Below are 56,677 nucleotides of genomic sequence, written 5' to 3' on the forward strand. Positions count from 1 at the left end.
TTGAATGCTAATGCCAATATTGATATTGACAGAATTACCTCTGATAGTGTGATTAATAGCAGTGAATCCGCAGATGGTGTGATGGTTGGTATCACTGGTTGGGTCGGCGGGGATGCTAAGCCTGGTGATACGGTTACTATTACTTTGGATGGCGAGGTGATTGGATCCGGTATTGTTTCAAATGAGCAAAATGCCTCAGGTAAGTATACATACTCTGTTGATGTTTTAGGGTCCGACCTTGCTACTACAACGTTGGCTAATCCATTTGTGACGGCTACCGTGACAGGTACTGATGAGGCAGGTAATCCCTTCTCTGCAAGCAGTACAGAGATCTTTAAAGTTGATACATTTGCCGATGTTGATGTGTTTTTAGCTGAAAACAACAATGATGGCGTGGTTAATTTTGATGAGGCTGGTAATTTAACTGTTGGTGGTTGGTTAGAAGTTGGAGGAAATGTCACCTCTATCACTGTTACTGACAGTGAAGGTCAAATGGTTACTCTGACTGGTAATATTGTGGTTTCTGAGGATGGCAGTGGTTGGGCATATTTCGAAACTAATATTGATGTCTCAACACTTGCTGATGGTGAGTTAAGTGTGGTCGTTAATGTAACAGATGTTTATGGTAACGAAGGGGTTTCTAACCCTCAGTCGATTGTTAAGGATACAGTGGCTGATGCCGGTACGGTGACCGTGAATGCGATCACTTCTGACGATGTTATCAACGCGGAAGAAAGTGGCCAAACTATCACTGTGTCAGGTAAGGCCGTTGGTGGTGATATTTCCGTTGGAGATGTTGTCAAGATGACTATTAACGGCAAGGAATATTCTACGACGGTTGCTGTCGGTGGTTTATGGGGCTCTTGCTGTTGCTGGCAGTGATTTGGCGGCTGATACCGAGTTCGAGGTTGTCGTGACGTCTTCTGATACGGCTGGTAATACCGTTGAGAGTAAAACAACGTCTACTCATGTCGTCGATACTACCGCGCCAGATTCACTTGTTATATCACTTAACACTGATAGTGGTAGTTCAGCGAATGACAATTTGACTAATGATGGCAGCTACACGATTACTGGTATCGAAAGTGGCGCTACGCTTGAATATTTTGTTGATGGAGAATGGATCACTACAGCACCAACCACAACAGAAGGTGTGAATACAGTTACTGTTCGTCAAGTTGATTCTGCAGGAAATACGTCTGAGAGTAGTACGTTAGAGTTTACTCTTGACACAGTTGCTGAGGTGGCTGGTGAAACAGTGTCTATGAATGAGGATTCTGCTGAGCCGATAGTCATTAATATTCTCGCAAATGATGAAAGTGGTGCCGTATTGGTTCTCGAGCGGTGTCTCTTTTGACTCTGAAAAAGGGACTGTCACTGTCAATGAAGATGGCACACTACTCTTTACACCGGCTTCGGATTTCAGTGGTGAGGTAGAGATTGCGTATCAAGTTATAGATGAGGCTGGTAATACGGCTTCAGCGACGGCAACCGTCAACGTCACGCCAGTCACTGATGTGCCAACAGTTGAGTTGACGTTGGCGCCGACTACGACAACTACTTTGTATAGCGTAGATTTATCCAACGTGCTAGATGGAGTAGAAGATCCAGTTGGTAATCCAGCTGGTTTTACTGTGACTGCTTATAACAGCGACAATGATGTCGTTGCTATTTCCATTAAGGATTCAGGAACGCCTACTGGTTTCGGTGTGACGGGACAGGCTAGTAACGGGGCGGACTCAGAAATTGGTAAGCAAGAGAAGTTAGTCGTCGAGCTTGATAAGCCGGCTTCATCCGCAACATTCGAGTTGGCTTGGTTAAATAGTTATAATGAGACGGCTGTTTATACTGTCAAGTATAGTGATGGAACATCGGAGACTTTTACCATCGATGGTAATAGTGACGAAGGCGGTTATGATCGAATTGGTGCTCCTGTAACGGTGAACGCGCCAGAGGGTAAATCCATATTGGCAATCGAGTTTTCTACACCGACAACTGGGGATCGTGTTGCGACAAGTGATTACTTGCTTCATAGCGTTTCTTACGAGTCAGCTGTAACAAATTACATCGTAGACATTACGGCTGCTCCGACAGATACAGACCATTCTGAAAACATTACTGAGTTAACTGTGACAACGCCAGAAGGGACATCCTTGTCTGGAGCTGAAAAGTTGGGGACAGAGAATGGCATAACAACTTGGAAAATCTCGCTAAACAGTGGTGGATTTACAAATAATGTGGAGGTTGATCCTGAAACTGGTGTTGTTACGGTTAAAGGTTTAATACTGTCAGTTCCTGACAACTTTGATGGTGAGTTGTCAGTAACTGCGACAGCTACAGCAGTAGATCCAGGTGCTGCTGCCGTTTCCGGTAGTGCAACTTGGGAAAATTCTGCCCCTGAGCTAGCGTTTGCGGATGGTTCTGATTCTGTGGTCATTTCCGAAGAAGATTTGCTTGATAGCGATTCTGCAGCGGCGAATGGTGTCTCAGTGACTGGGACATTTAGTATAAGTGATGCAGAAGGTCAGAATTTGGCGTTATCACTTGTTGCTCCAGCTGAGGTCATGACATCAGGTGGTGTAACCTTGGTTTGGACAACCGACAGCAGTGGCAATTTGGTCGCCAAAGCGGGTGAGACTGAAATTATTCGTGTGGCGCTTACAGACACAGATGGTCAGCATGGTTATGTGGTTACTTTAAGTGGTCCTGTGGATCATGGTGATACTACATTGGGGGATGCGGTCACTGTTGACTTTGGTATTGCAGTCAATGATGGTCTTGTGACAACGACTGAGTATGTCTCTGTTTCGATTGAAGATTCTGCGCCTGTTGCCGTGAATGACGAAGATAGTATTATTGTTCGTCGAGAAACCTTTGAGGTTACTGGAATAGAGGCAAACTGGGTAAGCTATCAAAATGGTTCTGATATTCGTAAGTTTGATAGCGATGACAATGACGATGGTTTGGATCAGATTCGTTGGGGTAGTCCGGCAGGTTCAGGCTCTCAATCGGGTTATGGTTTTGTAGATAATGATGCGAACCTCGATGGCCGTTTTGAGTTAAATGAAGATATCGTGCTTGGTACATTTACTCACTACAATTACCCTGTTTATGACGGTGGTGCTATCACAGCAGCTTCTATGGAAGTCGCTTTCTCTATCACCGATGACACTGGTGCGACTCAATCAGTCACACTAAAAGTAGACTTTGATCATAATGAGACCGTTAACTCAAGCGATGCTTTAGCTTCACGAGATATTGTTACGGTTAAAAATACTTTTGTGACATTTGAATGGGAAGGTGAGGTTTATACTTTACAGGTTGTTGGTTTTAGAGAAGTCGGTAATTCAGATGGCGATATAATTACTTCTATTTACACGGATGAAAATGCATCGACTAGTTACGAATTGGTTGTTCGAGTTGTTGAAGGTGAAGGGTATAGCCTTCCCGAAACAACAGGTAATGTGCTTGAGGGCGATGATGGTGTCGGGGCTGATGTACTCAGTCAAGATGGCGATATTTCTGTTGTCAGTGTGGCTCTTGGGGGTATCTGTTACTGAGTCTGATGCGAATGTTGGTTCTAGCATTCAGGGGCAATATGGTAATTTAGTGCTTAATGCAGACGGCAGTTACACGTATCAAGTAACGGTTTCTGTAGACAAAATTCCAGCTGGCGCGCAAGAAACATTCTCTTACATGATCCAAGACTCAGATGGTAGTACATCATCTGCGACTTTATCTATCAACGTCGGAACGAACACGGCTCCCGTTGCTCAGAATGACCTGTTTGCTGGTGAAACTGCGCAAGGATTAGTGATAAGTGTAGAAAGTTTACTTTCGAACGATACAGATGTAGATGGCGATACTTTAACTGTGACGAGTATTAGTAATGTTCAGAATGGGTATGCATACCTGAATTCTGACGGGAATGTTGTCTTTACGCCGGCATCAGGCTTTTCTGGAACTGCTTCGTTTGACTATACGGTTTCAGATGGCAATGGCGGTACAGATACTGCGACGGCAACCATCAATATAGTGGCAGATGAAGAGGGGCAGGCTAGTGTTACCGTGACTCTTAATCGAGTTGAACCTCAAGTTACCAGTGATATCTGGCAGGGATTTGAGGAAGGTCATACTTTTGATATTCAAAAATATGACTGGCATGATTGGTATAATGTAGGAGGTAATGACTACAAAAATACAGGTGATACAAGAGTTCAGTTTACGGACATAAATGGTTCAAGTGATGTATTACTTAAAGGAAGCACTTGGTCTAATTCAACTATTACAACCAATCAAGGTGATGATTTTATTCAGATCACTGGCAATTCGAGTGCTGTAATCTCAACGGGTGATGGCAATGATAGTGTTGCTCTAGGTTCTTCTACTAACAGTGGGTCTTCTATTTCTCTTGGATCAGGTAATGATTCTTTGTATGTAAATGGTAACTTAACTGGTAGTGTAGATATGGGAAGCGGTAAAGATAAGATTCTGATTGAAGGGAATCAAAATGGAAGCGGTACGATTACTACTGGCTCTGGTGATGACACTGTTGTTGTCCGTGGTGATGCAAATGCGACCATTTCGACAGGTTCTGATAACGACACAGTTTACGTAGCTAAGACTCTTAATAGTGGCGCTAATATAAATACTGGAAGTGGTAATGATAAGGTATTTGTAGGTGGCAATGTTAATTCAACTATTGATATGAGTGATGGCGATGATGTCCTTATTATAAAAGGTGTAGTAAATGGGACATTAAAAGGTGGACTTGGTACAGATTCATTGTATTTGTCGGAATATACCATTGCACAGGTTCGATCTCTGATTAATAACGGTAGAATATCAGGCTTCGAAAATATTAAGGCAAGTGATGGGATAGTACAGGGAAGTGACTTTTCGGTTTCTTCTTCAGATCCTTTTGTTACATCCTCTTCTGCCGTTTATTACACCGTGTCTATTGATGTGTCTAATTTGGCGAGCGATGAAACTTTATCGAGTGTTGTCATCGATGGCGTTCCAACAGGGGCCAAATTGCAACAGAATGGCGTGGATCTCGATATAAATGATGATGGAACCTATACCGTTTCTGTTGATAGTGGTGTTACTTCAATAGACAACCTAACAATTGTTAGTAGCTCTGATTCTCCGCTTGATGATTTTGAACTTACGGCATCTATTAATACCAATGGTGTAAATGATGATTTGATTGGTACCACAGATGAATCTGTTATTGTTGGCGGTTCCGGTGATGATTTCTTGTCTGGTACTACTGGGGAAGATTCATTATTGGGTAACTCTGGCGATGATGTGTTGTTTGGTGGTAATGATCAAGTTTCAGATACCCTGATGGGAGGCTCTGGTAACGATATCTTTATATTGAATGACACAGCAGATGTGTCAAATATCGATATTATTACCGATTTTAACGCGGCTGAGGACGCATTAGATTTAACTGATCTGTTAACAGGAATAGAAGGAAACCCTGGTAAAGATGCTGATGCCGATGCGATTACCAAGTTCTTAACAGATAACGTTAAGGTAACAGATGGACATGTTAAAGTTGGGGGCGAGGATGTGGCTGAATTTGGTTCTGCTTCTAGTTTCGATTCTAACTTGGATGGTTCGGTGTCATCGACTGATTCGATCAAAGTTATCTACAATGACCAAGAGTACAACATCAATATTGATGGTTAATCTGAGTCTGAAAAGACGAAAATAAAAAAGGCCGAATCGTTATGCGATTCGGCCTTTTCGTTTCTAAAACGTGTTTAGTCTAGAGTGTGATTATTCTTGTTAACTTAAATTATACGCTTAAGCCAATAGGGCAGCTCACGCCTGTGCCTGCGAGGCCACAATACCCATTCGGGTTTTTGTGTAGGTACTGCTGGTGATATTCTTCAGCAAAGTAGTAGGTATCGAGTGGCTCAATCTCTGTGGTGATCATGCCGTGGCCTGCGCCGAGTAGTTCTTTTTGGAAGGCCGCTTTGCTGGCTTCCACAATTGGCATGTCTTTATCGTTTGTTGTGTAGATAACAGAACGATATTGGCTGCCGATATCATTGCCTTGGCGCATACCTTGGGTAGGATCATGGTTTTCCCAGAAAACTTTAAGGATGCCTTCTAATGAAATAATAGAGGGGTTAAATACAACCTGTACGACTTCGCTGTGGCCTGTTTGTCCTGAGCAAACTTCTTCATAGGTTGGGTTGGGGGTGTAGCCGCCCGCGTAGCCAACAGAAGTGACGATAACACCAGGCGTATTCCACAACTTACGCTCGGCCCCCCAAAAACATCCCATGCCTAGGATAATCTCAGATTCATTAGGGTTTTTAGTGCGGACAAACGGTTCATTGTTGACAGCGTGTATCCCAGAGATTTTAAGAGGAGCACTTCTACCAGGAAGAGCATCGGCTTTAGCGGGGATTGTTGATTTTTTGAGAATGGTTTCAATATTGCTGGGCATTTATATCTCCTAACCATATGGTCGAAAAAGTATCGTAGCTATCTTTACCCTGCCATAGTCTTTTATACAAGGTGTTATAGGTGTCTCTAACGTAGATCTGCGTTTACTGATATTAGATAATGAGGGGGAAAGGTCAATTTTCAACTATTCGTAGATATATTCTCAAGTGGGCTTGACTCTTGGATTAATCTACCTATAATACGCACCTCGTTAGCAAGGGTTGAGCAAATTTGCTTAACCAACAAGCATTGATGAATGTTTGTTGTTAATGATGATTAGTCGCGGGATGGAGCAGTCTGGTAGCTCGTCGAGCTCCATAACCCGAAGGTCGTTGGTTCGAATCCGGCTCCCGCAACCATTTTAAATAAGGTAGCAAGTTCCTATTTTTAATTCTAAATAGAGCAATAGCGTATCTTATTTTAGATGAAATCTAATCAAACGAAATCGTTAGTGATTCTTGTAAAAGTTAATTTGTCGCGGGATGGAGCAGTCTGGTAGCTCGTCGGGACTCATAACCCGAAGGTCGTTGGTTCGAATCCGGCTCCCGCAACCAATTCGTAAAGCAGTAAGAATTTATAACCGTTTTGTAAAATATATTTCGAAATTAACCTATTTAATCTCAATAGGTTGCATGTCGCGGGATGGAGCAGTCTGGTAGCTCGTCGGAACTCATAACCCGAAGGTCGTTGGTTCGAATCCGGCTCCCGCAACCATTTTGAAAAGGTCGTTGGTTCACTTTTTAATTAAGAAAAGGGACTCCCGCAACCAATTCGTAAAGTAGTGAAGAATTGGTCATAAAGATTATATCTACACATCAAAAAATCTATATATAGATTCGTTGTCGCGGGATGGAGCAGTCTGGTAGCTCGTCGAGACTCATAACCCGAAGGTCGTTGGTTCGAATCCAGCTCCCGCAACCATTTCTTAATAAAAAATCTTAGGCTCACTTTTAAGTAAAACCAAGTTCTCATGCAACCAATGAGATTTATTGTCTAAGCAGAAAGTTGTCTCACACCTTTATTTTTCCAATATTTTCCTATCTTAGTTCTATTTTCATTTTAAATGCAGTGTTCTTATCAATTGTTTGTTCTTTATAGTTCTGACATGATTTTTGCGGTCAGCTCGGTTCTAGTTTGAACAGTAGTTTTTTTAAAAATGTGGTTTAAGTGAGTTTTTAAGGTCGCTAGGCCCATATCAATACGCTTAGCAATTTCTTTATTGTTCGCCCCCGAAATAAGCATTTCTAGTACATCCAATTCTCTGTCGGTTAGATTATATCGAGTTTGCAAACTGGTACGTTCTTGATCTCGCTTAGGAAGGTAAACCGTGTTTAAACTGTATTCCATGAAGGCGTGAACGGAGTGTAATAGATCGATTTCTTCCTTAGTAAAATCTGACAGAGACTTGTCTCTTAGTAAGCTAATGACGGCAATAATCTCATTGCGTGAATTCCGAAAAAATATATCCAACACATACCTATGTTGGTACTTCTGCATGAATTCTAGATAGTAGCGGTGTTTCATCAAACGTTCAGTTGAAATTTGGGAGCTGAGTGTGACAACGCGATCATTGGTATCTTTAAAATTTCTAGGATGAATTGGATCAAGGGCAAAATAAGTTGAAGTGTAGGCTTTTTCAATTTCAGAGGGCGCGTTGGAAATATAGGCACCTTGATGCTTCATGTCTGGTTGTACCAAGAAAAATACCGAACTGCTTATTTTGATAAGGTTATTAATTAATTCGAGACTTTTGGCTTGAAATAAACTTGGAAACTGATGACTCTGCAAACTTTACCACCAACTGATTTTATCACAAATTGCTGTTGTTTTACTCAAACTTGAGGTCAACCATCTGGTGGATACAATAGCAGATTTGGCTCGTCTAGTATGTAGTTTCTATTTTACGGTTTTTGTAGGTGCTACAATGGAAAGTCAAACAGAGTTGTTATTAAAACGACGCCATAACACTATTGGTAAGTATTCTCCGTTATTTTATGAACAACCTATTCACCTCGCTCGTGGTGAGGGGGTTTGGTTATACGATACGGACGACAATAAATTTTTAGATTGCTACAACAATGTGCCTCATGTAGGGCATTGTCACCCCAAAGTCGTTAATGCCATTACTCAGCAAGTTACGAAGTTAAATATTCATACTCGCTATCTGCATGAAAACATTGTCAATTATGTTGAACGGCTGACTGCTACCTTTGCTGAGCCTCTTAATGCCGCTATGTTAACTTGTACAGGAAGTGAAGCAAATGAGTTGGCTTTGCGTATGGCACGCTTTATGTCTGGCTCGCAAGGAATAATAGTAACCGATGCGGCTTATCACGGTAATACGGAGGCCGTTGGTGAATTGGGAACAGGATTTATGCCTGAGGCTCAAAGAACGAAGCGAGTGCGTTCTTTTCCTATTCCAGATACGTATCGTGGTCTTCCAAATGTTCCTGTAGAAGAGTTAAAAGACGCTTATCTTAAGCACATCAAAGCCGCGATCAATGCTTTTCAAGAGGATGGTCTTGGTGTAGCTGGTATGTTGGTTTGTCCAGATTTTGCTAACGAAGGTTTGCTCAATCTTCCTGACGGCTTTCTTGAAGAAGCGGCTGAAATGGTGCGTGCAGCAGGCGGTTTTGTCATTTTTGATGAAGTTCAAGCTGGCTTTGGTAGAACGGGCAAGCATATGTGGGCGCATCAGTGGTATGACGTTGTTCCTGATATTGTCACGATGGGGAAACCCATGGGAAATGGTTTTCCGTTGGCGGGTATTGTTTCGAGTTTGGATAATATCAACGCTTTTACAAAACATGCTATGTATTTTAATACTTTTGGTGGAACACCTGTCGCTTGTGCTGTCGGTAATGCCGTATTAGATGCCTTGGAAGAAGACAATCTTTTGGAAAATGCTGTGACGACAGGACAATACGTGACGGAAGGTCTACTTAAATTACAAGAAAAATTCGATTTGATTGGTGATGTAAGAAGCCGAGGTATGTTCTTTGGTGTGGAGTTGGTATTAGATAAAACCTTAAAAACACCAGCTAAAGTACAAGCTAAGCAAATCGTTAATTTCATGCGTCATCATGGTGTATTGATCAGTACGATTGGTCCTAGTGACTCGGTTTTAAAGATTCGTCCCCCTATGCCATTTAAACCAGAGCATGCAGACATTTTACTCGCTGCTCTGTTTAAGGCGTTTGATGCAGTATCTCAAGAGGTGGGCGTATGAGTAATAAAGTTGATGATCGTTTAGCCCAGTTAACTCATGCCGCTGAGGCTTCTTTAGTACATTGGAACTTAGAAGGTTCCAAGCTGGATTTAATTAAATACCGTGAAAATGCAGTTTATAAATTAACGACTGCTGACGGTGAGCGTTACGCATTACGGATCCATCGTCCAGGTTATCATGAATATGCTGCTTTGCTTTCTGAACTGCAGTGGATGAGCGCATTATCTGAGTTTGGTGTTGCAACACCTGATGTCATTAAGAATATTAATGATGAATTAATGACTAACATTGTTATTCCTGAAACGGGTGAAGAGGTCTTTGTTGACTTATTTGGTTGGGTCGATGGAGAGCCTATCGGATCTGTCGAAGAAGGGGTGGCAATGACACCAGAGCAAAGTTATGAGATTTATCACACCATTGGTGAAATTGCTGCACAGCTTCATAACCAATCATCTACTTGGACTTTACCAGAAGGTTTTAAACGCCACGCTTGGGATCAAGAAGGTTTAGTGGGTGAAATGCCATTCTGGGGGCGTTTTTGGGAGTTAGAATTACTGACCCCAGAGCAAAAATCTAAGATAGAAGAAGCCAGAGCGAAAGCGATTGAAGTGCTCCAGAGCATTGAAAAGACGGATCAAAATTACGGTTTGATTCATGCGGATTTCGTTCCCGAAAACTTGATGAAAGAAGGTAATAAAGTTCGTCCTATTGACTTTGATGACGCTGGTTTTGGCTGGTATATGTTTGAGCTTGCCACGGCTTTGTATTTTATTCAAAAAGAAGCACACTTTGAGGATGCCAAAGCGGCATTAATAAAGGGCTACCGTTCTAAACGTGACCTTCCTGACAGTGAATTGGCTTTGTTAGATTTGTTTTTAGCGTTACGAAGCTTTACCTATCTGGGTTGGATTCGCAGTCGACAAGAAACTCAAACCGCAAAAGAGTTAGCCGAATACTTGATTGAAAGAGCGATGAGTCAAGTAAAGCAATTTCTCGCGTGGGCCGATAACTATCAAGCTCCATAAATTGGTTAAGATGAAAGCGCTTATTAGATAGTGATAATAAAAAGATGGGTTGTTATACAAAACAGCCCATTTTTATGTCATTACCAGTAAGGTAGCCCTTTTACATGCTGAGACAACGCTTCTGTGAATGCCCTTTGCAGGGGGGTGACTTGTTTGCGGTTGGCGTAAACAGCATAAACGCCTAAGGTTTTAGGCTTCCATTCAGGCAATAGTTTTACGAGCTTTCCATTTTCTATTAATGGCTGCACTGTTGGGAGTGGTTGTAAGCTTATTCCGTTGCCTTGTAATGTTGCAGCGAGCAATACTTCTGAAAGATTAGCGCTTATGTTCCCTGTAATAGGAACAGATTCAGGTCCATTTGGCCCATCAAAAACCCAAGCTGAGCGACCAAAATAAGTGAAAGATAAGCAGTTATGCTGACTTAACGACTGGGCGTCCTGAGGCGTTCCATGTTTAGCCAAATAAGCTGGAGATGCACAGATAACAGATCGGCATTCTCCTAATTTTCTGGCGACCACATTGGGAGCTAATTCATTGGTAATTCGAATGGCTAAATCTATGCGTGACTCAATCAAATTCACCGATTCATCAGTCGACATTATGTCGATAGATGTGCCGGGCCACGTAGAGACAAAGTCATGGATTACATTCATTAAAAAGCTATCTATTAGTGAATAACTGGCTGTTATTCTCAGCTGTCCTTTAAGTGTCGGTGTGTTTTTATTACGAATTCCTTCTAGATCTTCAGTCATTGCCAAGAGGTTTTGAGCAATTTCTAATGTTTCTTCTCCTATGGATGTCAGGCTGAGGCTTCTTGTTGTTCGGTGGAGTAGCCTTATATCCATCCAGCTTTCGAGTTCGGCAAGATATCTTGATACCTTTGCCCTAGACATATCTAGTCGTTCAGCAGCAGCACTTAAGCTGCCTTGCTCTGCAATGGTCACAAATACATGTAATGCGGTGAGTCTATCCACGTAAGTATCCGTTTATTAGATCGAAAAATGAGACAGTGAAAGTTAATTTATAGGGTATTTAGTCGGAATTCAATCAAATATAGTATCGTTATTCACAAACAGCTTCTTAAACATTATGAAAAAAGGCAATCGTATTATGACTAAATTCTCTTCGATAATTCTTACCAGTGCGGCATTGGTTGTTGGCTCTGCATCTGCATCCGATTTGACATTCTCACAATATAATCCGGGGGAAAATGCAATTTTCCCTGTTACCTCTGTGTTGGTAAGTGGTGAGAAAGACGCCATTTTGTTTGATGCACAATTCAATACACAAGATGGACAGGCTTTGGTTGACATGATCAAAGCAAGCCACAAAAACTTAAGCATGATTTATATCTCTGCTGGAGATCCTGATTACTACTTTGGCCTTCAGTCTTTAGTTAAAGCGTTTCCAAAAGTCAGGGTGGTTGCCAGCCAAGCGGTAGTTGAACACATTCAAAGTACAAAAGATGCCAAGCTAGAATACTGGGGACCTATTATTGGTGATGCTGCGCCAACTAATATTGTAGTGCCTGAAATACTAAATGATACGACATTGATGTTGGACGGTAAGGCCATTGAGATCAAAGAGATTAACACTCATCAGGCGTATGTGTGGATTCCATCTATCAAGGCTGTATTGGGTGGTGTTTCAGTCACTTCTGGTATGCATGTCTGGACAGCGGATACGCAAACGCAAGCTTCTAGACAAGAGTGGACTGAATCCCTTAAAAAAATGGCTGCTTTACAGCCAGATGTGGTTATTCCAGGTCATTATTTGGGTGCGATGCCTGCAAAAGCGGAAGCGATTTCTTTTACTATTGATTACCTAACAGCCTTTGAAAAAGAATTAACAGCAGTAGAAAAGCTCAAAGCAAACAAGTCTGATGCCGTAATTAAAGCAATGAAAAAACGTTATCCAGAACTGCCAGGTGAAAGTGATTTGGAGTTGAGTGCAAAGGTGAACACTGGCGAAATGCAGTGGTAATTTTGTCATTAAATAAGGTTGCTCTATGAACAATAGGGCAACCTTATTCTACAAATGTATCCCTCAGATATGAGATCATTATGGTGAATATTGAATACAGACCTGCATCTGCAGATGATTTTGATGCTATCGTTGAAATCTTCTTGGCGAACATGAACCTGAGTATTTTCACCACTTCAACGGATAAGGACGCGTTACGTAATTTGGCGGTTATTTTTTTAGCGAATGATTTTCGTAATGCAAGCTATATGCAAGTCGCTGAATGTAAGGGGGAAATATGTGGTGTGCTTATAGGTATTACTCGAACGTTATCTACGAAAGCGTTAGTTTTTGATTCCAAGCCTTTGGTTAAACAGGCGAAAGCTAATTTACGTAGTTTTGAGGAGGGCGTTAAAGTACTGTCTGATTTAGCCAAAAATAAAAGCCCAATATCGTTCACAAACAACAGTGCTATATCTGATTGTGACAGTGAGTTGGTATTCTTTAGTACCAATGCAAAATATCGACGTCATAAAATTGGCTCTACTTTAATGACGAGGTTTGAGACATTTTTGAAAGAGTGCAATGCAAAAAAATATTTTCTTTATTCTGATAGTCTTTGTACATATCAGTTCTACGATAATAATGGTTTTCAGCGAGTAGAGAAAAAGCAAAATACCTTTAATCCAAAGGTTGAAAACTACACCTATGTTAAAAAAATTATTTAATTTTTTTAACATAGGTGACTGTAATAAATGGTTGGTTTTTAATAAGTATTAAGGTTGTTTGATTTTTACTATGTTAAATGTAGCTTGCGGTATTCTTTTGAGAACCATCCCTGTAAAAATTTTAAACGCTCTTGAAAAGTGAGCTTGATTAGAAAATCCACATTGATAAGCAATTTCTGAAATGTTCGAATAGTTTTTTTCTGATGATGAGAGTAATTGCGCTGCTCGTTCTAGTCGTTTCAAAATGATATATTGCTTAGGTGATGTATTTTCCTGGGCAAATATTCGTGTGAGATGACGCGAAGAAAGTTCACAAGTCATTGCTATCTCTTCACAACTTAAATCTGGATTATGTAAGTTTTCAAAAATATAATGCTTAGCAGCGATTAAATAGCTTAAACCAAGGGTGTCGCTATTATTAAAGTTTTCAGATAGTATACTTCCTAATAGATCAATGATTTCGTGTTTAAATGTTTCAGCCTTATTTTGGTTCGGGTCCTCTAGATATTGCATTCCGATATGATAAAGCGTTTTAATTAGAAAACGATTTCTTTTAGTATCGTTTTTTATTATTTTAGGGGTGTCTAGATTTATTGTCTTCTTGAACAATAAATGATGTCTTTCATAGGGTATGTCAAAGGTTAATTGTTTCATGTTGGATGAAAAGCCAAAAAGGTAAGGCTTATCTGTTCTATAAATGATGAGATCATTTATATCGGGTTTGAAACATTCTTTACCTTGATAAAAAAAGTATGGCTACTTAACCCGAGTGAGAAAAATATAGACTCCTTTGGTAAATCTTTAACAATATGAATGTTTCTTTCGACAACATGTTCATTGGCACGTATAAAAGCTATACCAAAATTATCTATGTGGATGTTCTTTCCCGAGGCAATAAATCCTTCATCTGAAAAAGTGGAACAGCGTAAACCGATCAACTGCTTACCGTTATAGTTTTCCCAGAATTGGCAGCGCTGTTCGGGAGGAGTTAAACTTGTACTAATTGAATCAATTCTTACTGATGTGGTCATTATTCTTATTACTCCCAGTAATTAGGACTCTCTACATTTTAATGATAATTATTATCTTTTATTCCTTTGGTCTTTTGATTTCCAGTCTTGGTGACTAAAGATATCCTATTTTTAATACTACATAAATAGCGGATTGACACATTCGGATTGCCTGATGTTTGTCCGTTTTGATCAAAAAATATGGCAGATAGTATCAAACTCATATGGCAAATCTTTCTTAGAATTTCTACGTTGAAACAACAATAATAAGATTAGGAGAATGTTATGCCTGAGTTAGCGAAAAACGAATTTTGGAAGGGGCTAAAACCAATTGAAAACTGCCTTATGCCAGATTCGAAACCAGAAGTCTATTTGCCTGATGTTGCCACTGACGATTTAAAAATGTACGTCCCTTTTACTGAGACGGTATCATCGCGCCCGTTATGGATCTCCCCTAGTGAGAATCGTTGGTGCGACATCCTTATGTCGACCAGTGCAGGATTGGTTAATCGTCATTATCATCCCCATGAGGTATTTGCCTATACCATATCTGGAAAATGGGGATATCTAGAACATGACTGGACTGCCACTGCTGGCGATTTTGTCTATGAAACCCCAGGAGAAGGACATACTTTGGTGGCCTATGAGCATGACGAGCCTATGAAAGTATTTTTTATCGTTAAAGGGCCATTAATTTGGCTAAATGACGACGGTAAACCCGATGGCTATTTTGATGTGCATGACTACATTGCTATGTGTCGAAAACACTATGAAGAAATAGGCTTAGGTGCTTCTTACGTGGATAATTTATTCCGTTAAGACTCTACAACACACTTACTCCATAAAATTAAAATAATATGCGGTAGCAATTAACATTGATGCCGCAAGGAGCATTATTATGAATGGTCAGCATTCAGTTAAATACGAAAACACTTTATTGTGTATTCTTTTTTAGCATTCGGCTTTGTTTTTTTTGATCGTTTAGCAATCTCTTTTTTATTTCCTTTCATGCAAGAGGAAATGAATCTCACTAATACCGATTTAGGTCTGTTATCGTCAGTTCTAGCATTAGCTTGGGCACTTTCAGGTGCTGTTGTTGGGGCTTATTCAGACCGAAAAGGAATTAGAAAGCCTATATTATTAGTCGCTATCATACTATTTTCTTTATGTTCTGCGATATCTGGTTTGGTTACCACATTTCTCACCTTGCTGGTGTTCCGCTTAATTATGGGATTGGCAGAAGGGCCAATTTTACCATTATCACAATACCTCATGGCAGAAGCATCAAGTCCTAAACGTAGAGGCTTCAATATGGGAATCCTACAAGGATCTGCTGCAGGTTTACTTGGTGCTGTTGTTGCACCAGTGGTATTGGTGGGTTTGGCCGAATATTACGGTTGGCGTCATGCGTTTGTTTTATCCTTGATTCCTGGTTTGATTATTGCCTTTCTCGTCTGGCGTTTTGTAAAACCAGATGATGCGGTAACAAGTGAACGCAAACACATACAGAAGGAAAAAGTTTCTTTCATAGACCTTTTAAAATATAGAAATATATTGGTATGTGCGCTGATTTCTTGTGCTTATCTTAGTTGGTTTGTCGTACTCGTCTCATTTACGCCCACCTTTTTAGTAAAACAACGCTTATTGGAGCCAAGCAACATGGCCACAGTGATGAGTTGTCTTGGTATCGCGTGGGTATTTTGGGGGGCTGTGGTTCCTGCTATTTCAGATCGGATAGGTCGTAAAGTTACGATTATTGTATTCTCTTTGGTTGCAGCATGTTGCCCAATTGTCCTTATGTTTGCACAGGGCACGCTGTTGCTAAGCTCTTTAGTCATACTCACCTATACAGGATTGGGGTGTTTTACTCTTTTTATGGCGACCATTCCAGCAGAGACAGTGCCTAAGGCTCAACTAGCGACCGCTTTAGGCTTGATTATGGGGTTTGGTGAATTGGTCGGTGGTTTTGCTGCTCCGATGTTAGCGGGTTTAGCAGCAGACCATTATGGCTTATCAGCCATTATGTGGATTAGTTTTTTTGCAGCACTTACCGCAGCCTTCTTCGCAATTTTCTTAAAAGAAACCGCACCAATTATTGTTAATAAAACGGCAGTGTTGTCTAGCAATAATTTAGGAGGAATATAATGCAAGCACTTCGATGGCATAATGCCAAAAACATTAAGGTTGAATCTGTTGAGCTTTCACCAATAAAGCCCGATGAGGTTGAAGTTAGCGTAGCGTATTGTGGTATTTGTGGGAGTGATTTACATGAATACATCGATGGACCGCATGCAATACCGGTAAACAGTTGCCATCCCATTAGTGGGGCTTATGCCCCCATTACCCTTGGACACGAATTCTGTGGCACTGTCTCGCAAGTAGGCGCTGAGGTTGTTGGTATCAACGTTGGTGATCGTGTTGCTGTAGAGCCAGAATATCGTTGTGGTCATTGTCAGTATTGTAAAAAAGGGCAATATAACCTTTGTGAGTCTATGGGATTCATTGGATTGATGGGCAATGGTGGCTTTGCTAGTAAAGTTAATGTACCAAGTTATATGCTGCATTTGCTTCCTAATAATGTGTCTTTTGAGCAAGCTGGAGTATTAGAACCTGCGGCGGTTGCACTACATGCAATTAACCAATCGTCACTACAGGTAGGGCAAAGCTGTATTGTTTATGGGTTAGGGCCAATTGGTTTATTAATTATTATTTTGGCTAAGTTAAAAGGGATAGAGAATATATGTGCAGTTGATATGAGCGAAGAACGTCGCTCTTTTGCTAAAAAGTTGGGAGCGACGGCAACATTTGACGCAAAGAAAAGCGACGTTATGTCCGATATCGAAATGTACATGCCTTCGGGTTATGATGTGGCCTTTGAGGCTGTTGGACATCAAGCAACCTTAACAAATTCGATTCATTCGGTGAAAAAAGGAGGCGAAGTTATTTTGGTTGGCTTGATGGGAGATGTCACTATCAATGCTTTCTATCTCGTTAACAATGAAATAAAGCTAATTAGTAGTGTAGGCTATAGAAATGTCTATCCTGAATTGATCCAGTATATATCACAAGGAACACTTGATATTGCTCAGATAGTTACTAAAAAAGTATTATTGGATAATGTTGTTGAAGAGGGCTTTGAATCGTTAATTAAAGATAAAAGCCAAATTAAAGTATTAGTGAGTCCGGCTGAATTCATTAGCTAGTATCTTATTACATAAGATAAAAAAGTACTCTGAAGCATCATACAGAGTACTAAAGAGAGTAGAATAAATGTAAAGTGATCTGTTGTGTTGAAAAGACAGATATACTTGGAATTGCTGTGATAATTCTGAATAAAATTATCCGTAGTCTTGTCTTTATCCATCACATTTAATGTATTAACAAACAGTATTAGGTTTTTATTTGAGCGTCTCAACCCAGTTAATGCAAAGCATGTACTGGGTTAAAAGCGGATATGTAAGGCCTATTAATGTGTCTACTGATCAAATGTCATCATGAACGTTATAGACACCTAAGGTACTTTGATAAGAAGTGCCTTAGGTGTCGCTTTACATGCTAAGCAATGGAACTACAGATGTATTTCATCTCTAAATAGTCTTCGATTCCATACTTAGAGCCTCACGACCTAGCCCCGATTGCTTAACCCCACCAAAAGGCGCGACTTCATTGGAGATTAAGCCTGTATTGTGACCCACCATGCCATATTCCAAGGCTTCGGATACACGAATCATGCGAGCATGATCACGAGTAAAGAAGTACGCGGCTAGGCCAAAGATGGTGTCATTCGCCATTGCGATAGCTTCTTCTTCCGTATCGAATGGGAAAAGAGGAGCTAAAGGGCCAAAGGTTTCTTCTTGAGCAACATTCATTTCAGGTGTAACGCCCGTTAGAATAGCGGGTGTGATAAATAATCCACCTAAACGATCACCACCATGTACTAACGTCGCGCCTTTACTAACGGCATCTTTGATGTGTTCTTCTACTTTCAAAATGGCCTTTTCTTCGATCATAGGGCCAATGTCTGTGCCTGCTTCAGCGCCATTACCTACTTTTAGAGCTTTGACTTTTTCAGTTAGTTTGGCGGCAAAGGCGTCATAAATACCACGTTGCACTAGGATTCGGTTTGCACACACACAAGTTTGCCCAGCATTGCGGTATTTGGAGGCCATGGCACCTTCAACGGCTTTGTCCAAATCGGCATCATCAAAGACGATGAATGGCGCGTTGCCGCCCAATTCAAGAGAGACTTTTTTGATGGTGTCTGCACATTGCGCCATTAACAAACGACCTACTTCTGTGGAACCCGTGAAAGACAGTTTGCTCACCACATGGCTATCAGTTAGCACTTTACCAATTTTACTGGCTGAACCTGTCACTACTTGGAATACACCAGCAGGGATGCCAGCGCGTTGAGCAAGCTCTGCAATGGCTAAAGCCGTCAGGGGCGTTAAATCAGCAGGGCGCACAATCATTGAACAACCTGCTGCTAAAGCTGGAGCGGCTTTGCGAGTGATCATAGCGGCAGGAAAATTCCAAGGCGTAATCGCTGCTGTTACACCGATAGGTTGACGAATAACCGTAAGTCGTTGATCAGCACGCGGTGCAGGAATCGTATCACCGTAAATGCGCTTCGCTTCTTCGGCAAACCATTCAATAAAAGAAGCGGCATACGCAATTTCGCCTTTTGCTTCCGCCAGCGGTTTACCTTGCTCAGATGTCATGAGCAGAGCTAAGTCGTCTGTGTTTTCAAGTATTAGTTCAAACCAACGACGTAAAATAGCAGAGCGTTCTTTAGCCGCTAAGGCTGCCCATTTTTTTTGGGCGATTTTAGAGGCTTCGATCACCGCAGGGATTTCTTCAGGAGAAAGGTGAGGAATCTCGACAATAGTTTCGCCTGTTGCAGGATTGGTAACAGGATGGGTGGTTTTGGCTTTTGCTTCAACCCACTCGCCATTGACAAAACAACGAGACTTGAGAAGGGACATATCCTTTAACATGAGTATCACCTATTTGTTGGTAAATAAAGTAAGCTATTTTTGTACTAATCACATCTCTATTATCAAATCTTCATCGATCAAAGTAAATAGGTTAACATGTTAACTAATTTTTCTTTGATAAAGAGACGGTATCATGAATATAAAACTCTCGGTTGTTGACCAAACGCCAGTGCATGGGTTGCACAGTAAAAAAGATGCGCCTTTGTTAACGGTTGAATTAGCTAAACATTGTGATGAATGGAATTACCATCGTTATTGGGTTGCAGAACATCATGACAGCGTGCATTTCGCGAATCCTTGCCCTGAGATCTTAGTTGCGCATTTGGCCAGTATTACACAACGTATCAAAGTCGGTAGTGGCGGTGTGATGCTATCTAACTATAGTCCATTAAAAGTGGCAGAGTGCTTTTCTATGCTGGCGTCACTTTTTCCTGGACGTATTGATCTTGGTGTTGGGCGTGCTCCAGGTGGGTCCGCAATGACGTCTGCCGCTTTAGCCTTTCCCAATAAAGTCTTGAACGGCCAGTTTTATGCTGAGCAAGCAGATCTGCTAGCAAGCTTTATTCACGGGACGTTTAAAGATAATCATCCTTTTAGCTCAATTCGTGTCATGCCAGAAGTAGGTGATGTACCGGATTTATGGATGCTGGGGTCAAGTGGTGGTAGTGCTGAGTTGGCTGGGCAGTTAGGCTATCATTTGGCTTTAGCGCGATTTATTGATTCTGAAAATTGTCATCCACGTATCTTTGATGCGCACCAAAAAGCGTGGCAACAAGCGGGTCATGAACATCCGCTTCAGCGAATGTTGGCGATTGCGTGTATTTGTGCAGAGACAGAAGAGGAGGCAAAACTTCGAGCAGGAACTGCTGTGTATCGTAAGTTCGCTACCCATATAGGGCAGCGAGAAGATTTTTTGACACCTACCCAAGTTCGCGACAGATACCAGTCAATGCCAGTATCCCATCAAGCTTTATTTGATCGTATTGAAGCCAGTTATACGATTGGGACACCAGAGCAGTGCTGGGCTGAAATGGAATCTCTTGTTAAGACTTTTTCTATTGAAGAGTTTTCTCTTGTGACTGTGACATATAGCCAAGCGGATCGTTTAGATAGTTACCGTTTGTTGGCAAAAAACTTATAGAAAGTGGCATTTTATAATGCGTCAAAATAAAAAACAGGCTGATTCATCAGCCTGTTTAAACACCTAATCATTTTATAAACTAAGAACTATGCGGCACTTAATTGAGCTTTGTTGACTTTAACGGGGGCTGTTTCTGTTAGGAACAGCGATAGCAGTAAGGCCATGAATGACCCCGCAGCCGCAATCCACATGACAATTTGAAGACCATAAGCATCGGCAGCAAAGCCAGCAACTACAGGTGTAATAAATCCACCAAATAGCTCACCAATTCCCATAATCAAACCGAGCGCCGTTGCCACTTGTGTAGATGGAACGGTTTCAGCCGGAATGGTTGCCATGAATAAAGTAAAACAGCCAAGTCCAGTGTAGGTCAGGAAGATTAGCGGAAGCATAGTGTTAGCGTCATCAACAAACAGTAAAACCATTGGACACAAAGTGGCAATCATGGTGAACAAAATTAACGTAGGTTTGCGGCCAAATCGGTCAGATAAAGCAGAAACAATAAACCCCCATACCATCCAAGCAAAACCGAGGCTGGTCATAATGCCTCCCATGACCTCAGGACTAAACCCTTTTAATTGCATCAGATAGGTTGGTGTGAAGGATACTAAGGTGATAAACCAAGAGATGTAAAAGCAAGAAATCAGGATACAAAGTAAGATGTTCTTATTTTTCAATAAGGTTTTTATGTCTGCTTTGTTGCCAATAGCGTGGCTGCTTTGCATCTCTTTGTGTACATGTTTGTTTCGTACGAAGAGCATCATCAAGGCGGCAATGATTAGACCCGGAATAATGGTGGCGTAAAAAGCACTGCGCCAGCCGTAATCTGTTGCAATCCAAATAAGCACCGGAGGCGCAATAACCGCACCGATTAATCCTGGCGCTGAGGCATTAACCAAGCCCATATTTAAGCCTCGGCGTTTTGGTGATGATGCGGCTGCCAATAATGATTGTGAAATGGGGAGCACAGGTCCTTCGGCAACGCCCATCAGACCACGGAATATGAGTAGGCTAATGAAGCTGGTTACCATGCCGGATAGTGCAGAGCAAAGCGTAAAAGCGATAACCGATAATATGAGAATGTATTTTTTTGATTCCTTGCGATCAGCATAGGCTCCCAGTGTCATGCCTGATATGGCCCACATTAACGATAGGGCAGAAGAGAGCATGCCTAAATGGCTGTTATTTAAGTCCAAATCCTTTGCGATAAAAGGAAACAAAAAAGACAGCGCTAAGCGGTCAAAAAAGACAAAGCCAAACCCTATAAAGAGAATGACAAGTAGGCGATTTTCATAAGAGTTTATTTTCATTATTAGATCTCTCTTTCGTTATTGTTATTCGTTGTTGAGAATAAATTCAGCGCAACGCTCTGCGATCATAATGGTCGGAGCGTTAGTGTTACCTGATACAATGGTCGGCATAATAGAGGCATCGCAGATGCGTACACCTTTTACCCCATTAACACGGAGCTTAGTATCGACGACGGCTTGCTCATCAGAGTCCCATACGGCAAGTGCCAACAGGGTGATAAACGGTTTTAGCGTGGCTGCGAATATGTGCTTCGATTTCAGCGTCTGAAATATCTTCTTTGGAGGAGGGACGAAGTTCTTCGCTGATTAGTTCAGCCATGGCTGGCGCACGTATAATCTTACGAGCCAGTTTTACTCCTCGGATAAGGGTATCTACGTCGTCACGGTGTGATAACGCACCGCTTTCGAAAATCATTGAGTCTTTCGGGTCTGCACTGCGTAGTCGAGCGAATCCTCGGGATTTAGGTCGTAAGAAACAAGGGTTGATGGAAATGCCGTGACCTTCTATAGGCTCGCGGTCCACGTCACCAACCAAAGTAGGTAGCACATGGAATTGAATATCAGGACGACCGCAATTGCTGGTATCAACAAAGCCTCCGGATTCAACCACGTTAGACGTCAATAAACCTGTTTTAAAACAAGTCCATTGGAAACCATAAGACAGTGCTTTAAGGCCTTTATCACTGCCCAGTAAGCTAATTGGTTGCTTAGTACGCCCATAGATACTGACTTCTAGATGATCTTGATAGTTCTCTCCCACTTCTGGAGAATCGTACAGCGTTGATATGCCGTGTTGGGACAGTTGATTTTTTGGACCGATACCTGACAGCATTAAAATTTTGGGGGTTGATAATGCGCCAGCGGTTAAGATGATTTCTTTCTTCACAGAGAGTATTTCTATCTTGCCCGACTCATTACGCAACTCAATGCCTGTCGCATTGTTATCACCATCAAAGATAATCTTGTTAACGTAACACCCAGTTCGAATTTCTAAGTTTGGCGCGTTTTCAACCTCTTTTAGGTAAGTTGAAGCGGTGCTACCACGGCGTCCATCAAAGGTGGTTGTGTGGTAGAAACCAACTCCATCTTGTTTTTCGCCATTAAAGTCATCGTTATAAGGAATGCCGGTTTGTTGCGCCGCTTTTAAAAAAGCTTGGCTTAGAGGATGCCGGAAACGAGTGTCGCTGACACGCAAGGGACCATTTGTACCGTGGAAGGGTTCGCTTAGACGCATATGGTTTTCTGAGCGCTTGAAGCTGGCTAGGACATTATCCCAACCCCAACCATCGCAGCCGTTGCGTTCCCACTCATCATAGTCTTCCTTCTGACCGCGGATATAAAGCATAGCATTGATTGAGCTGCCTCCACCGAGTGTGCGACCTTGTGGAACATAGGTTTTTCGTCCACCTGCGTCAGGTTGTGGCTCGCTCTCGTAGACAACAGACCGTTTTGAGCCAATAACACGAATGAAAGTGGCTGGCATATGAACGAATATAGAATCGTCTTTTGGGCCATCTTCCAGTAAAACGACTTGAAAACCTGCTTTTACAAGTCTATGCGTCACAGTGCAACCGGATGAGCCACCGCCCACCACGATGAAATCAATAGACTTCATGAGTAAACCTCTCGATCTTATTATTGTGTTTGAATTTTTATGTGTATGAGCATAGAGGTTTACTGAGAGGGAAAATTGACTTGATCGGACGGGCAATTTTACTCTATCGGACATTTTTAGTCGGCATCATATGTTCAAAATACTTAACATGTTTACTAAGTGATTGTCGAGAGGTATGATCAAAGCCAGATTATCTAGATATTCATCCTTAAAAAACAAAAACTATATCGAGGGATTTATGTCGTTCTCAGCACAAGTGCGAGTCTCCACTCGAGATATAGACCTTATGTCTCGACGTCATTATTGGGAAGAGGCCGTTAACCAATATATGATTCATATTGATTGTCCTATCGCTTCGAATTTAGCATTAGAAGCCGAATTACGACATTCACACGGTGACATTATTAGCATCAATCATATTGAAGCGAATGGACATTCTGTGCAACGCAGTCGCACTGATATTGATGAAGATGGTCGCGATGCCTTTTTCATTTGTTTAATGACAAAGGGGAATGGTTATTCGTATCAAGGTATGGATTGCGCGAGTCATATGCCAGGAGATATGGTTATTTATGATACGGCAAAACCCTATGGGCATGGTTTTCCGAATAATATGGGGATGTATGTATTAGGTGTTCCTCGCATTATTGCTGAACGAGAGTTCGGCATTATTGATAATCTCATTAAAATAGACCGTCATTTACAGTGTGGCACCTCATCAACAAGCGCTATTTTTAAATTATTAGAGAGTAATATTGATAGTCATCACAATTTTCAGTTAAAAACAGAAGAGGTGATGCATCATATTCAAGTTCTGTCTGGACTGCATGGTGCAAAATTCAATCAGAAAAACCGGAATTTATTGTTTTTCAAATGCAAGGCATTTATCGAACAGCATTTAACGTCAGCGGATTTAAATACAGATATGGTCAGTCGTCATTTGTTTGTGTCGTGCCGTCAAATAGCCCGAGCGTTTGAAGCCCATGGTATGACGATGAGCCGATACATATGGCAATCAAGATTGAATAAAAGCCGTGATGATATTTTAAATTTAGACAATTTGAGTATTACGGATATCGCTTATAAGTGGGGGTTTAGTCACTCTTCGCATTTCAGTCGTGCCTATAAACAGTATTTTAATGAATCACCTCAAGAAACCAGAAAACGAAAAAGACAGCTCTTGGTATAGGAGTTGTCTTTTGATGGACTGCTTAACTTTCCAGTGCGATGACGTCACTTAATAGTCGACTAAGTTCTTTTAATTTGTCTTCGCCGAGTTTTTCTTTGATTCGTTGATAAGCTGCATCGACTTCTGGACGAAATTTTTTAACCGTTTCATTCCCCTTTGGCGTTAATGAAAGTAGGGAAATACGTTGATCTATTGGGGATTTTTTGCGTATTAAAAAGCCATCTTCTTCAAAGCGCGTGATAATGCGTGTCAAACTTGGGCTAAGAATACAGCATAGGTGCGCCAGTTGTTTTGCCTCTAACTCTTCATGATCGTTTAACACACGTAAGACTCGCCATTGCTGTTCTGTAAAGCCTGCTTTTTGTAGGACAGGTCTAAAAAAAGTCATGGATGATTCACGAGGTCTTAATAATTGCAGTGTCAGGGAGTCTTCTAATCTTTTCATGTAATCTCGATAATATCTAAAATTATGGTGTTGATAGCATCAAATACGCTTTCCTAAAAAAATATTAGCGCATGGTCTGTTGCTATCTTCTTGTTACGATAGTTTTGTGCGTAACACTTTGCTAAAAGTGTACATCCTAAGATGGCAAAGGCAATCATAGATGGATGCAAATCCATCATTAACGGCACGGCTTGGGCAAAAACCGCTCCAAAGCTTAGTTGAAGAAAGCCTATCAGTCCTGCAGCCATACCTGCTAATTTATCAGCAGCGCCAATCGCAGCACTTTGGTAACTTGGTTGGCTAATTCCACGGCCTAGTGTTACCACAGACATGGGTAAAAAAAGGCTCGCAAAACTAGTTGGTAAACTGATTTGTAGTATCAATAAAATACTAGCCCCAAGTAAGCAAAGACTGTTTCCAAGCTGGATTGATTGGTCTAAGGAAAGGCGCTTATTTAACAAGGTACTCATATACCCACCTAGCATAAAGGTACCCGATATCAGAATAAACCAATAGCCGTAAGCTAGATTATTCTCGCTCAAACCTTTGGTTAGATGTGGGGAGGCACTTATAAAGAGATAAAAACAAAGTGCTATGAAGGTATTTGCCATGGTGTAACGGCTAAAAGAATGTTGACGAATCAAGCTCATATAATGATTAAGCATCATTGAAAGGGTGAGCTTTTGTGGCTGTTCAAACGCAGGCTTAATCAATTTGAGGCTGAATAGTAGCAATATTGCGCCTTGAATGGCGGAAAATGCAAAGATGGCTTGCCAACCTATGTGGGTATTGAGCGTGCTGCCAACCAAAGGTGCGATACTTTGTGAAAATGCAATGGCCATCACGATATAACCCATTTGTTGAGCGGCTCGGTCTTTGCCTGAGCTGGCAACCAATAAGGCTCTCGCCATTGACATACTAAATGCACCACCAATGCCTTGTAAAATACGACCTAGTAGCATTAACCATAAGCTGTTTGTTATGAGGGCGACCAAGCCACCTACAATAAAAGTTGAAATTCCTAAGAGAATGGTCGAGCGATTACCAAGTTTAGTGATTACCGCACCGACAGAAAATTGCCCTAGTGCAAGTGCTGCTAAATAGAGTGAGTAATTTAACTGCACCATTGATGAATCTATATCCAGTTGCTCCGCGATTGCTGGCAAAGCAGGTAGCATTGCATTAAGTGCGATAGGGCTACACATAGCCAGAAAAATGAAATAGGCGATAGGAATCATGGGAAACTTAACTAGTTAAATAAATCCAGTATACAGACATAAAAAAATCCCACGAGGGGATTTTTTAGCTTTTTACCAAACATGTTAATGAATAGTGGCTATTGCTGCTATGTTGGGTTTTAAGACAGTTGAGTTAATAGCTGATGTAGCTGTTGCTTGAACTTCGTGAGCTCGTCTTCTTCCAACTTAGAAAAGATATCTTTTTGCTGTTGGTCTGATATTGCCCATAAGCGCTCAGCCATATCATGGCCTTTTTCGGTTAGGGCTAGTTCACCATTGATTAAGCCAAAACTTTTCAAGCTTTCGACACTTTCAACGACATCGACCGATGGGATGGTGACGAGATGGGTTAAATCTTCAATGGTAATTCCAGTTGTGTCACTTAATACCAGCAATAAGCGAGCTTCACTGGTGCTAAGGCCAGTCGCAGACTGCTTTGGTAAATAGTTTTCTTGAACTTTTTGCAGGACTTTATGCATAAGATAAATGGCGCTGTCATGCAGGCGAGCAAGTGTTTTGTCTGATGCAAGGTTTTGAGCCGGAGTTTTAGCTCCTGTGAAGGGAATCGCCCCCGCATAGCTACCTTGCACATAAAGTAACGGTGCACGGCCATAGTTTGCGAATTCAACGACTTTGCCAATCATGATCCAATGATCACCACCGTCGACAACTTGGTATTTTTCACATTGAAAATTAGCCGCTGTATTGATGAGTAAAGGAGCACCACCAACCCCAGACAGTGTCTCAATATTCGCAAATTTATCGTCGCTTGGTTTGGCAAAATTATTGGATAAATCAATTTGATCCGCGGCCAAAATATTGACAGCAAAATGGTCTGAATTTTCAAACACAGCATAACTGCTTGATGTTTTAACTATGCTCCACAGTACCAGCGGCGGATCAAGAGATACAGAGTTAAAGCTATTGGCTGTCACACCAACTTGCTTACCATCAGCGGATTTAGCGGTAATAACGGTAACACCTGTTGCAAAGTTGCCAAGGCAACGACGGAATTCTTTAGGGTCAAAGCTCATAGGATTCTCTCTTATTCTTATGTGTATTCAGATCTAACCATGATAAGTCATGGTTAGATCTCAGTGTGTCAATATTTAAAGTAGGGACGGATCTGGTTCTAAGCCCATAACTTCTCGACCGATAATTTGTGCGCAAACATCGTAGTCTGTATAAGCATGAGGCTCCGCACATATGACAATCTCGGAATAGTCTTTGTGCTTCTTTGTCTAATAGCCAGTTGTTGGCTCCAATGGCATTAAATAGGCGATCAACGGCTTCGATACACATTTTGACTGCATAAGCTTGGTTTGTTCTCCAATGAGCCAACGTGTAACGATCTGGGTAACGATGAGCTTCAGCGTATTCTGCATGTTCTTCCCAGGTTTTTTCTAAAAAGGCGCGAGCCGCCAAGATTTGATGGGTTGATTCGCCAGTACGAAGGATCGCCGGGATAGCGGCATGAACCTTCGCTCCGGTATAAGCTCGAACACGGTTAGATGTCACTTCTTTGTAGACTTCTAACATTCTCTCCGCTGTACCCAGCGCCATAGCCGCAAATCCAGAGGCAAAGTAAGGGCGGTATGGAGAGTAGAAAAGCTTACTGTCTGGGTATAAGCCATAACCAGCAGATTTACCTTCCATCATGTCTTTGGCTTTTTGGATGCGATGCTCTGGTACAAAGGCGTTTTTGATAAGCAACGTTTTTGTGCCTGAGCCTTTCATTGCCATCGAGTACCAGTCGTCCTCGATGTTGTAATCTGAGGCAGGAATAACCGCAAAGCAGTAATCTTTTGCTCCTTCGGCATTGTCACGTAAAAAGCCCACTATTGCCCATTGTGCGTGGTCACAGCCACTACTCCACTTCATTTCACCATTAAAAATAATGCCGCCATCGGTTTCTTCATATCTACCAAACGGCGCAATACTGCTGCTTGCCATTGCATCTGGATTGTCTTTCCAGACTTCGTCTTGGAGTTGTTTTGGGAACATTGCGATTTGATGATTATGCGTACAAAGCAAACTAAAAGCCCAGGCGGTACTACAGCATGCGCCTGCTAATGCTGCGATACAGTCACCGAATTCAGGTAGGGATATTTCGTAACCACCATAAGCTTTAGGGAGAAAGGCTTTATGCAATCCTACTTTTTGCAGTAGCTCTATGTTTTCGGTAGGTACTTTTCTAAGTTCTTCTGCTTTGTCTGCATTTTTAGCAATCTCAGGTAATACCTTTTTTAGCTCTTCTAATAGTGGGTTTTGACGTTTCATGCACTGTGTCCTCTTATTTTTTTGTCTTTAGTTCACACAGTATTGATATTCGGTGGTCTTAAATGAATGTGCTTTTTAAGCAAAGTTTGGGACTTTTCTAGAAAAAAAATTTTATTATTGTCTCGTTGTAAAAAAAAACGAGCTGAGTGATATAAAATACTTGAAATTAGTTAACATGTTCACTAATTTGTTATCTTCTTGAGGAAATAAAGTGCATGGATTTTTACAACATGGCTGCTTAGTCAACTTTAACATGACTGCTTAGTCAATTTTGTAAAAGCGTATGAGGGATAAAAATATCCCTATAGGGACATAGAAGGCGTTAATTTGAGAGAGTAGTTTTGATGTGTATTATTAAAAAGGAACGATAAAAATGAAAAAACAAATATCTTATGCTTTAAAAGTAATAGCCGCTTCTACTTTGTTGATTTCGACTGTTGCAAGTACGGTTTCTATTGCCGCTGATTATCCTAATCGTCCAGTTAAGTTCATTGTTCCATGGCCTCCTGGTGATTTGGAAGATGTATTGACTCGCGTTATCGCCGAAGAAATGTCAAAAGAAACCGGTGTGCCTGCGAGTGTAGTCAACAAACCAGGTGGTGGCGGTGTACTAGGGGCCACAACGGTTGCGCAATCTCGTCCTGATGGTAGTGTAATAGGTTCATTTGTCGTCGACTTGGTAACAAGTCAGGTTGTTGGGGGCAATGCTCCATATGCTGCTGATGCCTTTGTTCCTGTCGGCATTTTCTTGGATTACCCATTTGTTTTGGCGGTTAAGTCAGATGCACCTTACAGTACTCTAACGGAATTGGCTGAATATGCCAAAACACATGATGTCTCTTTAGGGCACTTTGGTTATGAAGCAACGCCCACTGCCATTACTTTTCAGGCAGCGAAAAAATTAGGCTTTAAATTTGCCTCTGATTCTGCTTTTGATGCTTTAGATTGCTCTGTGTTAGCTAATGGTGATGCGGATGTTATTAATACAACAACGCAGCAGATTCTTCCTTGTTTAGATTCAAAAGACGTGAAAGTGTTAAGTTCTTACACTTTCAAGCGTTTGTCAATTCTTCCACAAGTGCCAACTTTGAACGAAGAAACTGGCATTTCTCAAACACTGTGGAATGGTTTGTTTGTTAAAAAAGGCACCCCCCAACCTATTATCGATAAAATTGCTGCGATTGCAGAAACCGCTCTTCAGTCACCCGATGTGCTGAAGTTGCAAGAAAAATACGGGGGCTGGCGTGTATTGGACAAACGATAAAGATGCACAAAAATTGATCACTCTAGATTTCGAAAATGCAAAAAAATTAGTCTCTGAAATAAAGTAACTATTAATTTACGTGCTTCAAATTGCTCAAAATAAAAAGAATGGTGGAAAACATGGTTTTAGACATTATTAATCCAGCGACTAAGCAAGTTTATAAGTCAATTCAGACATCTACGGTAGATGATGTAAATGACTCTGTCGAAAAGGCCAAGGTGGCCTTTAAACAGTGGAGTGCAAAATCACATGAGGAGCGTACTGCGGCCTTGCATAATGTGGCGAATGCCATAGAGGCAGCAGCACCTGAGTTGGCTGAAATTATTACAGCAGAGCAAGGAAAGCCTCTGTTTCTTGCTCAGTTTGAAGTAGGTGGAGCAGTGGGCTGGACTCACTACAATGCGGATTTAAAGCTGGATCCTGAGGTGCTTGAAGACAGTGATGAGCGTCGTGTTGAGGTACATCGTATGCCTGTTGGCGTTGTTGCCTCAATTACACCTTGGAACTGGCCTTTAATGATTGCTATTTGGCATATTATGCCAGCTCTTCGTGCCGGCAATAGTGTGGTGATAAAACCTTCTTCTCTCACGCCAATCAATACACTGCGTTTAGTCGATATTATTAATGAGCACACAATGCCTAACTTGGTGCAGTGTGTCATCGGTGAAAAAGAAGTTGGTGAGCCTTTGGTGTCCCATCCAGATGTTAAAAAAGTTGTCTTTACCGGTTCAACACCTGTTGGCAAGCGTATTGCCTCTTTGGTGGCTGGTGATCTTAAAAAGGTGACGTTGGAATTGGGTGGTAATGACGCAGGTATTGTTTTAGAAAATGCCAATGTTGATAAAATCGCAGAAAAGATTTTTATGACGTCTTTTGTCAATATGGGTCAAACCTGCGCATGTCTGAAGCGTCTTTATGTCCACCGTTCTAAATATGAAGCGCTATGTGATGCTCTTGTAAAAATAGCCGCTGCACAGGTTGTTGGTAATGGTATGAAAGAGGGTGTGACGTTCGGCCCGGTACAAAACGTGAATCAGTATGAAAAAGTGAAAGCGATGATTGCTGATGCTCGCGAGTCTGGTGCGGAAGTGATTGCTGCAGAGTTGCCATCTGGTTTAGATGGTTACTTTATTGCTCCAACTATTATCAAAAACCCACAGCATAATATTGATGTTGTTTGTCATGAACAATTTGGTCCGGTGCTTCCGGTTATTCCTTACGATGATCTTAATGATGTCATGTCAAAAGCCATTCATGAAGAATTTGCTTTAGGCGGTTCTGTTTGGGGTGAGCCTTGTGATGAGCTTGACTGGGTTGTGAGCCAACTTGATTCGGGAACAGTCTGGGTAAATAACCATGCAGAAGTACTCCCTCATGTGCCATTTGGAGGCAATAAGTCTTCTGGATTAGGTGTTGAGTTTGGTATGGAAGGCTTGTTAGAGAACACTGTTCGTAAGGTTGTTAATCGCGCGAAGTAAGTTCCAATGCTGAGATCCAGTCTTCTTTTCAGATGACTGGATCTTTGGAGTCCAATAAATGCGAAATATTTTATACGCGTCTGATTTGGAGCAGGGTAGTAGGGTTGTTTTACATGCTGCTTTAGAACAGGCCTCTTTGACTAAAGGAAAGATTTTTTTCCTACATGTTTCTGAACAATTTCATCGTGGTAATGATGATTCATTCGGAGGCTTTAAATTAAAGAAAGCGCATGATGCGCATCTCGAATCACTAAAGGAAGAATTACGAAGCTACATGAAACAACGAATCCATAACTTTGTTGCGGAAGAGTTGAATGATGTTGATTTTGACGAAGACAGTATTGAAGTGGTCGTTCGTTTTGGTGATCCGGCGAAAAAAATTGTTGATACAGTGAAAGATGTTGGAGCCAGCATGTTGGTGATGGGTGACCGTCGTGTTAACGCATTATCGCGAATGTTTCTAGGTTCTACTGCACAAAAGGTGATTCACAATACAACGGTCCCTGTTTTGATCGTCCCTATTTCTAATACTGTTTCTAACCGTAAGCGAGGGGATCACAATGGAATATGAAAATCGCAAGTCCAAGCTATTTTTTTTGGTAATGACCCTCATCAGTTGCTATCTAATCTTTTCTTATCAAGGCCATACAGTAGAGATTAAGCGTGATCATGGTTGGTATACTCAACCTTATGTTGCGCCATTGTTTGGTTTAGGTTTATTGGCTTTTTTTCGTTTATCAAATTGCTGTTGGTGATTAAACCAATAGAGGGAGAAAAAGGCTTAATAGATAGTTTAGTGGAAAGCTTAGGTGAGTATCGAGTTGTACTGATTACTGCCGTTCTTTTCTTTTTTTATGTCAACATTATCACGATGGTAGGCTTTGCTATATCAACCACATTATTTGTCTTATCCATTGTCTGGTTAAGTCGTTTATTGTCGCCAATTTGGGTATTGAATACTCTTATAGCGGTTGCGCTAATTATTCTTATTTTTAGGGTTGGGGTGAATATCTGGATACCAGATGTAGTCTTGTATGAAAAGCTATTCAGCGAGCAAACCCTTTGGTTCATGAACAAATATTTTTAGAGATTTCGTATGGATTTAATTGCATTAGGTATCCATGAGGTATTTGGGAACGGCGTCATTTGGGCTGTTATAATCGGTGCCCTTATTGGTGTGACTATCGGTTCAATACCAGGTTTAGAACCAGCGGGTGTTATGGCTATTTTGCTGCCTTTGACCTTCACAATGGAGCCGCTCTTTGGGGTGACTTTATTGTTAGGTGTCTATGGTGGTGCTTGGTATGGAGGGGCTATCCCTGCCATATTAATGAATACGCCCGGAACCCCTGTAGCGGTTCTGACGACCTATGATGGATACCCCATGGCCCAAAAAGGGCATGGTAAAAAAGCTCTATCTATTGCCTATACCTCTTCGTTTTTTGGTGGCATTGTGAGTGTTTTGTCTTTGGTGTTTTTTGCGCCAACCTTATCTCAGGTAGCTACCCTATTCGGAAGTGCTGAATTCGCTATGCTGGCATTGCTTGGGATGGTTTTTGTGGTGCTTGCTCATAATAAGTATGCGCTCGAAGCGGCAGCCATGATTGGTTTGGGGATGTTTTTAGGTTCAATTGGTATTGATCGATCCTTTAATTCCCAAGTGTATACTTTTGACCAGTCTTGGTTATTGGCCGGAGTGCCATTAGTTCCAGCGGTTATCGGCCTTTTTGCTATGTCTCAAGCCTATGTGCTGATTTCTACCAAAAGCGGTGACTCTTTCAAAACTAAATTAGAGGGGACTGGGCGTTTTGAGGGTTTTGTTGTGCTGATGCGCAATAAGGTGACAGCGATTCGTTCGGCCTTGTTGGGGGTTGTTATGGGATTATTGCCTGGGGTGGGAGAATTTGGCTCACAATTTTTCTCCTATACCTTGGCGCAGAAGTTCTCTAAAAATCCAGAAGAGTTTGGTAAAGGTGCAGAGGCTGGTATTGTGGCATCAGAAACCTCTAACAATGCGGTAACGGCGTCCGTTTTGGTTCCATTATTGGCGTTTGGTATCCCAGCAGACGCATTAATGGCCATGCTGTTGTCGGTGTTTATGGTGCACAACTATACACCAGGGCCTCGTTTGTTCAGTGAGCATCCTGAGTTTATTTCTGGTCTGTATGTTGCCTTGTTTGTGATGAATATTTTTATATTCATATATTTAACGTTTGCTTCAAGATTCATTATTAATATTACGAGAATTCGTGGCCGTTTTATTGGTGCCTTAATTTTTGTTCTCGGATTTTTAGGTGCTTACAGTCAAAATTATCAATTTACTGATGCCTTTATTGCGTTAGGTTTCTCTGTGATTGGCTATGTGATGAAACGAAATAATGTTCCGGCTGTGCCTATCATTTTAGGTTTAGTACTAGGGCCAGTGTTTCTAAACCGTATGCGTCAAACACTGGGCGTCTCTAATGGAGAGTTTAGTATTTTTATTGAGCGGCCTATCGCTTTAACACTGCTTACGGTGACCGTTCTATCTATTCTGGTGTTTACTTTTAGCAAAATTAGAGAAAAGCGACGAGTAGCTTGATAGTTGTTTGACGTAGATACTAGCGAACTAGCGAACTAGCGAACTAGCGAACTAGCGGGCCTCACAATGTACTTTTTTTACACCTTATTTCATCTTTGGATGAGACTTGTTTAAAGGAGTCTTTAGTGGTGTGCCTGCTACAGTGTAATTCTTAATGGGTAAGAGGAGCGATATTATTTGAAATATAGAAACCGATGTATTGTCTTCAAAAACACCATTCAAAGCAGTATTTATCGTTTTAAATGCTTGATGACTTTATTTACTGAAATGTGTGCTTAGATAGAAAACTGAGCAAAGCGTGCCGCAGCATGCCATCATAATCAAAAGGCTTTCTGGAGTGCCATCAAAGAGTAAACTTGCCAGATAACTGATGAAACTTCCCATGGCAAATTGCATTGCGACTAATAACCCTGAAACCGTACCTGCTTTTTCTGGCAGTTGTATAAAGAGTATTGCTAGGCTATTTGCACCAATAGCCCCCGTTACACTGATATAAAGCATGGTGCCTGTGACAAATAATGCGAGTGGTACTTTATTGAAACCAATCATTCCCCAAATAATTAACGTTGCGACAAAAGACACGGCTACCACCACACGCAATGCCATGCTTACGTTATAGCGTTTGCTTAAATAAGAGTTGAGCAAGGTTGCAATAATAATAGCGAAAATGTTCGCAGAAAACAGTAAAGCATAATGGGTTTCGGAAAGTTGGAAATGCTTGATGTAGACAAAAGCGGATGTCGCAATAAAAGCAAACATACCTGCGAATGAAAAGGCATTTGTCAGTACGTATTGAATCAATAAAGGGGCACGTAAACATTCAATGTAGTTTTTACAGTAATGGCCAACACTAGGCTTTGCGACCACATTTTGTTTTACGTCTGGTAATAACAGAGCGCTCCCCATAAACGCCACCATTGAAAATAGCGCTAAGAAGTAAAAGATCCAGCGCCATTCAAAATAGCTAACAATATAAGCGCCCAATATTGGCGATATCAGCATGACCATCATAGAAATGATGTGCATATACGATAGTATGTTGGCAGCACGTTTTAGTTCATATAAATCTCGAACTAAGGCTCTTCCAAGTACGGCAGCGGCTGCCCCTCCTAGAGACTGTAGAAAACGGAAAAGCACTAGGCTTTCGCCAGTCGATGCCATGGCGCAACCAATACTGCTAAAAAATAAAATCCAATACCTGCTAGCAATAAACGTTTCCGACCTAACATATCGGATAAAGGGCCAAAGATAATCATGCCTATGGCCATCCCAAGTAGAAAAACAGTGATTGTTGTTTGTATCAATTGATCTGTAGTGCCTAAATTATCAGCGATAGTCGGTAGACTGGGTAGATACATATCGATAGACAGCGGCCCAAAAGCGACCAAATAGCCAAGTAACGGGATGGTTAGTTTTTTTAAAACAGAGGACATGGAAGCTCCTAATTTAAAGGCATGTGGCGTTTTGGCACATTGTTCATTCATCAACTAACTAAAGTATTTATTGCGATAGTTGCACAATCAATATCCTGTTGTTCACTGCCGCCAGAGACGCCAATTGCCCCAATGACGATGCCTTGAAGTAAAATGGGGATGCCGCCACCTAGAAAGGTAAAGTCTGGTTCGCTCTGTAAAGCGAGTAAGGTGTTATTTCTTTCTGCAAGTCTTTCTTGCCATTGCTTGGTTGGTATACCAAATGATGCAGCAGTAAAGGCTTTCTTATGGGAAATAGCTTGGGATAGAAGAGGTGCATTGTTCATTGCCGCACTGGCAAGAGTTCGACCAGAAGAATTAACAATCGTTATGCAGATGTTGATACCACATTTTTCCGCTTGATCCATCGCAGCACTACAAAGTTGCAGTGCTGCCTGCGTAGCTAGATCTTGTTTTGTAATGGTTTTATTGAGCATGTACCTACCTAATAGGGAATATTACGTTTACCTGCCCAGTACCTGAGCTTGGAAAGTAATTGGTAATGATTTCCGCCTTTGCGTTATATTTATCCCAGCCTAATGCTCCAAATAGCATCGCAGTGTCATGCATACCGCCTTCACCGCAGCAAAATTTTGCGTATTCAGGTAGCATTGCTAGGAATGTTTTTGTGTCACCAGCTTGCCAGAGATCTAAAACACGAAGGTCAACTTGACGGTGAAATTCACGAGAAATAGTAAATGTTCCGTTATTTTGTTCGTATAAATGATTCTCCCAAATTTGATGAGAAAGTGAGCCAGAGGCGATTAGCATGACATTGTTATTGCTACTTTCAATGGCTGCATGAATGGCTTCACCAACGCGACGAGACTCTTCTAAGCTGTGAACCGTACACCAAGCGGCAATAGAGACCACTTTGAAATGTCTGTCTTCGTTCATGTAACGCATTGGCACAAGAGTGCCATATTCTAAGTCGAGTGTTTCAACTTGGTGCGAAAGCATATGCACACCTTTCTCCGTCGCTTTAGTCGCAATAGCATTGCCTAGTTCTGGATTGCCTTCATAAGAGTAAGACAAGTTTTGAATAAAATGGGGAAACTCATGGCTTGTGTATATGCCTTGATAGTGGGCGTTGGCATTAATATGATACCCAGCATTTACCAACCAATGTGTATCTAAAACTACAATAGTATCGACTCCTGCCGCTTTTGCACGACGTGCAATTTCACGATGACCATCAATAGCAGATTGTCGGCATCCTGCTAATCGGCCAGGTTGTTCTGACAACAGCATGGTTGGAACGTGTGTTACTTTTGCCACAATACTTAAAATACCCATAATAACTCCTCAATCATATTATTTTAATTAACATGTTAAGTAAAATGTTTTTTGAGTGTCTTAGTCAATGTATTTGAAGTTTAGCAATAGTTACTTTTGATCTAGGACAAGGTCTTTAACACTTGTTGTAAGACCGTGCTCACAGATAAGTATCTTATTGTGAATGTTTCTTTGTCAGTGAGATATTTGTAGATCAAGATTATCAAGTGGGATGTGTGATGGGATATAAGTTAGTTAATATGAGTTGTTAGAGAAGGGGGGTATAAAGAAGTATTTGGCTCAGATTCAAACTGGTAATCATAGTTTGAGCTAAAGTTTGATCTGAGCTAACGAAACTTATTCTATGATGGATAGATAGTGCTTAACAAAGTGTTCACTATGGATTACCCATTTCAATTTGGTACCTTTTTCAAAAAACCAAGCATCGCCTTTTTTGTAAGTTTTTTCTTCCCCAGTATCAAGAAGGGTTAATGTTACCTCTCCTTCAACAACAACTGCATGCTCATGAAAAGGGTATTCCATGTCAAATTCACCTTTGGTACAGCTGAAGTAAGCACAGCATACCGCTGAATCAGGAGCACCATAGACGACTGCACCTTTAATAATACAGTCTCCTTCGATTTTGTTAGCACCAAGATCTGAAATAGTTCCCCATGGCATAAGCTCAATGCTTGATAAATCGATACTATTCATTCTCATTGATAATCCTCTATATAGATAAAAGTTGGCTTTAATTAGACAGTTACTTACACTAGTGCTTTTATTGAAAACAGATATGTCCCAAAAGCGGTGTTTTTTCAAGAAAATATTCTAATCGTGTTATGGATGCCTTTTAGAAAGTGTTGACGTAATTTTTAATTAATTAAATAAGTTCTTTCGGTGATTATTTATGTCGTATGGATCGGTTATTCTACCTTTCTATAGTGCTTGCGAAAATCTGAAGGACTTCATTCCAGTATTTTTCAAAAAGAACCGAGAGAAATAAGAAGGATCTATATAGCCTAATGTGTAAGCGATCTCGGTGAGGTTTTTATTCGTATGGGATAGCAAGCGTTTGGCTTCCAGTAAAACACGCCCATTTATCATTTTCTTTGGGCTGAGTTTGGTTATTTTTTGCATAAATAGTTCAATCGGCTTTCATTTATTTGTAACGCATCACAATAAAATTGTATTTGCTTCTCGATTAAAAAATGTCGCTCTAGTAAGGTGCTAAACTCTCTAAAACAGAGAATTTCACTCTGATTGTGCTGTTTTTTAGGCTGCTCGGAGCCTGAGAGTCTTAGCATGTTTATCAAGATAAGTTTAACAAGTGTTTCAATACAGTCCTGTTGATATAGTGCAGATTGGTTCCATTCCAGCTTGAGCATTTTAAAAAGCGTTAATAATTGCTCCCAATGATGTTGGCCTAGCCCTGTTTCTTTTTGTTGATCGATATGAAATGGCATAAGCAATGAGTTGTGATTGCTGTAGGCATTCAGTTCGGCCATGATTTTTTGTAAATGAGTGTTATGAATGGTGATGACATAGCCAGGCGCTGTCGGTTCTGTTAAAAAGGCGTGTGGTGTGGCTGGCGGTGTATAAAAGGCGGCACAGCTTTCCGTTTCGTAAACATTCTGATCGATATTGAACAGCGTTCTACCAGATAAAATGAGGTGTATTTGACAATATTCAGCATGCAAATGCATAGGCATATCACGTCCGAAAAAGTCGGCCATTTTTCCAAGCACATCAAAATGGATAGTGGCGTCTTTGTAAGCGACATCATAATCCTGACCAATATTGATATTTGGAATCCACTCTTTTTTCATTGAATTCGTTTCTTTATTTTAGTGTTGTTTTTTTTAGGAGTATGGCACAGAAATAGTAAAAAATCCCAGCGCACGAATTAGCGTGACACTGGGCAAAGTAAGGGTGATCAAAAGATCAAACATCTGAGTATGTTAACTGGGAGGCCTACCTACTCAGATGACAATCAGCATTTAATAGACGGACGCTGTTGTTTCTTTATGGGAATTTTGTTCAGGTTTGAACTCATTCACCAAAGCCTTAGTGCTGTTCATTAGCAAGCCTGTGTCACTGCCTACGGCGACAAATAATGCACCAAGCGATAAGTAATGTTTGGCTTGTTGTTTGTCGGCCATCAAAATTCCTGGTGCTTTACCGGCGGCCACGATTTTTTTAATGCTCTTTTCAATTACTTTGACGACTTCTGGGTGGTTTGGCTGTCCAATGTATCCAAGCGAAGCACTTAGGTCTGCCGGTCCAATAAAGACACCATCAACACCATCTACAGCAAGAATGTTATCCAGTTCTTTGACTGCTTGAAGAGACTCTATTTGTACCAGTACACAGATTTCGTCATTGGCGGTTTTTAGATAATCCGGTGTTCTATTGAACTGGGAAGCACGTGCTAAGGCACTGCCAACACCACGAATCCCCGCTGGTGGATATCGAGTTGCTTTGACTATTTCTGCTGCTTGCTCTGCGTTGTCGACCATGGGGGCCAGTATTGTTTGCACGCCAAGATCAAGAATTTGCTTAAGCGCAACATGGTCAGCCCATGCTGGACGCACGATTGGATGGCTAGCAAAAGGCGCAATGGCCTGCAACTGACCTACCATGGTTTGCAGAGTGTTTGGTGCGTGCTCACCGTCGATCAATAGCCAGTCAAACCCTGCGCTCGCAATGAGTTCTGCAGTATAGTTATTCGCTAATCCAAGCCACAGTCCAATCTGTGGCTGGCGGTTTTTGAGTGCTATTTTGAAAGTGTTTTTAGGGGCAGACATGTCTATCTCCTAAGCAAAATGACAAGATACTGAGCCAAGTGGGCCATAGTCCACATTGAACGTATCACCTTTGCGGGCAGCTATTGGCCGAGTAAAAGAACCACCAAGAATAATTTGTCCTGGTTCAAGCTCAACATCAAATGGTGCTAATTTATTGGCTAACCATGCAACCCCATTGGCAGGGTGATTGAGTACACCTGCGGCAACGCCTGTTTCTTCAATTATGCCGTTACGCTGCATAATGGCTGATACCCAACGTAAATCTATTTCGCCGACTTTGATTGGACGGCCACCTAAAATGATAGCGGCATTGGCCGCGTTGTCCGCGATGGTGTCAAAGACTTTGCGAGGGCGTTTGCTTTCTGGATCTATCGATTGGCTGCGGGCGTCAATCAGTTCAAGTGCAGGGATAACGTAATCTGTTGCGTTATACACATCGAAAATCGTGCAGTTTGGCCCTTTCAAGGGTTTTTTAAAACGAATGCCAGTTCGACTTCGATACGCGGAACAATGAATTTGTCCGTTTCGATTTCGCAGCCATCGTAGTACAGCATGTCATCAAGCAAGGTGCCGTAATCTGGCTCATCTATTTGTGAGGCTCATTTGCATTGCTCGTGAAGTGAGTCCAATTTTATGACCAATTATTGTGCGACCTTCATTCAATTTCATTTGTACCCATTCGCGTTGAATCGCATACGCATCGTCAATCGTGATATCTGGGTAATCTAGTGAAATTTGGCGAATTTGAACGCGTTCTTTTTCTGCCTGATTAAGTCTGTTTGCACAGGAAGTAATGATGTCGTTTGAAAGCATGTTGTCCCCTTAACTATTTAAGTTCTTTAGATATTCTGACTCAGAAATAATGGTGTTCTTGAGGACACCAACGCCTTCAACTTCTGTTATTACCACATCTCCAGGCTTAACATCTGCTAGTCCTTCTGGCGTACCTGTGAAGATCATATCGCCGGGCGATAACGTCATAATGTCACTTAAATAGGCGACTAGATGTGGGATGTTAAACACCAAATCTTTCGTATTGCCTTCTTGCTTTAATTCTCCATTGATGTAAGTACGTAACATCAGGTTATGTGGGTCTTTGACCTCTTTTGCATCAACAATATAGGGGCCAATAGGAGTACAAGTATCACGGCTTTTCACGCGCAGATTAGGGCGGTAATAGTTCTCTAAATAGTCACGGATGGCATAATCATTTCCTACTGTATAGCCGCCAACATAATCCATAGCTTCTTCTTTAGAGACGTTTTTCGCTTCTTTGCCGATGACCACAACAAGCTCACATTCATAGTGCATGTAGTCGACATTGTCTGGACGATAGGTCTTTTGGTCATGACCAATTAAGGAGTTTTTGTTTTTCAAAAACACCAGGGGTTCTTCTGGTGCTGTGAAAGAGAGTTCTGCCGCATGGTCGGCATAGTTGATGGCCAAAACAAACATTTTGCCTTCGCAAGGTGGTAGCCAAGAGAAAGACCCTTCTTCTAATATTTTACCTTGCTGAGTGACGACTTGATTTTGTTCATTAATCGTGACGTCTAATGTTTCATTGTTAAAAAGTATGCGTGCGCTTTTCATGACTACTTCCTATTCTTGTTCTACTGGGTTGACTAGGCGGCCAACGCCTTCGATCTCTATCATGACACTATCACCTGGTTTAATTTCTAAATCGGGTGTGCGTTCCGGTGTGCCTGCGATGATGATGTCTCCCGCTTCTAGGGTCATGAAACTGCTGATGTAGCTTATTATTTCTTCAACTGAGTAGATTAATTGGTCAGTATTGGTATTGTGTACTAACACGTCATTAACATATGTCTTAATGTTCAAATTATTGGGAGTGCTGACGGCTTCTTTGTCTACTGTCCATGGGCCAATAGGGCAAAACGTATCGCGACATTTTGCTTTGACCGCTGGGCGGTAGAAAGACGTTTCTGCAAGGCTTACCTCGTTCACAACCGTAAAACCTGCAACGAAATCTAAGGCGCTGCTGACATCAACACGAGTGGCGTTTTTACCAATAACGATACCCAAGGAGGGTCCCGCATAAATTGGACCTTTATCAACCGGTACCTTGATCGTACTTGCGTAACCAATGTGAGTGTTGTCCGTTTTAATATGAAGAACAGGCGTTTTAGGTGGTTGAATGTGTGGTTTTTCGTTGAAAACGTGCTCTAAGGATTTCACCAAGGCTTTATCGTTTAGAGCGACACCAATGACATTCCCTGACGTTGGAGGAAGAATGGTGTCGTCTAGTTTAATTTCGTAGCTGGCATCGGCTGTTTCTGATACCACTTTATTTAATTTTTTTTGTCTGTAATGAAACATGTTTTTTGCCAATTATAGTTAACATGTTAATTATAATTTCGCAAAAAAGATCTCTTGTCAATACACCTTTTGCGTTACGGAAGGAATTTACAGAATAACTCTGCTTGTGATTTGATTTTTAGCTTGCGATAGATATTCTTGCGATGATTCTTAATCGTTCCTTCTGAAACGAGAGCATTTTTCCGCAATCGAAGCAGAGGATAAGCCCTCTAAAATAAGCCCAACAATCTCCTTTTCCCGTTTGGTAAGGCTCTGTGATTCTGGGTGAGAGTAATCGTTGCTTTGATTGAGATTTTTATATTCTAGGAGGGGAGTGCGCTCTCGTTGATTCCCAATACGCTCATGAGTTAATACAGCTGCTTTGATGGCATTGAGGCAAGGGTGAGTCTCTTGATGAACCGCTTGTAAGGATAGATCGTTGTCTTTGGTTGAATAGGCGATACATATTTTTGTGTCGTCATTGGTGCCGATGACGATATTGGTTTCATTGCACCAACCAAGACGCTGATAAAATGTGTCGTAGTAAGTCGAATGAAAAAAATCCTCATTAACAATACTGTCTAAGGTAACCAATTCTTCTTGATTCTTACCATAAATCACATCGTAAATAGGGTCTAACAAATAGGCAGATTCACAGTATATTTTGTCCATTTCTGTGATTGGGTAGTCTCCTAAGAATACGGGATGGTTTGTTTTTGAGTAGCTAACAATTCTGATGTTAGAAATAGAATCTAGAGCTTTTATTGAGTAGACAACTTGATCATAAAAATGACGTTGACCAATGCTCTTAATGAGAGAAGGCAAAATATCGTAAGGACTGATGTTTACCATTTGTATGCGCTCCCGTTTGTTGTCAGTTATTTGATTAGGGCACGTCCGTGATAATTTCACATCTGTGACAAATGTCAATTAATGCAATAAGTATTCCAATTTTTGATGCATGCAAGCCTTTTCATTAAATGTATTTCATTGTTGCTAAGTAGTCTTGACAGGCATGCATGTTGAGTTTAATTTATTTAACATGTTAACTAAATCGATGTCGAGGTTTCTCGTCCGATTCTTTGTCAGGAGAATAAAGAAAAATGATTAAGAACTTGATAAACGGCAAATGGGTTGAAAGCAAAGAAACCTTTCAAACTTTTAATCCAGCGACAGGCGAAATGTTGGCCGAAGTGGCTCATGCATCTGATGAGCAGGTGGCTGAAGCGGTTCAAGCTGCCAAAGATGCATTTCCTGCTTGGGCAAATATGCCAATAGCGAAGCGTTCAAAAATTATTGAAAAGTTGGGCGATCTTATTGCTGAGAATGTTGAAGAATTGGCTCGTCTTGAAACTTCAGACACAGGGCTGCCTCTATATCAAACGTTGAATGCATTGATTCCGCGAGCATCAAATAACTTTTATTTTTTTGCAGAAAAAGCAAAGCAAATGAATGGTCATACCTACCCTGTTGATGACCAAATGCTGAACTATACCTTGTACCAACCAACAGGTGTATGCGCGTTGATTTCTCCATGGAACGTACCGTTTATGACAGGTACTTGGAAGACAGCACCAGCCCTAGCATTGGGCAACACAGTGGTAATGAAACAGTCTGAGCTGTCTCCGTTGACAACAGATTTTCTAGGTCGTCTATCTATCGAAGCGGGCGTGCCACCAGGTGTGTTTAATATCGTCCATGGTCTAGGTGCAACAACGGGTAATGCCATCATCACGAATGATGATGTAGATGCGATCTCTTTCACTGGCGGTACTTCAACGGGTAAACACATTATTGCCAATGCTGGTCTTAAAAAAGTTCTCTATGGAGTTGGGTGGCAAATCACCAGTAATGATCTTTGAAGATTGTGACTACGAACGCGCGATGGACGCTGCGGTATTTGGCATTTTCTCGATCAATGGCGAGCGTTGTACAGCAGGTTCTCGTATTTTCGTACAAAAAGGCATTTACGATAAGTTCGCGACGGAATTTGCTGAGCGAGCGAGCAAAATTAGAGTTGGCGATCCGACAGATTTGAATACTCAAGTAGGCTCTTTGATCAGTCAACAACACTTCGACAAGGTTACTGGCTACATTCGTATCGGTATGGAAGAGGGCGCGACATTGATCGCAGGAGGTCCAGATAAGCCAGTTGATGAGTTACCAGATCATCTTAAAGGCGGTCATTTTGTTCGTCCAACGGTATTTAGAGATGTGACCAATGATATGCGTATTGCACGTGAAGAAATTTTTGGGCCTGTTGCGGTATTGATTCCATTCGAAGATGAAGCTGATGTCATTGCCATGGCGAATGACAATGAATACGGCCTAGCGTCTTACTTATGGACGCAAGACGTTGGCAAGGTTCATCGTATCGCGCAAAAAGTAGACGCAGGAATGATATTTGTGAACTCGCAAAACGTACGTGATCTTCGTACGCCGTTCGGTGGCAAGAAAGCGTCTGGTACTGGTCGTGAGGGTGGTGATTACAGCTTCGAAGTGTTCTGTGAACCTAAGAATGTTTGTATCAGCATGGGGTCTCATCATATCCCTAAGTGGGGCGTTTAGTTTAAACATTGGCGAGAGCTTTATGCTCTCGCTCTTGTCGGAGCACTTTTATGCCACATTTTGTTTTTGAATATTCTGCCAACCTTGAAGGTCGCTTAGATTTTCAAGCAGTGTTTAAAACGCTGCATGAATACATTGTTTCAACGGGGCATTTTCCTTTGGGTGGTGTGCGTAGCCGAGCGATTTGTTGTGACCATTTTCGCGTAGCGGACGGTCGTGATGATTTTGCATTAATAAATTTAAACCTAAAAATAGGTCATGGGCGCAGTATGGAAGTGCGTCAAGAAGTAGCGGAAAAAGTCTTTGCTATCTTCTGCGAATGGATGAAGCCAATCACTGATAATAGCTATTGCCAGATCTCTTTTGAGCTGACTGAGTTAGATCCGGTTCTTAAGTTTAATAAAAACAATATTCATGGCCTTTTTAAGTAGAGCATGGATTTACTAAGAATCGATTAAAAATAATTATAAATAGAGGGTAATCGTGATGAAATTTAAAGGTATCTTTTCTGTTGCTGTAGCCGCCACTTTGTCTAGTATGACGTTCGCTGAAACTATCCGTGTGGCGAGTTGGCTACCACCAACCAATCCCATGAACGAGGTTATTATTCCAGCCCGGGGAAAGCGATTTCTGATGCGACGGGTGGACGAATTAATGTCGAAATTGTCTATGGTTTGGGTCATCCTAAAAGCATGTGGAACTTGGTTGAAGATGGTATTGTTGATGCCAGCTATAGCTATCATGGCTATGCTCCAGGCCGTTTTGAGCTACCACAAGTCGTTGAGCAGCCAGGTTTGGGGGCCAATGCAGAAGCGGCTTCTTATGCGTTGTGGACGACTTATGAAAAGTTCTTTTCTGATTCTCATGAGTTTGATGGTCTAAAATTACTGGCTTTATTTACCCATGGGCCTGGTCAAATTCACTCAAATTTTCCAGTTACTTCCGTTGATGAACTTAAAGATAAAAAAATTCGTATTGGCGGTGGTGTACAGAGTGTTATTGCTGAAAAGTTGCATGTGACAGCCGTTGTAATTCCAGCACCAAAAGTCTATGAAATGATGCAACAGGGCGTTATTGATGGAGCATTTTTGCCTACAGTGGAACAAAAAGTGCTGCGTCTTTCGGAAGTGACTAAGTATTTGACGATTTTTCCAGATGGCCTCTACATGGGCAGTTTTTCTATGTTCATGAACCCTGATACGTTCTCAAGTTTTAGTCAAGCAGACCAAGATATTATTAATAAAATGTCTGGAGAAAAACTGTCGGTTATGGCTGGCATGGCATGGGACGCAAGTGATGCGTCTGGCATCGATGCCGCGACAAATTCTGGAGTTAAAGTAACGATGCTTTCGGACAATTCAGATCTAGTGGCACAGTTTAATGAAAGGCTAAAGGGTGTGTCGGATGTTTGGGTAAAAGAAGCAGATGAAAATGGTTATAAAGGTAAAGAAATCCTGACATACCTTCGTGATACCGCTCACCAGTACGCCGCTAAGCACGGAGAGTAACGATGTGGTTATCTGCGATGGTTAATAAACACCATGGAGAATTTGGGCTGGCTAAGTGGCTAGCCTTCATTCTTGAATTGGTATCGTCAATTGTGCTGCTCGCCTTGATGTTATTGACTTGTTTTGACGTGATTGGGCGATATGTTTTCAACAATTCTATCAATGGTACAACTGAGCTGACGGAGTTGGCTCTTTGTATTATCGTCTTTTGTCAGCTGCCTATCGTAACCCTTACTAGTGCGCACGTGGTAGTGGATATTCTTGATCGCATATTGCCTGTGATTTTTATGAGAATAAGCAGTTTAGCTATTAACCTGACAATTGCAGCTGGTTTTTTCTTTTTATCCGAAAGAGTTTGGTTCCAAGCGGCTAGGTCCTTGCGTCGTGGGGTCATGACAGAGTTTTTGCATATTCCTGTGGCGTATTTCATTCAGTTTATTGCCATCATGATGTTTGTGACAGCTGTTATTCTTGTGCTTAAGGCTTTTTATACGGCTTTTTCAAAAGCGGAGATATCTAAATGATTGTTTCAGCTTTTGGTTTTGCCACTCTTCTTGTGCTTATTTTAGTTTTTAGAATGCCGATTGCTTTTGCTATGGGGGCCGTTGGTATTGTTGGATTTGGTTATTTGCAAGGTCTGAGTCTTGATAACCTGTTTGATTTTCGTTGGACAGGGCCTTTATCACTGGCTGCCAATCGCATTATCGATACATCACAAGAGTATGGTTTATCTGTTATACCTCTGTTTATCTTGATGGGGAACTTTGTTACCAAAGCAAATTTGTCTGGTGAGTTATACAAAGCCTCCAATGCTTTTCTGGGGCATCGAAAAGGTGGTTTGGCGATGGCAACCATTGTGGCTTGTGGTGGGTTTTCGGCGATATGTGGCTCGAGTCTAGCGACATCAGCAACCATGGCAAAAGTCGCTATGCCGCCGATGAAAAAGTATGGTTACAGTGATGGCCTTGCCAGTGCATCTATTGCCGCAGGTTCTACACTCGGTATTTTGATCCCTCCTAGTGTTATTTTGCTGATGTATGGTTTGTTAACGGAGACCAGTATACGCGAATTGTTTGCTGCAGGTTTTTTGCCTGGCTTACTGGGGATTTTACTGTATCTATTGGCGGTGAAATTTGTGGTTTGGCGGCATCCAGAAAAAGGCCCAAGTGCGGAGCGCGCAGGGGGGCTGAGCGTATACAAGCGCTGAAAAATGTTTGGGGTGTTTTGCTCTTATTTTTGGTGGTAATGGGAGGGATTTACCTTGGCGTTTTTACACCGTCTGAAGCGGCAGGTGTTGGTGCTGGTGGGGCTTTCTTAATTGCTCTAGTGCGAAAATCTCTAACCTTAGAGGCGGTTTTCCATGCCCTGATTGATACAGGTAGAACAACGGCTATGTTGTTTACCGTATTAATTGGCGCGTTAATCTTTTCTGATTTTATTACCATTGCTGGTTTGCCCGCTGAATTATTGGCTTTTGTACAAAGTTTCAACCTGTCTGCATTTGGTGTCATTTTAATTATTATTGCAATTTATTTGGTCTTAGGAATGGTTTTCGAAAGTTTATCTATGATTCTTTTAACGGTTCCTATCTTTTATCCTTTGGTACAAAGTCTAGGTTTTGATTTGGTCTGGTTTGGCATTGTGGTGGTTGTGGTGACTGAAATCAGTCTTATTACCCCGCCAGTAGGGATGAATGTTTTTGTGTTGAGCGCTGTTTTGAAAGATGTCAAAGCGGGAACGATTTTTAAAGGGATTACACCATTTTGGTGTGCCGATATGGTCAGGCTTGGCTTAATTGTGTTTTTTTCATCGGTCGCTCTTTTCTTGCCAGAACTGTTATATAGATAAACACTATTTGGAGATTTACTATGGGTAAGTTAGCTCTTGCTGCAAAAATAACACACGTACCATCTATGTATCTTTCGGAGCTTGATGGCCCTCAAAAAGGCTTTCGTCAAGCAGCCATTGACGGCCACTATGAGATCTCTAGGCGCTGCCGTGAGTTGGGAGTAGATACCATTGTTGTGTTTGATACACACTGGTTGGTTAATGCGAATTATCACATCAATTGTGCACCACACTGGGAAGGGGTTTATACCAGTAATGAGTTGCCACACTTTATTAATAATATGGCGTACAGTCTTGATGGCAACCCAGAGTTGGGACGTATTATTGCTAAGGTTTGTAACGAACACGGCGTTGAAACCATGGCTCATGATGCGACAACACTAGCACCAGAGTATGGGGCGTTGGTACCAATGCGTTATATGAACTCAGACCAACATTTTAAGTGTATTTCAGTATCAGCCCTATTAACAGTGCATTACTTGAATGACTCGGCGCGTTTGGGCTGGGCAATTCGTGAGGCGATTGAAAAATACTACGACGGTACAGTGGCTATTTTGGCGAGCGGCTCATTATCCCATCGTTTTGCTCAAAATGGACAAGCGCCTAATTTTTCAACGAAAGTCTGGAGTCCATTTCTAGAGACTTTAGACCACCGTGTCGTTGAAATGTGGGAAAATGCGGAGTGGAAAACATTTTGTGAAATGTTACCTGAATATGCGGCAAAAGGTCATGGTGAAGGCTTTATGCACGATACAGCGATGTTGCTTGGAGCGCTAGGCTGGTCTGACTATGATCAAAAAGTAGAAGTTATCACTCCGTATTTTGGTAGTTCTGGAACAGGGCAAATTAATGCTATCTTCCCTGTCTCTCCACAAACAGGTGACGCCGTACCTGCTCCTCAGGCCTCTACGGAAAATGGTACTTTTATTTATGGTGCTAGTCGTTTGTAAAGCATTCCATTTGTACAGAACATAAAATAATGGCTGAATGTAAGTATAGTTCAGCCATTATTTTGCAAATAATTCTGCCTTTCATTCCCCACCTTTCAGTTGCTTTAGTCTTTGACAATCCTAAGTATGCTATTAGCACCACTAAATGTCCCTAAAGGGATATTTTAATGGGAATTTTTTATATATAGGATGAAGAATCTTTGATTTAAATTTCTCTTTTTAAGGTCGTTAAAAAATAAATATTTTTATGAGTAATACATAAGAATGCGAAAATTAATATTGATTTTTTTAACCTTATTTTATCTTTAAGAGAAGTGTTAATTACTAATATAAAAATATAAACCAAATGTTAATAGGTATGGCTATGAGCGAGAATACGAAAATCGATTTTATTTACCTTTCTGAGTCAGACATGATCAAAGCTGGTGTGACTGATATGCCCAGCTGTGTCGATACGATGGAAGAAATGTTTGGACTTTTGTATAAGGGCGATTATCGCATGGCTGGCCCTAATAATGATTCTCATGGTGCCATGATTACCTTTCCTGCTGAATCTCCATTCCCTACGATGCCAAAGCCCACTGCAGATCGTCGATTGATGGCGATGCCTGCTTATCTTGGTGGGAATTTCCAAACATGTGGCGTGAAATGGTATGGCTCAAATATCGCTAACCGAGAAAAAGGCTTACCTCGCTCTATCTTGATGATGATTTTGAATGATATCGATACTGGAGCGCCTTTGGCTTATATGTCAGCAAATTTGCTGTCCGCTTATCGGACGGGGGCTATTCCTGGTGTAGGGGCACGTCATTTGGCTCGTAAAGACTCGAAAATTATTGGCCTTTTAGGTCCTGGGGTAATGGGGAAGACGACCGTAGCGGCTTTTATTGCGGCCTGTCCTGAAGTCGACACGATTAAAGTGAAAGGTCGTGGTCAAAAAAGCTTAGACAGTTTTGTTGCTTGGGTAAAAGAAACCTTTCCTCAGGTTACTCGTGTTGAGGTTGTTGATAGTGTTGAAGCCGTTGTTCGTGATTCGGATCTGGTTTCTTACTGTAACTCTGGAGAAGTTGGTGATCCAACGACTTACCCAATTGTTAAGCGTGAGTGGGTTAAACTCGGAGCGTTTTTAGCGATGCCTGCTAGCTGTCGTTTAGATGATGGCATGGAGCAAAAAGATGTTCGTAAAGTCCTTGATAACACAGGTTTGTATGAGGCTTGGTACGAGGAGGTGCCTAAGCCTGCTCATTGCGTGATTCCGCTTGTGGGTGTTCGTTGCATGGACATGATTGCAGAAGGCAAGTTAACCCATGACGATATCGAAGACCTTGGCAAAATTGTTTCTGGTGATTCGCCTGCTCGTCGAAATGAAGACGAGATCATCATTCTTTCTGTGGGCGGTATGCCAGTAGAGGACGTGGCATGGGCAACGGTTGTCTATCGTAATGCTGTTGAAAAAGGCATTGGGGTGAAGCTGAACTTATGGGATGTCCCTGCATTGCGTTAAGCCGCTTTATGTTTTTTTGAAGGCTTTTTCTGTGAATAAGCAGAACCACCTTATTTTTCCAAATCATATTATTTAGATTGAATATTAGGCAAAGCATATGACTAAAATTGTAAAAGCTAAAACTGGCTCAAAATTCGAAGAAAGTGCGAGCTATTCACGATTGGTTGCCGTAGATAATTGGATTTTTGTTTCCAATACCGCTGGCCGTAACCCTGACACACAAGAAATTCCGGAGGATGTAATTGAACAAGCCGAGCAGGTGTTTAAAAACATCGAACGTGCCTTGGCCTCAGTTGGTGCAACCTTAGCGGATGTGGTTATGTCTCGTGTATTTATTCAGGACCCAGCACATATTCACGATGTTATGAACTTTATTGGTACAAAGTTCAAAGGAATTAACCCAGCATCGACAGCAACTTGTCCACCATTGGGTTCAACGGTTTACAAAGTTGAGATTGAAGTGACTGCATTTCGGGGAGCATCTACCGCAAATGTTGAAGAAATCTCCATAGGCAAATAACCGTTTACTTTCAGTGGTTAGAATAAGATTTAACTTCTCTATGCTTTCAGGAAAAAGTTATGACCAAAACACTTGAAAAGGTTGAGACCCAAGATCAACTTCCTGATTCAACCCGTGTGGTTATCATTGGGGGCGGCATTGTTGGTGTGACGGCCGCTCTTGCTTTAGCAGAGCGAAATATACCTGTTGTTCTTTTGGAAAAAGGTCATATTGCCGGCGAACAATCTTCTCGAAATTTAGGTTGGATTCGTAAAACTAACCGACATTTAGATGATGTTCCCTTGGCGCAAGCTGCGGATAAACTTTGGGCAGAGATGCCTGATCGAGTTGGCCGTGATGTGGGCTATAAACAAGCCGGTATTATGTTTTTAGCGAGAACGCCAGCGCAACTGGCAATGCACAAAAGCTGGTTAAAGTCTGTGGAGTCTCTTTCATTGGACTCTAGAATGGTTAGTCCTCAGGAAATTGATGAATTAGTACCGGGTGGCAAAGGTAGCTGGCTTGGTGGTGTTTATACTCCTTCAGATGGTAACGCAGAACCGTCTATTGCTGCCCCTGCCATTGCGAATGCAGCCATTAAAAAAGGCGCTGTTATTGTTCAGCAATGTGCGGTGCGTAGCTTGTCTACCGAAGGGGAAATTCGTGGCGTTGTTACAGAAAAAGGGGACATTCGCTGCGAACAAGTTTTGCTAGCGGGTGGTGCGTGGTCAAGACGCTTCTTGGGCAACTTGGGGATTTCATTCCCAACACTTCCGTTAATCTGTTCGGTATTGCGTACTAAACCCATGGAAGGACCAACCAGTATAGCGGTTGGAGGACCTGATTTTTCTTTCCGTAAACATCAAGATGGTGGTTATATCATTACGCAGCGAGGCAAATTAGATGCTCCGATTACTCTGGATCACCTGTTAATTGGTCATAAATATCTTGACCAGCTTCGTACTCAGCGTAGTTTTCTGAATGTCTCAATGGGAAGCTATTTCTTTAAAGATTTAGTGCTTCCTCGTCGCTGGGGGGCAAACAGCCGTTCTCCTTTTGAAAAGGTCAGAACCAATGATCCAGATTTTAACGCTGACTTAAATCAGCAGGCGCTTAATAATCTCCGTCAAGCATGGCCAATTTTTGAAAAAGCAGAAATTGCTGAAGCATGGGCTGGCATTATTGATGTGACACCTGATTCAAATCCGATAATTGATCATATTAAATCCATTCCAGGCTTAACCGTGGCGACGGGGTTTTCAGGACATGGCTTTGGCACGGGACCTGCCGCTGGGCAATTAGCGGCAGATCTAATCTCAGGTGTTACACCTATTATTGACCCAAGTCCTTATCGGTTTGAACGGCTATAGTGCCATGAATGCAGTGTTGGAAAGCGTTACTAAGTAGCGAAAAGCAGACAAAATTGTCTGCTTTTTTATTACAGAAAAAAACAGTTTATTAAGCTACAAAGCAGCCACATCAAAACGGCGTAGTGGCGGCTGTTGTTAATAATGGTTCGAGTCGGTATTTGGTAACGGCTGGTCATCAATAATCCGAGTCCTGTTAACCCACTGCTACCGGCTGCGATGGCCCAAGCACTTAAAAACAAAAAGCCCAGCTGGGTTGGGTCTGGATTTAATGGTAATAACATAGGGCTGGCAATGGCGACACTTACGACCAGGTGTATGCCAATGACGCCGGCGATGATCATGGCCGCCAAGGTAAGAGAAAATAACAGAGGGCTAAAGGTAAAGGTATCAAGATTAAAAAACTGCGGATAACTGAGGATAATGGCGCTGATACCACTGGAAAAAACACCGGCACCAAGGAAAAGAGCAAACTGACTGCCTATCTGTGGCAGTTTATGGTTTACAAAGTGAGACAGGCTCTTTTGTCTTGATTGAGTGCGCATTAAAAGAATGGCAGCAATGGGTGCCAAAATGCAAATAAGCACGAGTATGCTGATATCAGGCCAAATAAAATGAAAAAAATCACACAGGAAGCCAAAAATATGGGAATAAACAGGCTTTCTAAGCGAATGGGGTAGCCGTGAAAGTCGCCTTTGGTGCGTCGGTAAGCTTCAAGGCTTGAAAAAATAATCGAGATAGTCGCCATTAAAAGACCTGGTAGCAGAGTCTTTTGCCATTGCATGCCGGTGCATACGTAATGGCCACCCCAGTGGCGACAAAAAAAGGTGACCACCATGCAGCGGCAGAAAAACTACGCGTAAGAACAAATTGCTGTACGGGCGTTAGTCTGATTGCTCCCTTCATACGATCCGCAAACACCATGATCACCGATAGATTAATTACAGCACCTAAAACTTGCACGCCAATAGCGGTGTTAAAAATAGCGCTTAAACCTTTTGGCAAAGGGCGGCTTTCATCTTTGGAGCCAGTAAGATCTAAAAAAGACACCGCAACAAACATCGCCAACATGGGTAAGTTGACCGCAAAAACTTGTTGCCAAGTCATCCATGTACCTTTTGAGGCGGCAAACAATAGCGCCGCTATTCCTATTGCCATTAACCAAGAGACTTGGCGTTTTGCACTTGGCGCTAAAGTATGCCACATGGCGAAATTAGCGGACCAAGCCAGTATGGTTGGAAGCAATACAGAAATGAATGGCGGAACAGTTAATAGATAAAAAAGCAAAGTGCCCAGTACCAGCCAACCGGTGTGTTTTTTTAGAAATGTCATTATGTGACAGATGTTCCTTGTGTCATGAAGGCATATTTTCTTACATACCTAGCCTTACACCAAATACTGATACATATAAAAACAATGGGCAATAAAATATTGTGATTATGCTGTGTGATTTTTAATCCTTATTAAATGAGCCGTTTATAAAAAACGCCACACACAAACAAAAAAAGATAATACCGCTTGGTAAACCATCGATTTACATTCCTCTTACTCCATCCGGAGATCGTTCACTTTATAAAAATAACAAGGAATGAAAAGATGAAAAAAATCGTTTCTATGAGTCTGCTGGCGACTCTTTGTGCTGCGACATCACTTCCTGCATTGGCTGCAGGTGAAAAAATCGGTTTATTAATGTCTGACTTACGCTTAGAGCGTTGGCAGAAAGACCGTGATTTGTTTACTCAAGCGGCGGAATCTATGGGCGCAGAGGTCTATACTCAGTCTGCCAACGGCGATGTAACGACTCAGATTTCTCAGATCGAAAACATGATTTCTCGTGGTGTTGATGTGTTGGTTATCGTGCCGGAAAACGGTGAGGTACTTGGTAATGTTTTGGCCGAAGCCAAGGCCGAAGGCATTAAAGTGCTAGCGTATGATCGCTTGATTAAGTTTGCCGACATCGACTTGTATGTGTCTTTTGACAACATTCGAGTGGGAGAAATGCAGGCTGAAGCCTTGCTGGGGTTAAAACCTACGGGCAATTATTTTTTGATGGGCGGCTCACCAACGGATAACAACGCAAAGATGTTCCGTCAAGGTCAGATGAATGTGTTGCAGCCGGCTATCGATGCGAAAAAAATTAACGTAGTGGGTGACCAATGGGCAATGGGTTGGTCGGCAGAAGCGGCCTTGAACATTATGGAGAATGGGCTGACGGCCAATGCCAATAAAATTGACGCGGTGGTTGCGTCTAACGATTCAACCGCAGGTGGCGCGATTCAAGCACTTGCCGCACAAGGTTTGAGTGGCAAGGTGGTCATTTCTGGCCAAGATGCAGACTTAGCCGCGGTGCGTCGTATTGTTGCGGGCACACAAACTATGACCGTGTACAAGCCGATTTCCAATCTTGCCAAAACCAGTGCAGAGATGGCGGTGAAGCTGGCACGAGGTGAAAATATTCAATCCAATGGATCGGTGAATAATGGCACAAAAGAGGTTAATGCCGTATTACTTGCGCCTATTTCTGTTACCAAAGCTAACCTAGATGCCACCGTGATAGCCGATGGCTTCCACTCTCGTAATGATGTTTACAACCCTTAACTTTTTATTGTATGGCGCTCCATTGAGCGCCATTTGCTGTTTTTTTGTATGCAAAAAAGCTGTAGGAAAAGAGGTGTAAACATGACGCAACCATTATTGGACATGCGCGGTATTGTAAAAAGCTTTTCGGGTGTTCGTGCGTTGAATGGCGTCAGCATTCAGCTTGCTCGCGGTGAGGCCTTGTCTATCTGCGGGGAAAATGGTTCTGGTAAATCGACTCTGATGAAGGTGCTCAGTGGTGTGTGGCCTCATGGTTCCTATGAGGGTGAGATTTTTTTCGAAGGTAATCTGGTGAAAGCCGCGACCATCCGCGATACCGAAGCGCTTGGTATTGTCATTATTCATCAGGAGCTAGCGCTGGTGAAAGAATTATCGGTATTGGAGAATATTTTTCTCGGTAACGAACTGGGTTCTTTTGCACGACTCAATGACGAGGAAATGTATCGTCGCACGTCAGAATTGTTGGCTCGGGTGAAGCTTAATGTGTTGCCCGATACGCCAATACGAGATCTTGGCGTCGGCCAGCAGCAGTTGGTCGAGATCGCCAAAGCGTTGAATAAAAACGTGAAATTGTTAATTTTGGATGAGCCAACCTCGTCTTTGACGACGACAGAAATTGACATTTTGTTGAACATTGTGGGTGAGCTAAAACAACAAGGTATCGCCTGTATTTATATTTCTCATAAATTGGATGAGGTGTTGGCTTTATCCGATTGGGTTACTGTGATTCGAGATGGTGACCACATTGATACCAAGTCCGCGGCTGATCTGACGCAAAATGACATCATTAGTATGATGGTTGGTCGCGAATTGGATGAGTTATTTCCGCGTGAAGAACACGACATCGGTGATGTGGTTTTGCGCGTTAAACACGCTACCGCCAAACAAGCAGGCGCGCCCCAGAACCAGGTAGACGACGTTAGCTTTGAATTGCGTCAAGGGGAAATTCTTGGTATCGCTGGTTTGATCGGTTCTGGCCGTACTGAGCTGATGCAATGTCTGTATGGTTCTTACGATGGTGAGTATCAGGCAGAGATCGAGTTAGAAGGCCAAACGGTCAACATTCGTTCTCAACGTGTGGCGCTAGAGGCTGGTATTGCCATGGTGCCAGAAGATAGAAAGCGTCATGGTATCGTGCCTATTATGAGTGTTGGTCGCAATATTACGCTATCCGTATTAGGTCAATACTCTTCTTGGTTTGGCGCCGTCAATGAAGACAAAGAAAGTCATGATATCAACAACTACATCGCACAACTAAAAGTCAAAACGGCCTCCGCAGATTTATCGATTAAAAACCTCAGTGGCGGCAATCAACAAAAAGCCATCATCGCCAAATGTTTGTTAACCCATCCGAAAATTCTGATTCTCGATGAACCAACTCGCGGCATCGATGTAGGCGCTAAATATGAGATCTACAAGTTGATGTTTGCTCTAGTGAAACAAGGCATGTCCATCATCATGGTGTCGTCTGAATTATCCGAAGTAATAGGGATCAGTGACCGAGTATTGGTGATGCACGAAGGGCGTTTAAAAGGGCAATTTGACCATCAAGGTTTGACCCAAGAAATGATTATGAATTGTGCGATCAAAGAAGGTGTAGCGAATGTTTAAAACAATAAAAACCAGTCAATTACAACTGTTTGCGATGTTGGCAGCGATGCTGCTGATTGTCGTCTTTTTTTCCATTGCCACCGATGGGGCGTTTATCTCGCCACGGAATATTTCGAACTTGATTCGCCAAACGGCGATTGTGGGCGTGCTCGCGATAGGGATGGTGTTCGTCATAATTAGTGCGGAAATTGATTTGTCGGTTGGCTCTATGATGGGCTTATTGGGTGGTATTGCGGCGATTTTGGATGTTTGGTTTAACTTTCCGATTTTATTGACTGTGTTGGTGACGGTGGTCGCGGGTTTGGCTCTTGGTTTGTTTAATGGTTGGTGGGTGGCCTATCAAAGGGTGCCATCGTTCATCGTTACCTTGGCGGGCATGTTGGCGTTTCGCGGTATT

Annotated in this window: 58 protein-coding genes, 4 tRNA genes and 2 pseudogenes (1 of these 64 cut by a window edge); 35 read left to right on the forward strand and 29 right to left on the reverse strand. The window is 41.8% G+C overall.

What is annotated here, in order from left to right:
* The 4 genes from ONZ52_RS21900 to ONZ52_RS21915 form a co-directional block, all read left to right on the forward strand.
* Positions 1–882: Ig-like domain-containing protein (locus ONZ52_RS21900; protein WP_265220749.1), on the forward strand; the 882-nt coding region annotated here is incomplete at its 5' end.
* A complete protein-coding gene (locus tag ONZ52_RS21905; protein WP_265220750.1) occupies positions 848–1,357 on the forward strand; it encodes an Ig-like domain-containing protein in 510 nt (169 codons plus the stop codon). The genes ONZ52_RS21900 and ONZ52_RS21905, both read left to right, overlap by 35 nt.
* Positions 1,323–3,560 (forward strand): choice-of-anchor K domain-containing protein, encoded by a 2,238-nt coding sequence (locus tag ONZ52_RS21910; protein WP_265220751.1) that lies wholly within the window; start codon positions 1,323–1,325, stop codon positions 3,558–3,560. The genes ONZ52_RS21905 and ONZ52_RS21910 overlap by 35 nt, the downstream gene beginning before the upstream one ends.
* On the forward strand, positions 3,541–5,697 hold the full coding sequence (locus tag ONZ52_RS21915; protein WP_265220752.1) for an Ig-like domain-containing protein: 2,157 nt from the start codon (positions 3,541–3,543) through the stop codon (positions 5,695–5,697). The genes ONZ52_RS21910 and ONZ52_RS21915 overlap by 20 nt, the downstream gene beginning before the upstream one ends.
* Positions 5,698–5,806: 109 nt before the next feature.
* Here the strand turns inward: ONZ52_RS21915 and msrA are convergent, their stop codons facing one another.
* Positions 5,807–6,466, reverse strand: a complete 660-nt coding sequence (gene msrA / locus ONZ52_RS21920) for a peptide-methionine (S)-S-oxide reductase MsrA (protein WP_168827646.1) — start codon at positions 6,464–6,466, stop codon at positions 5,807–5,809.
* A gap of 280 nt (positions 6,467–6,746) precedes the next feature.
* Between msrA and ONZ52_RS21925 the strand changes: the two genes are divergently transcribed.
* The 4 genes from ONZ52_RS21925 (at position 6,747) to ONZ52_RS21940 (ending at position 7,386) form a co-directional block, all read left to right on the forward strand.
* Positions 6,747–6,824 (forward strand) — tRNA-Trp (locus ONZ52_RS21925).
* 117 nt (positions 6,825–6,941) lie between these two features.
* Positions 6,942–7,019, forward strand: a tRNA-OTHER gene (locus tag ONZ52_RS21930).
* Between the two features lie 82 nt (positions 7,020–7,101).
* Positions 7,102–7,179: transfer RNA gene (locus ONZ52_RS21935), tRNA-OTHER, on the forward strand.
* A 129-nt stretch (positions 7,180–7,308) separates the two neighbouring features.
* Positions 7,309–7,386, forward strand: a tRNA-Met gene (locus ONZ52_RS21940).
* 171 nt (positions 7,387–7,557) lie between these two features.
* Here ONZ52_RS21940 and ONZ52_RS21945 read toward each other — a convergent pair.
* Complete coding sequence (locus ONZ52_RS21945; RefSeq protein ID WP_265220753.1) at positions 7,558–8,253, reverse strand: helix-turn-helix transcriptional regulator; 696 nt, start codon at positions 8,251–8,253, stop codon at positions 7,558–7,560.
* A 136-nt stretch (positions 8,254–8,389) separates the two neighbouring features.
* Here ONZ52_RS21945 and ONZ52_RS21950 point away from each other — a divergent pair, with 136 nt between their 5' ends.
* Together ONZ52_RS21950 and ONZ52_RS21955 are read left to right on the forward strand one after the other, a co-directional pair.
* On the forward strand, positions 8,390–9,694 hold the full coding sequence (locus tag ONZ52_RS21950; RefSeq protein ID WP_265220754.1) for an aspartate aminotransferase family protein: 1,305 nt from the start codon (positions 8,390–8,392) through the stop codon (positions 9,692–9,694).
* Positions 9,691–10,719 carry a phosphotransferase enzyme family protein gene (locus ONZ52_RS21955; protein WP_265220755.1) on the forward strand — a complete coding sequence of 343 codons (1,029 nt, stop codon included), beginning with the start codon at positions 9,691–9,693 and terminating at the stop codon, positions 10,717–10,719. Before ONZ52_RS21950 ends, ONZ52_RS21955 begins: the two co-directional genes overlap by 4 nt.
* 80 nt (positions 10,720–10,799) lie before the next feature.
* Here ONZ52_RS21955 and ONZ52_RS21960 read toward each other — a convergent pair whose 3' ends face one another.
* Entirely contained in the window at positions 10,800–11,693 is an 894-nt protein-coding gene (locus ONZ52_RS21960) for a LysR family transcriptional regulator (protein WP_265220756.1), read from the reverse strand.
* A 136-nt stretch (positions 11,694–11,829) separates the two neighbouring features.
* Here ONZ52_RS21960 and ONZ52_RS21965 point away from each other — a divergent pair, with 136 nt between their 5' ends.
* Complete coding sequence (locus ONZ52_RS21965) at positions 11,830–12,702, forward strand: Vmh family MBL fold metallo-hydrolase (protein WP_265220757.1); 873 nt, start codon at positions 11,830–11,832, stop codon at positions 12,700–12,702.
* Between the two features lie 80 nt (positions 12,703–12,782).
* Positions 12,783–13,409, forward strand: a complete 627-nt coding sequence (locus ONZ52_RS21970) for a GNAT family N-acetyltransferase (protein ID WP_265220758.1) — start codon at positions 12,783–12,785, stop codon at positions 13,407–13,409.
* Positions 13,410–13,457: 48 nt separating this feature from the next.
* Here the strand turns inward: ONZ52_RS21970 and ONZ52_RS21975 are convergent, their stop codons facing one another.
* Complete coding sequence (locus tag ONZ52_RS21975; RefSeq protein WP_265220759.1) at positions 13,458–14,063, reverse strand: helix-turn-helix domain-containing protein; 606 nt, start codon at positions 14,061–14,063, stop codon at positions 13,458–13,460.
* A 56-nt stretch (positions 14,064–14,119) separates the two neighbouring features.
* Positions 14,120–14,440, reverse strand: a complete 321-nt coding sequence (locus ONZ52_RS21980; RefSeq protein WP_265220760.1) for a hypothetical protein — start codon at positions 14,438–14,440, stop codon at positions 14,120–14,122.
* A 264-nt stretch (positions 14,441–14,704) separates the two neighbouring features.
* Between ONZ52_RS21980 and ONZ52_RS21985 the strand changes: the two genes are divergently transcribed.
* From ONZ52_RS21985 to ONZ52_RS21995, 3 genes are all read left to right on the forward strand, one after another.
* Positions 14,705–15,238 (forward strand): 2,4'-dihydroxyacetophenone dioxygenase family protein, encoded by a 534-nt coding sequence (locus ONZ52_RS21985; RefSeq protein WP_265220761.1) that lies wholly within the window; start codon positions 14,705–14,707, stop codon positions 15,236–15,238.
* 120 nt (positions 15,239–15,358) lie between these two features.
* The gene (locus ONZ52_RS21990) at positions 15,359–16,564 is read left to right on the forward strand and encodes an MFS transporter (protein ID WP_265220762.1); all 1,206 of its coding nucleotides are present in this window, start codon (positions 15,359–15,361) and stop codon (positions 16,562–16,564) included.
* Positions 16,564–17,622: a 2,3-butanediol dehydrogenase gene (locus tag ONZ52_RS21995; RefSeq protein ID WP_265220763.1), complete on the forward strand. Its 1,059-nt coding sequence runs from the start codon at positions 16,564–16,566 to the stop codon at positions 17,620–17,622. The genes ONZ52_RS21990 and ONZ52_RS21995 overlap by 1 nt, the downstream gene beginning before the upstream one ends.
* A gap of 352 nt (positions 17,623–17,974) precedes the next feature.
* On the opposite strand, the pseudogene ONZ52_RS22000 reads toward ONZ52_RS21995, so the two are convergent.
* Positions 17,975–19,416, reverse strand: a pseudogene (locus tag ONZ52_RS22000) (NAD-dependent succinate-semialdehyde dehydrogenase).
* A gap of 133 nt (positions 19,417–19,549) precedes the next feature.
* On the opposite strand from ONZ52_RS22000, the gene ONZ52_RS22005 reads away from it, so the two are divergent.
* Positions 19,550–20,557, forward strand: a complete 1,008-nt coding sequence (locus ONZ52_RS22005; protein WP_265220764.1) for an MsnO8 family LLM class oxidoreductase — start codon at positions 19,550–19,552, stop codon at positions 20,555–20,557.
* A gap of 86 nt (positions 20,558–20,643) precedes the next feature.
* Here the strand turns inward: ONZ52_RS22005 and ONZ52_RS22010 are convergent, their stop codons facing one another.
* From ONZ52_RS22010 to ONZ52_RS22020, 3 genes are read right to left on the reverse strand one after another with little or no spacing between them, the layout of a single operon-like run.
* Positions 20,644–21,867 carry an MFS transporter gene (locus ONZ52_RS22010; RefSeq protein ID WP_265220765.1) on the reverse strand — a complete coding sequence of 408 codons (1,224 nt, stop codon included), beginning with the start codon at positions 21,865–21,867 and terminating at the stop codon, positions 20,644–20,646.
* A 24-nt stretch (positions 21,868–21,891) separates the two neighbouring features.
* Positions 21,892–22,077: a GMC oxidoreductase gene (locus ONZ52_RS22015; protein WP_265220766.1), complete on the reverse strand. Its 186-nt coding sequence runs from the start codon at positions 22,075–22,077 to the stop codon at positions 21,892–21,894.
* The gene (locus ONZ52_RS22020; RefSeq protein ID WP_265220767.1) at positions 22,052–23,482 is read right to left on the reverse strand and encodes a GMC family oxidoreductase; all 1,431 of its coding nucleotides are present in this window, start codon (positions 23,480–23,482) and stop codon (positions 22,052–22,054) included. Before ONZ52_RS22020 ends, ONZ52_RS22015 begins: the two co-directional genes overlap by 26 nt.
* Before the next feature lie 238 nt (positions 23,483–23,720).
* Here ONZ52_RS22020 and ONZ52_RS22025 point away from each other — a divergent pair, with 238 nt between their 5' ends.
* On the forward strand, positions 23,721–24,671 hold the full coding sequence (locus tag ONZ52_RS22025; RefSeq protein WP_265220768.1) for a helix-turn-helix domain-containing protein: 951 nt from the start codon (positions 23,721–23,723) through the stop codon (positions 24,669–24,671).
* 22 nt (positions 24,672–24,693) lie between these two features.
* Here the strand turns inward: ONZ52_RS22025 and hpaR are convergent, their stop codons facing one another.
* The 4 genes from hpaR to ONZ52_RS22045 all read right to left on the reverse strand — a co-directional run bounded on the left by hpaR (position 24,694) and on the right by ONZ52_RS22045 (position 28,634).
* Positions 24,694–25,116, reverse strand: coding sequence for a homoprotocatechuate degradation operon regulator HpaR (gene hpaR, locus ONZ52_RS22030; protein ID WP_265220769.1), 423 nt, complete (start codon positions 25,114–25,116; stop codon positions 24,694–24,696).
* 53 nt (positions 25,117–25,169) lie between these two features.
* The gene (locus tag ONZ52_RS22035) at positions 25,170–26,354 is read right to left on the reverse strand and encodes an MFS transporter (RefSeq protein WP_265220770.1); all 1,185 of its coding nucleotides are present in this window, start codon (positions 26,352–26,354) and stop codon (positions 25,170–25,172) included.
* Between the two features lie 119 nt (positions 26,355–26,473).
* A complete protein-coding gene (locus ONZ52_RS22040) occupies positions 26,474–27,388 on the reverse strand; it encodes a p-hydroxyphenylacetate 3-hydroxylase reductase component (RefSeq protein WP_265220771.1) in 915 nt (304 codons plus the stop codon).
* Positions 27,378–28,634, reverse strand: coding sequence for a p-hydroxyphenylacetate 3-hydroxylase oxygenase component (locus tag ONZ52_RS22045; protein ID WP_265220772.1), 1,257 nt, complete (start codon positions 28,632–28,634; stop codon positions 27,378–27,380). Before ONZ52_RS22045 ends, ONZ52_RS22040 begins: the two co-directional genes overlap by 11 nt.
* A 373-nt stretch (positions 28,635–29,007) precedes the next feature.
* Here ONZ52_RS22045 and ONZ52_RS22050 point away from each other — a divergent pair, with 373 nt between their 5' ends.
* The 5 genes from ONZ52_RS22050 to ONZ52_RS22070 all read left to right on the forward strand — a co-directional run bounded on the left by ONZ52_RS22050 (position 29,008) and on the right by ONZ52_RS22070 (position 33,957).
* Positions 29,008–29,898, forward strand: coding sequence for a tripartite tricarboxylate transporter substrate binding protein (locus ONZ52_RS22050; protein ID WP_265220773.1), 891 nt, complete (start codon positions 29,008–29,010; stop codon positions 29,896–29,898).
* Between the two features lie 119 nt (positions 29,899–30,017).
* On the forward strand, positions 30,018–31,376 hold the full coding sequence (locus ONZ52_RS22055; RefSeq protein WP_265220774.1) for an aldehyde dehydrogenase family protein: 1,359 nt from the start codon (positions 30,018–30,020) through the stop codon (positions 31,374–31,376).
* A gap of 58 nt (positions 31,377–31,434) precedes the next feature.
* The gene (locus ONZ52_RS22060; protein WP_265220775.1) at positions 31,435–31,947 is read left to right on the forward strand and encodes a universal stress protein; all 513 of its coding nucleotides are present in this window, start codon (positions 31,435–31,437) and stop codon (positions 31,945–31,947) included.
* Between the two features lie 102 nt (positions 31,948–32,049).
* A complete protein-coding gene (locus tag ONZ52_RS22065) occupies positions 32,050–32,463 on the forward strand; it encodes a hypothetical protein (RefSeq protein ID WP_265220776.1) in 414 nt (137 codons plus the stop codon).
* Positions 32,464–32,472: 9 nt separating this feature from the next.
* Positions 32,473–33,957, forward strand: coding sequence for a tripartite tricarboxylate transporter permease (locus ONZ52_RS22070; protein WP_265220777.1), 1,485 nt, complete (start codon positions 32,473–32,475; stop codon positions 33,955–33,957).
* Between the two features lie 255 nt (positions 33,958–34,212).
* Here the strand turns inward: ONZ52_RS22070 and ONZ52_RS22075 are convergent, their stop codons facing one another.
* The 14 genes from ONZ52_RS22075 to ONZ52_RS22130 all read right to left on the reverse strand — a co-directional run bounded on the left by ONZ52_RS22075 (position 34,213) and on the right by ONZ52_RS22130 (position 42,679).
* Complete coding sequence (locus ONZ52_RS22075) at positions 34,213–35,118, reverse strand: MFS transporter (protein WP_265220778.1); 906 nt, start codon at positions 35,116–35,118, stop codon at positions 34,213–34,215.
* Complete coding sequence (locus ONZ52_RS22080) at positions 35,094–35,390, reverse strand: MFS transporter (protein ID WP_265220779.1); 297 nt, start codon at positions 35,388–35,390, stop codon at positions 35,094–35,096. Before ONZ52_RS22080 ends, ONZ52_RS22075 begins: the two co-directional genes overlap by 25 nt.
* Before the next feature lie 50 nt (positions 35,391–35,440).
* On the reverse strand, positions 35,441–35,866 hold the full coding sequence (locus ONZ52_RS22085; protein WP_265220780.1) for a GlcG/HbpS family heme-binding protein: 426 nt from the start codon (positions 35,864–35,866) through the stop codon (positions 35,441–35,443).
* A 4-nt stretch (positions 35,867–35,870) separates the two neighbouring features.
* Positions 35,871–36,725 carry a 3,4-dihydroxyphenylacetate 2,3-dioxygenase gene (gene hpaD, locus ONZ52_RS22090; protein WP_265220781.1) on the reverse strand — a complete coding sequence of 285 codons (855 nt, stop codon included), beginning with the start codon at positions 36,723–36,725 and terminating at the stop codon, positions 35,871–35,873.
* 336 nt (positions 36,726–37,061) lie between these two features.
* The gene (locus ONZ52_RS22095) at positions 37,062–37,418 is read right to left on the reverse strand and encodes a cupin domain-containing protein (protein ID WP_265220782.1); all 357 of its coding nucleotides are present in this window, start codon (positions 37,416–37,418) and stop codon (positions 37,062–37,064) included.
* A gap of 225 nt (positions 37,419–37,643) precedes the next feature.
* Entirely contained in the window at positions 37,644–37,844 is a 201-nt protein-coding gene (locus ONZ52_RS25510; protein ID WP_428981197.1) for a helix-turn-helix domain-containing protein, read from the reverse strand.
* The gene (locus tag ONZ52_RS22100) at positions 37,832–38,533 is read right to left on the reverse strand and encodes an AraC family ligand binding domain-containing protein (protein WP_265220783.1); all 702 of its coding nucleotides are present in this window, start codon (positions 38,531–38,533) and stop codon (positions 37,832–37,834) included. Before ONZ52_RS22100 ends, ONZ52_RS25510 begins: the two co-directional genes overlap by 13 nt.
* Before the next feature lie 171 nt (positions 38,534–38,704).
* Complete coding sequence (gene hpaI / locus ONZ52_RS22105) at positions 38,705–39,511, reverse strand: 4-hydroxy-2-oxoheptanedioate aldolase (RefSeq protein WP_265220784.1); 807 nt, start codon at positions 39,509–39,511, stop codon at positions 38,705–38,707.
* Between the two features lie 9 nt (positions 39,512–39,520).
* Entirely contained in the window at positions 39,521–39,946 is a 426-nt protein-coding gene (locus tag ONZ52_RS22110) for an FAA hydrolase family protein (protein WP_265220785.1), read from the reverse strand.
* Positions 39,947–40,093: 147 nt separating this feature from the next.
* A complete protein-coding gene (locus ONZ52_RS22115; protein ID WP_265220786.1) occupies positions 40,094–40,324 on the reverse strand; it encodes an FAA hydrolase family protein in 231 nt (76 codons plus the stop codon).
* Positions 40,325–40,333: 9 nt separating this feature from the next.
* Positions 40,334–41,101: a fumarylacetoacetate hydrolase family protein gene (locus tag ONZ52_RS22120; protein ID WP_265220787.1), complete on the reverse strand. Its 768-nt coding sequence runs from the start codon at positions 41,099–41,101 to the stop codon at positions 40,334–40,336.
* Positions 41,102–41,110: 9 nt separating this feature from the next.
* Positions 41,111–41,848, reverse strand: coding sequence for a fumarylacetoacetate hydrolase family protein (locus tag ONZ52_RS22125; RefSeq protein WP_265220788.1), 738 nt, complete (start codon positions 41,846–41,848; stop codon positions 41,111–41,113).
* A 74-nt stretch (positions 41,849–41,922) separates the two neighbouring features.
* Positions 41,923–42,036, reverse strand: a complete 114-nt coding sequence (locus ONZ52_RS25515) for a LuxR C-terminal-related transcriptional regulator (RefSeq protein WP_428981198.1) — start codon at positions 42,034–42,036, stop codon at positions 41,923–41,925.
* Positions 41,999–42,679 carry a helix-turn-helix domain-containing protein gene (locus tag ONZ52_RS22130; RefSeq protein WP_265220790.1) on the reverse strand — a complete coding sequence of 227 codons (681 nt, stop codon included), beginning with the start codon at positions 42,677–42,679 and terminating at the stop codon, positions 41,999–42,001. Before ONZ52_RS22130 ends, ONZ52_RS25515 begins: the two co-directional genes overlap by 38 nt.
* A 251-nt stretch (positions 42,680–42,930) precedes the next feature.
* Here ONZ52_RS22130 and ONZ52_RS22135 point away from each other — a divergent pair, with 251 nt between their 5' ends.
* From ONZ52_RS22135 to ONZ52_RS22180, 10 genes and pseudogenes are all read left to right on the forward strand, one after another.
* Positions 42,931–43,689: an aldehyde dehydrogenase family protein gene (locus ONZ52_RS22135; protein ID WP_265220791.1), complete on the forward strand. Its 759-nt coding sequence runs from the start codon at positions 42,931–42,933 to the stop codon at positions 43,687–43,689.
* Entirely contained in the window at positions 43,679–44,395 is a 717-nt protein-coding gene (locus ONZ52_RS22140; RefSeq protein ID WP_265220792.1) for an aldehyde dehydrogenase family protein, read from the forward strand. Before ONZ52_RS22135 ends, ONZ52_RS22140 begins: the two co-directional genes overlap by 11 nt.
* Before the next feature lie 50 nt (positions 44,396–44,445).
* A complete protein-coding gene (locus ONZ52_RS22145; protein ID WP_265220793.1) occupies positions 44,446–44,826 on the forward strand; it encodes a 5-carboxymethyl-2-hydroxymuconate Delta-isomerase in 381 nt (126 codons plus the stop codon).
* Positions 44,827–44,964: 138 nt separating this feature from the next.
* Complete coding sequence (locus ONZ52_RS22150; RefSeq protein ID WP_265220794.1) at positions 44,965–45,903, forward strand: TRAP transporter substrate-binding protein; 939 nt, start codon at positions 44,965–44,967, stop codon at positions 45,901–45,903.
* 2 nt (positions 45,904–45,905) lie between these two features.
* Positions 45,906–46,427, forward strand: coding sequence for a TRAP transporter small permease (locus ONZ52_RS22155; protein ID WP_265220795.1), 522 nt, complete (start codon positions 45,906–45,908; stop codon positions 46,425–46,427).
* Positions 46,424–47,751: pseudogene (locus ONZ52_RS22160) on the forward strand (TRAP transporter large permease). Before ONZ52_RS22155 ends, ONZ52_RS22160 begins: the two are co-directional and overlap by 4 nt.
* Before the next feature lie 20 nt (positions 47,752–47,771).
* Positions 47,772–48,701: a 3,4-dihydroxyphenylacetate 2,3-dioxygenase gene (hpaD, locus tag ONZ52_RS22165; protein ID WP_265220796.1), complete on the forward strand. Its 930-nt coding sequence runs from the start codon at positions 47,772–47,774 to the stop codon at positions 48,699–48,701.
* A gap of 364 nt (positions 48,702–49,065) precedes the next feature.
* Positions 49,066–50,205, forward strand: a complete 1,140-nt coding sequence (locus ONZ52_RS22170; protein ID WP_265220797.1) for an ornithine cyclodeaminase family protein — start codon at positions 49,066–49,068, stop codon at positions 50,203–50,205.
* 97 nt (positions 50,206–50,302) lie between these two features.
* Positions 50,303–50,725, forward strand: a complete 423-nt coding sequence (locus ONZ52_RS22175; protein WP_265220798.1) for a RidA family protein — start codon at positions 50,303–50,305, stop codon at positions 50,723–50,725.
* Between the two features lie 59 nt (positions 50,726–50,784).
* Positions 50,785–52,074: an NAD(P)/FAD-dependent oxidoreductase gene (locus ONZ52_RS22180; protein WP_265220799.1), complete on the forward strand. Its 1,290-nt coding sequence runs from the start codon at positions 50,785–50,787 to the stop codon at positions 52,072–52,074.
* A 68-nt stretch (positions 52,075–52,142) separates the two neighbouring features.
* Here the strand turns inward: ONZ52_RS22180 and ONZ52_RS22185 are convergent, their stop codons facing one another.
* Positions 52,143–52,658, reverse strand: coding sequence for a hypothetical protein (locus ONZ52_RS22185; RefSeq protein WP_265220800.1), 516 nt, complete (start codon positions 52,656–52,658; stop codon positions 52,143–52,145).
* 160 nt (positions 52,659–52,818) lie between these two features.
* Positions 52,819–53,403: a hypothetical protein gene (locus ONZ52_RS22190; protein WP_265220801.1), complete on the reverse strand. Its 585-nt coding sequence runs from the start codon at positions 53,401–53,403 to the stop codon at positions 52,819–52,821.
* Between the two features lie 264 nt (positions 53,404–53,667).
* On the opposite strand from ONZ52_RS22190, the gene xylF reads away from it, so the two are divergent.
* The 3 genes from xylF to ONZ52_RS22205 all read left to right on the forward strand — a co-directional run.
* Complete coding sequence (gene xylF, locus ONZ52_RS22195) at positions 53,668–54,669, forward strand: D-xylose ABC transporter substrate-binding protein (RefSeq protein WP_265220802.1); 1,002 nt, start codon at positions 53,668–53,670, stop codon at positions 54,667–54,669.
* 81 nt (positions 54,670–54,750) lie between these two features.
* The gene (locus ONZ52_RS22200) at positions 54,751–56,280 is read left to right on the forward strand and encodes a xylose ABC transporter ATP-binding protein (RefSeq protein ID WP_265220803.1); all 1,530 of its coding nucleotides are present in this window, start codon (positions 54,751–54,753) and stop codon (positions 56,278–56,280) included.
* Positions 56,273–56,677: the beginning of a sugar ABC transporter permease gene (locus ONZ52_RS22205; protein WP_265220804.1), read on the forward strand. Its footprint extends 726 nt past the window's final position; 405 of the gene's 1,131 nt are visible here — the first part of the coding sequence; its start codon is at positions 56,273–56,275; its stop codon lies beyond the right edge, outside the window. Before ONZ52_RS22200 ends, ONZ52_RS22205 begins: the two co-directional genes overlap by 8 nt.

It is taken from the genome of Marinomonas rhodophyticola (assembly GCF_026113935.1).
Taxonomy (GTDB): Bacteria; Pseudomonadota; Gammaproteobacteria; order Pseudomonadales; family Marinomonadaceae; genus Marinomonas; species Marinomonas rhodophyticola.

What these genes read in the sequence shown, in the direction of transcription:
- ONZ52_RS22170 (WP_265220797.1), top strand. Translation starts at nt 49,066, where the DNA reads ATGAGCGAGAATACGAAAATCGATTTTATTTACCTTTCTGAGTCAGAC.
- ONZ52_RS22095 (WP_265220782.1), bottom strand. Translation starts at nt 37,418, where the DNA reads ATGAATAGTATCGATTTATCAAGCATTGAGCTTATGCCATGGGGAACT.
- ONZ52_RS22020 (WP_265220767.1), bottom strand. Translation starts at nt 23,482, where the DNA reads ATGAAGTCTATTGATTTCATCGTGGTGGGCGGTGGCTCATCCGGTTGC.
- ONZ52_RS22120 (WP_265220787.1), bottom strand. Translation starts at nt 41,101, where the DNA reads ATGAAAAGCGCACGCATACTTTTTAACAATGAAACATTAGACGTCACG.
- xylF (WP_265220802.1), top strand. Translation starts at nt 53,668, where the DNA reads ATGAAAAAAATCGTTTCTATGAGTCTGCTGGCGACTCTTTGTGCTGCG.
- ONZ52_RS22050 (WP_265220773.1), top strand. Translation starts at nt 29,008, where the DNA reads ATGAAAAAACAAATATCTTATGCTTTAAAAGTAATAGCCGCTTCTACT.
- hpaD (WP_265220781.1), bottom strand. Translation starts at nt 36,725, where the DNA reads ATGGGTATTTTAAGTATTGTGGCAAAAGTAACACACGTTCCAACCATG.
- ONZ52_RS22055 (WP_265220774.1), top strand. Translation starts at nt 30,018, where the DNA reads ATGGTTTTAGACATTATTAATCCAGCGACTAAGCAAGTTTATAAGTCA.
- ONZ52_RS22085 (WP_265220780.1), bottom strand. Translation starts at nt 35,866, where the DNA reads ATGCTCAATAAAACCATTACAAAACAAGATCTAGCTACGCAGGCAGCA.
- ONZ52_RS22080 (WP_265220779.1), bottom strand. Translation starts at nt 35,390, where the DNA reads ATGTCCTCTGTTTTAAAAAAACTAACCATCCCGTTACTTGGCTATTTG.
- hpaD (WP_265220796.1), top strand. Translation starts at nt 47,772, where the DNA reads ATGGGTAAGTTAGCTCTTGCTGCAAAAATAACACACGTACCATCTATG.
- ONZ52_RS22190 (WP_265220801.1), bottom strand. Translation starts at nt 53,403, where the DNA reads ATGACATTTCTAAAAAAACACACCGGTTGGCTGGTACTGGGCACTTTG.
- ONZ52_RS22100 (WP_265220783.1), bottom strand. Translation starts at nt 38,533, where the DNA reads ATGAAAAAAGAGTGGATTCCAAATATCAATATTGGTCAGGATTATGAT.
- ONZ52_RS22075 (WP_265220778.1), bottom strand. Translation starts at nt 35,118, where the DNA reads ATGGCATCGACTGGCGAAAGCCTAGTGCTTTTCCGTTTTCTACAGTCT.
- ONZ52_RS21985 (WP_265220761.1), top strand. Translation starts at nt 14,705, where the DNA reads ATGCCTGAGTTAGCGAAAAACGAATTTTGGAAGGGGCTAAAACCAATT.
- ONZ52_RS22155 (WP_265220795.1), top strand. Translation starts at nt 45,906, where the DNA reads ATGTGGTTATCTGCGATGGTTAATAAACACCATGGAGAATTTGGGCTG.
- ONZ52_RS22125 (WP_265220788.1), bottom strand. Translation starts at nt 41,848, where the DNA reads ATGTTTCATTACAGACAAAAAAAATTAAATAAAGTGGTATCAGAAACA.
- ONZ52_RS22060 (WP_265220775.1), top strand. Translation starts at nt 31,435, where the DNA reads ATGCGAAATATTTTATACGCGTCTGATTTGGAGCAGGGTAGTAGGGTT.
- ONZ52_RS22115 (WP_265220786.1), bottom strand. Translation starts at nt 40,324, where the DNA reads ATGCTTTCAAACGACATCATTACTTCCTGTGCAAACAGACTTAATCAG.
- ONZ52_RS22140 (WP_265220792.1), top strand. Translation starts at nt 43,679, where the DNA reads ATGATCTTTGAAGATTGTGACTACGAACGCGCGATGGACGCTGCGGTA.
- ONZ52_RS21950 (WP_265220754.1), top strand. Translation starts at nt 8,390, where the DNA reads ATGGAAAGTCAAACAGAGTTGTTATTAAAACGACGCCATAACACTATT.
- msrA (WP_168827646.1), bottom strand. Translation starts at nt 6,466, where the DNA reads ATGCCCAGCAATATTGAAACCATTCTCAAAAAATCAACAATCCCCGCT.
- ONZ52_RS22175 (WP_265220798.1), top strand. Translation starts at nt 50,303, where the DNA reads ATGACTAAAATTGTAAAAGCTAAAACTGGCTCAAAATTCGAAGAAAGT.
- hpaI (WP_265220784.1), bottom strand. Translation starts at nt 39,511, where the DNA reads ATGTCTGCCCCTAAAAACACTTTCAAAATAGCACTCAAAAACCGCCAG.
- ONZ52_RS22025 (WP_265220768.1), top strand. Translation starts at nt 23,721, where the DNA reads ATGTCGTTCTCAGCACAAGTGCGAGTCTCCACTCGAGATATAGACCTT.
- ONZ52_RS25510 (WP_428981197.1), bottom strand. Translation starts at nt 37,844, where the DNA reads ATGCAAAAAATAACCAAACTCAGCCCAAAGAAAATGATAAATGGGCGT.
- ONZ52_RS22200 (WP_265220803.1), top strand. Translation starts at nt 54,751, where the DNA reads ATGACGCAACCATTATTGGACATGCGCGGTATTGTAAAAAGCTTTTCG.
- ONZ52_RS21980 (WP_265220760.1), bottom strand. Translation starts at nt 14,440, where the DNA reads ATGACCACATCAGTAAGAATTGATTCAATTAGTACAAGTTTAACTCCT.
- ONZ52_RS22010 (WP_265220765.1), bottom strand. Translation starts at nt 21,867, where the DNA reads ATGAAAATAAACTCTTATGAAAATCGCCTACTTGTCATTCTCTTTATA.
- ONZ52_RS22130 (WP_265220790.1), bottom strand. Translation starts at nt 42,679, where the DNA reads ATGGTAAACATCAGTCCTTACGATATTTTGCCTTCTCTCATTAAGAGC.
- ONZ52_RS22180 (WP_265220799.1), top strand. Translation starts at nt 50,785, where the DNA reads ATGACCAAAACACTTGAAAAGGTTGAGACCCAAGATCAACTTCCTGAT.
- ONZ52_RS22135 (WP_265220791.1), top strand. Translation starts at nt 42,931, where the DNA reads ATGATTAAGAACTTGATAAACGGCAAATGGGTTGAAAGCAAAGAAACC.
- ONZ52_RS22040 (WP_265220771.1), bottom strand. Translation starts at nt 27,388, where the DNA reads ATGAGCTTTGACCCTAAAGAATTCCGTCGTTGCCTTGGCAACTTTGCA.
- ONZ52_RS21970 (WP_265220758.1), top strand. Translation starts at nt 12,783, where the DNA reads ATGGTGAATATTGAATACAGACCTGCATCTGCAGATGATTTTGATGCT.
- ONZ52_RS21995 (WP_265220763.1), top strand. Translation starts at nt 16,564, where the DNA reads ATGCAAGCACTTCGATGGCATAATGCCAAAAACATTAAGGTTGAATCT.
- hpaR (WP_265220769.1), bottom strand. Translation starts at nt 25,116, where the DNA reads ATGAAAAGATTAGAAGACTCCCTGACACTGCAATTATTAAGACCTCGT.
- ONZ52_RS22045 (WP_265220772.1), bottom strand. Translation starts at nt 28,634, where the DNA reads ATGAAACGTCAAAACCCACTATTAGAAGAGCTAAAAAAGGTATTACCT.
- ONZ52_RS21965 (WP_265220757.1), top strand. Translation starts at nt 11,830, where the DNA reads ATGACTAAATTCTCTTCGATAATTCTTACCAGTGCGGCATTGGTTGTT.
- ONZ52_RS21955 (WP_265220755.1), top strand. Translation starts at nt 9,691, where the DNA reads ATGAGTAATAAAGTTGATGATCGTTTAGCCCAGTTAACTCATGCCGCT.
- ONZ52_RS22145 (WP_265220793.1), top strand. Translation starts at nt 44,446, where the DNA reads ATGCCACATTTTGTTTTTGAATATTCTGCCAACCTTGAAGGTCGCTTA.
- ONZ52_RS22035 (WP_265220770.1), bottom strand. Translation starts at nt 26,354, where the DNA reads ATGATTCCTATCGCCTATTTCATTTTTCTGGCTATGTGTAGCCCTATC.
- ONZ52_RS22005 (WP_265220764.1), top strand. Translation starts at nt 19,550, where the DNA reads ATGAATATAAAACTCTCGGTTGTTGACCAAACGCCAGTGCATGGGTTG.
- ONZ52_RS22070 (WP_265220777.1), top strand. Translation starts at nt 32,473, where the DNA reads ATGGATTTAATTGCATTAGGTATCCATGAGGTATTTGGGAACGGCGTC.
- ONZ52_RS21975 (WP_265220759.1), bottom strand. Translation starts at nt 14,063, where the DNA reads ATGAAACAATTAACCTTTGACATACCCTATGAAAGACATCATTTATTG.